At 58.9% G+C, this 49,568-nt stretch carries 53 protein-coding genes and 3 pseudogenes (1 of these 56 only partly in view); 30 read left to right on the top strand and 26 right to left on the bottom strand.

The annotated features are described in order from the left end of the window. The 7 genes and pseudogenes from HNQ83_RS08070 to HNQ83_RS31590 all read left to right on the top strand — a co-directional run. Window positions 1-737 carry the 3' portion of a fatty acid desaturase gene (locus HNQ83_RS08070; RefSeq protein ID WP_175388460.1) on the top strand. It extends 205 nt beyond the left edge of the window, so only the last 737 of its 942 coding nucleotides appear in the window; the start codon falls outside the window, past its left edge; its stop codon occupies window positions 735-737. A gap of 144 nt (window positions 738-881) precedes the next feature. Beyond that, window positions 882-1,673, top strand: a complete 792-nt coding sequence (locus HNQ83_RS08075) for a phosphate/phosphite/phosphonate ABC transporter substrate-binding protein (protein WP_175388461.1) — start codon at window positions 882-884, stop codon at window positions 1,671-1,673. A gap of 236 nt (window positions 1,674-1,909) precedes the next feature. Beyond that, window positions 1,910-2,461 carry a sigma-70 family RNA polymerase sigma factor gene (locus HNQ83_RS08080; protein WP_175388462.1) on the top strand — a complete coding sequence of 184 codons (552 nt, stop codon included), beginning with the start codon at window positions 1,910-1,912 and terminating at the stop codon, window positions 2,459-2,461. After that, the gene (locus HNQ83_RS08085) at window positions 2,458-3,471 is read left to right on the top strand and encodes an ABC transporter substrate-binding protein (RefSeq protein WP_175388463.1); all 1,014 of its coding nucleotides are present in this window, start codon (window positions 2,458-2,460) and stop codon (window positions 3,469-3,471) included. Before HNQ83_RS08080 ends, HNQ83_RS08085 begins: the two co-directional genes overlap by 4 nt. Before the next feature lie 143 nt (window positions 3,472-3,614). Next, complete coding sequence (locus HNQ83_RS08090) at window positions 3,615-4,274, top strand: peptidase inhibitor family I36 protein (RefSeq protein WP_175388464.1); 660 nt, start codon at window positions 3,615-3,617, stop codon at window positions 4,272-4,274. 542 nt (window positions 4,275-4,816) lie between these two features. Beyond that, window positions 4,817-5,482, top strand: a pseudogene (locus tag HNQ83_RS31585) (PAS domain-containing protein); the annotation flags it as partial. Window positions 5,483-5,614: 132 nt separating this feature from the next. Further along, window positions 5,615-6,031 (top strand): annotated as a pseudogene (locus HNQ83_RS31590) (methyl-accepting chemotaxis protein); the annotation flags it as partial. 113 nt (window positions 6,032-6,144) lie between these two features. Here the strand turns inward: HNQ83_RS31590 and HNQ83_RS08100 are convergent. Beyond that, the gene (locus tag HNQ83_RS08100) at window positions 6,145-6,708 is read right to left on the bottom strand and encodes a hypothetical protein (RefSeq protein ID WP_175388466.1); all 564 of its coding nucleotides are present in this window, start codon (window positions 6,706-6,708) and stop codon (window positions 6,145-6,147) included. Between the two features lie 155 nt (window positions 6,709-6,863). Further along, window positions 6,864-7,502, bottom strand: coding sequence for a glutathione S-transferase family protein (locus HNQ83_RS08105; RefSeq protein WP_175388467.1), 639 nt, complete (start codon window positions 7,500-7,502; stop codon window positions 6,864-6,866). Window positions 7,503-7,912: 410 nt separating this feature from the next. On the opposite strand from HNQ83_RS08105, the gene HNQ83_RS08110 reads away from it, so the two are divergent. Continuing rightward, window positions 7,913-8,161, top strand: coding sequence for a DUF6124 family protein (locus HNQ83_RS08110; RefSeq protein ID WP_175388468.1), 249 nt, complete (start codon window positions 7,913-7,915; stop codon window positions 8,159-8,161). Between the two features lie 193 nt (window positions 8,162-8,354). Here the strand turns inward: HNQ83_RS08110 and HNQ83_RS08115 are convergent, their stop codons facing one another. Continuing rightward, complete coding sequence (locus HNQ83_RS08115; protein ID WP_175388469.1) at window positions 8,355-9,386, bottom strand: LacI family DNA-binding transcriptional regulator; 1,032 nt, start codon at window positions 9,384-9,386, stop codon at window positions 8,355-8,357. A gap of 215 nt (window positions 9,387-9,601) precedes the next feature. On the opposite strand from HNQ83_RS08115, the gene HNQ83_RS08120 reads away from it, so the two are divergent. Next, window positions 9,602-10,135, top strand: a complete 534-nt coding sequence (locus HNQ83_RS08120) for a gluconokinase (protein ID WP_175388470.1) — start codon at window positions 9,602-9,604, stop codon at window positions 10,133-10,135. 82 nt (window positions 10,136-10,217) lie between these two features. Next, window positions 10,218-11,570, top strand: coding sequence for a GntP family permease (locus HNQ83_RS08125; protein ID WP_175388471.1), 1,353 nt, complete (start codon window positions 10,218-10,220; stop codon window positions 11,568-11,570). A gap of 185 nt (window positions 11,571-11,755) precedes the next feature. Here the strand turns inward: HNQ83_RS08125 and alaC are convergent, their stop codons facing one another. Beyond that, window positions 11,756-12,967, bottom strand: a complete 1,212-nt coding sequence (alaC, locus tag HNQ83_RS08130) for an alanine transaminase (protein ID WP_175388472.1) — start codon at window positions 12,965-12,967, stop codon at window positions 11,756-11,758. A gap of 139 nt (window positions 12,968-13,106) precedes the next feature. Here alaC and HNQ83_RS08135 point away from each other — a divergent pair, with 139 nt between their 5' ends. The 4 genes from HNQ83_RS08135 (at window position 13,107) to HNQ83_RS08150 (ending at window position 15,493) form a co-directional block, all read left to right on the top strand. Further along, entirely contained in the window at window positions 13,107-13,769 is a 663-nt protein-coding gene (locus HNQ83_RS08135; protein WP_175388473.1) for a LysE family translocator, read from the top strand. A gap of 66 nt (window positions 13,770-13,835) precedes the next feature. Further along, window positions 13,836-14,321, top strand: a complete 486-nt coding sequence (locus tag HNQ83_RS08140; RefSeq protein WP_175388474.1) for a GyrI-like domain-containing protein — start codon at window positions 13,836-13,838, stop codon at window positions 14,319-14,321. A 120-nt stretch (window positions 14,322-14,441) separates the two neighbouring features. Beyond that, on the top strand, window positions 14,442-14,930 hold the full coding sequence (locus tag HNQ83_RS08145; RefSeq protein WP_175388475.1) for a GyrI-like domain-containing protein: 489 nt from the start codon (window positions 14,442-14,444) through the stop codon (window positions 14,928-14,930). A 74-nt stretch (window positions 14,931-15,004) separates the two neighbouring features. Next, the gene (locus HNQ83_RS08150) at window positions 15,005-15,493 is read left to right on the top strand and encodes a GNAT family N-acetyltransferase (protein WP_175388476.1); all 489 of its coding nucleotides are present in this window, start codon (window positions 15,005-15,007) and stop codon (window positions 15,491-15,493) included. A gap of 193 nt (window positions 15,494-15,686) precedes the next feature. Here the strand turns inward: HNQ83_RS08150 and HNQ83_RS08155 are convergent, their stop codons facing one another. Beyond that, the gene (locus HNQ83_RS08155) at window positions 15,687-16,172 is read right to left on the bottom strand and encodes a GNAT family N-acetyltransferase (protein WP_175388477.1); all 486 of its coding nucleotides are present in this window, start codon (window positions 16,170-16,172) and stop codon (window positions 15,687-15,689) included. A gap of 141 nt (window positions 16,173-16,313) precedes the next feature. Between HNQ83_RS08155 and HNQ83_RS08160 the strand changes: the two genes are divergently transcribed. From HNQ83_RS08160 to HNQ83_RS08170, 3 genes are all read left to right on the top strand, one after another. Then, window positions 16,314-16,739: an SgcJ/EcaC family oxidoreductase gene (locus HNQ83_RS08160; RefSeq protein ID WP_175388478.1), complete on the top strand. Its 426-nt coding sequence runs from the start codon at window positions 16,314-16,316 to the stop codon at window positions 16,737-16,739. A gap of 71 nt (window positions 16,740-16,810) precedes the next feature. After that, window positions 16,811-17,155 (top strand): YciI family protein, encoded by a 345-nt coding sequence (locus HNQ83_RS08165; protein ID WP_175388479.1) that lies wholly within the window; start codon window positions 16,811-16,813, stop codon window positions 17,153-17,155. A 1-nt stretch (window position 17,156) separates the two neighbouring features. After that, complete coding sequence (locus tag HNQ83_RS08170; RefSeq protein WP_175388480.1) at window positions 17,157-18,392, top strand: RNA polymerase sigma factor; 1,236 nt, start codon at window positions 17,157-17,159, stop codon at window positions 18,390-18,392. 108 nt (window positions 18,393-18,500) lie between these two features. Here the strand turns inward: HNQ83_RS08170 and HNQ83_RS08175 are convergent, their stop codons facing one another. Further along, the gene (locus HNQ83_RS08175) at window positions 18,501-19,226 is read right to left on the bottom strand and encodes an SDR family NAD(P)-dependent oxidoreductase (RefSeq protein WP_175388481.1); all 726 of its coding nucleotides are present in this window, start codon (window positions 19,224-19,226) and stop codon (window positions 18,501-18,503) included. A gap of 111 nt (window positions 19,227-19,337) precedes the next feature. Here HNQ83_RS08175 and HNQ83_RS08180 point away from each other — a divergent pair. Beyond that, window positions 19,338-20,168 (top strand): annotated as a pseudogene (locus HNQ83_RS08180) (LysR family transcriptional regulator); the annotation flags it as partial. Window positions 20,169-20,292: 124 nt separating this feature from the next. On the opposite strand, the gene HNQ83_RS08185 reads toward HNQ83_RS08180, so the two are convergent. After that, the gene (locus HNQ83_RS08185) at window positions 20,293-21,147 is read right to left on the bottom strand and encodes a LysR family transcriptional regulator (RefSeq protein WP_175388482.1); all 855 of its coding nucleotides are present in this window, start codon (window positions 21,145-21,147) and stop codon (window positions 20,293-20,295) included. A gap of 89 nt (window positions 21,148-21,236) precedes the next feature. Between HNQ83_RS08185 and HNQ83_RS08190 the strand changes: the two genes are divergently transcribed. Beyond that, on the top strand, window positions 21,237-21,674 hold the full coding sequence (locus HNQ83_RS08190) for a multidrug/biocide efflux PACE transporter (RefSeq protein WP_175388483.1): 438 nt from the start codon (window positions 21,237-21,239) through the stop codon (window positions 21,672-21,674). 109 nt (window positions 21,675-21,783) lie between these two features. On the opposite strand, the gene HNQ83_RS08195 is transcribed toward HNQ83_RS08190, so the two are convergent. Further along, entirely contained in the window at window positions 21,784-23,397 is a 1,614-nt protein-coding gene (locus HNQ83_RS08195) for an inorganic phosphate transporter (RefSeq protein ID WP_175388484.1), read from the bottom strand. A 248-nt stretch (window positions 23,398-23,645) separates the two neighbouring features. Then, window positions 23,646-24,668 (bottom strand): transporter, encoded by a 1,023-nt coding sequence (locus HNQ83_RS08200; RefSeq protein ID WP_175388485.1) that lies wholly within the window; start codon window positions 24,666-24,668, stop codon window positions 23,646-23,648. 208 nt (window positions 24,669-24,876) lie between these two features. Between HNQ83_RS08200 and HNQ83_RS08205 the strand changes: the two genes are divergently transcribed. Further along, a complete protein-coding gene (locus tag HNQ83_RS08205) occupies window positions 24,877-25,320 on the top strand; it encodes a hypothetical protein (RefSeq protein WP_175388486.1) in 444 nt (147 codons plus the stop codon). A gap of 71 nt (window positions 25,321-25,391) precedes the next feature. On the opposite strand, the gene HNQ83_RS08210 is transcribed toward HNQ83_RS08205, so the two are convergent. The 3 genes from HNQ83_RS08210 to HNQ83_RS08220 form a co-directional block, all read right to left on the bottom strand. Next, window positions 25,392-25,694: a PepSY domain-containing protein gene (locus HNQ83_RS08210; RefSeq protein ID WP_175388487.1), complete on the bottom strand. Its 303-nt coding sequence runs from the start codon at window positions 25,692-25,694 to the stop codon at window positions 25,392-25,394. Between the two features lie 158 nt (window positions 25,695-25,852). Further along, entirely contained in the window at window positions 25,853-26,164 is a 312-nt protein-coding gene (locus tag HNQ83_RS08215) for a PepSY domain-containing protein (RefSeq protein ID WP_175388488.1), read from the bottom strand. A 192-nt stretch (window positions 26,165-26,356) separates the two neighbouring features. Next, a complete protein-coding gene (locus HNQ83_RS08220; protein ID WP_175388489.1) occupies window positions 26,357-27,493 on the bottom strand; it encodes a glycerophosphodiester phosphodiesterase in 1,137 nt (378 codons plus the stop codon). Window positions 27,494-27,716: 223 nt separating this feature from the next. On the opposite strand from HNQ83_RS08220, the gene HNQ83_RS08225 reads away from it, so the two are divergent. After that, a complete protein-coding gene (locus HNQ83_RS08225) occupies window positions 27,717-28,043 on the top strand; it encodes a DUF2025 family protein (protein WP_175388490.1) in 327 nt (108 codons plus the stop codon). 127 nt (window positions 28,044-28,170) lie between these two features. On the opposite strand, the gene HNQ83_RS08230 is transcribed toward HNQ83_RS08225, so the two are convergent. Together HNQ83_RS08230 and HNQ83_RS08235 are read right to left on the bottom strand one after the other, a co-directional pair. After that, on the bottom strand, window positions 28,171-28,494 hold the full coding sequence (locus HNQ83_RS08230; RefSeq protein ID WP_175388491.1) for an antibiotic biosynthesis monooxygenase: 324 nt from the start codon (window positions 28,492-28,494) through the stop codon (window positions 28,171-28,173). Further along, entirely contained in the window at window positions 28,491-29,198 is a 708-nt protein-coding gene (locus HNQ83_RS08235; protein WP_175388492.1) for a CTP synthase, read from the bottom strand. Before HNQ83_RS08235 ends, HNQ83_RS08230 begins: the two co-directional genes overlap by 4 nt. Before the next feature lie 15 nt (window positions 29,199-29,213). On the opposite strand from HNQ83_RS08235, the gene HNQ83_RS08240 reads away from it, so the two are divergent. Then, the gene (locus HNQ83_RS08240; protein ID WP_175388493.1) at window positions 29,214-30,155 is read left to right on the top strand and encodes a LysR family transcriptional regulator; all 942 of its coding nucleotides are present in this window, start codon (window positions 29,214-29,216) and stop codon (window positions 30,153-30,155) included. Window positions 30,156-30,255: 100 nt separating this feature from the next. Here the strand turns inward: HNQ83_RS08240 and HNQ83_RS08245 are convergent, their stop codons facing one another. After that, window positions 30,256-30,864, bottom strand: coding sequence for a TetR/AcrR family transcriptional regulator (locus HNQ83_RS08245; RefSeq protein ID WP_175388494.1), 609 nt, complete (start codon window positions 30,862-30,864; stop codon window positions 30,256-30,258). Window positions 30,865-31,079: 215 nt separating this feature from the next. On the opposite strand from HNQ83_RS08245, the gene HNQ83_RS08250 reads away from it, so the two are divergent. Both HNQ83_RS08250 and HNQ83_RS08255 read left to right on the top strand, forming a co-directional pair. Then, complete coding sequence (locus tag HNQ83_RS08250; protein WP_175388495.1) at window positions 31,080-32,138, top strand: MBL fold metallo-hydrolase; 1,059 nt, start codon at window positions 31,080-31,082, stop codon at window positions 32,136-32,138. A gap of 131 nt (window positions 32,139-32,269) precedes the next feature. After that, entirely contained in the window at window positions 32,270-33,787 is a 1,518-nt protein-coding gene (locus HNQ83_RS08255) for an amidase family protein (RefSeq protein WP_175388496.1), read from the top strand. Between the two features lie 138 nt (window positions 33,788-33,925). Here the strand turns inward: HNQ83_RS08255 and HNQ83_RS08260 are convergent, their stop codons facing one another. From HNQ83_RS08260 to HNQ83_RS08310, 11 genes are all read right to left on the bottom strand, one after another. Then, window positions 33,926-34,243, bottom strand: coding sequence for a helix-turn-helix transcriptional regulator (locus HNQ83_RS08260; RefSeq protein ID WP_175388497.1), 318 nt, complete (start codon window positions 34,241-34,243; stop codon window positions 33,926-33,928). Between the two features lie 122 nt (window positions 34,244-34,365). Then, a complete protein-coding gene (locus HNQ83_RS08265) occupies window positions 34,366-35,328 on the bottom strand; it encodes a hypothetical protein (protein WP_175388498.1) in 963 nt (320 codons plus the stop codon). Window positions 35,329-35,655: 327 nt separating this feature from the next. Then, window positions 35,656-35,886 carry a hypothetical protein gene (locus HNQ83_RS08270; protein ID WP_175388499.1) on the bottom strand — a complete coding sequence of 77 codons (231 nt, stop codon included), beginning with the start codon at window positions 35,884-35,886 and terminating at the stop codon, window positions 35,656-35,658. A 93-nt stretch (window positions 35,887-35,979) separates the two neighbouring features. Next, on the bottom strand, window positions 35,980-36,234 hold the full coding sequence (locus tag HNQ83_RS08275) for a colicin E3-like toxin immunity protein (protein WP_175388500.1): 255 nt from the start codon (window positions 36,232-36,234) through the stop codon (window positions 35,980-35,982). Between the two features lie 78 nt (window positions 36,235-36,312). Further along, window positions 36,313-36,567 (bottom strand): colicin E3-like toxin immunity protein, encoded by a 255-nt coding sequence (locus tag HNQ83_RS08280; protein ID WP_175388501.1) that lies wholly within the window; start codon window positions 36,565-36,567, stop codon window positions 36,313-36,315. 133 nt (window positions 36,568-36,700) lie between these two features. After that, window positions 36,701-36,931 (bottom strand): hypothetical protein, encoded by a 231-nt coding sequence (locus HNQ83_RS08285; RefSeq protein ID WP_175388502.1) that lies wholly within the window; start codon window positions 36,929-36,931, stop codon window positions 36,701-36,703. Then, window positions 36,928-38,124, bottom strand: a complete 1,197-nt coding sequence (locus HNQ83_RS08290; RefSeq protein ID WP_175388503.1) for a colicin E3/pyocin S6 family cytotoxin — start codon at window positions 38,122-38,124, stop codon at window positions 36,928-36,930. The genes HNQ83_RS08285 and HNQ83_RS08290 overlap by 4 nt, the downstream gene beginning before the upstream one ends. A 237-nt stretch (window positions 38,125-38,361) precedes the next feature. After that, a complete protein-coding gene (locus tag HNQ83_RS08295; protein WP_175388504.1) occupies window positions 38,362-39,075 on the bottom strand; it encodes an HNH endonuclease signature motif containing protein in 714 nt (237 codons plus the stop codon). Window positions 39,076-39,191: 116 nt separating this feature from the next. Continuing rightward, a complete protein-coding gene (locus HNQ83_RS08300; protein ID WP_175388505.1) occupies window positions 39,192-39,725 on the bottom strand; it encodes a Bro-N domain-containing protein in 534 nt (177 codons plus the stop codon). Window positions 39,726-40,087: 362 nt separating this feature from the next. Next, on the bottom strand, window positions 40,088-41,335 hold the full coding sequence (locus HNQ83_RS08305; RefSeq protein WP_175388506.1) for a ribonucleotide-diphosphate reductase subunit beta: 1,248 nt from the start codon (window positions 41,333-41,335) through the stop codon (window positions 40,088-40,090). Window positions 41,336-41,873: 538 nt separating this feature from the next. Further along, the gene (locus tag HNQ83_RS08310) at window positions 41,874-42,137 is read right to left on the bottom strand and encodes a DUF2790 domain-containing protein (protein WP_175388507.1); all 264 of its coding nucleotides are present in this window, start codon (window positions 42,135-42,137) and stop codon (window positions 41,874-41,876) included. Window positions 42,138-42,619: 482 nt separating this feature from the next. On the opposite strand from HNQ83_RS08310, the gene acs reads away from it, so the two are divergent. The 6 genes from acs (at window position 42,620) to HNQ83_RS08340 (ending at window position 49,420) form a co-directional block, all read left to right on the top strand. After that, a complete protein-coding gene (gene acs, locus HNQ83_RS08315) occupies window positions 42,620-44,575 on the top strand; it encodes an acetate--CoA ligase (protein WP_175388508.1) in 1,956 nt (651 codons plus the stop codon). 688 nt (window positions 44,576-45,263) lie between these two features. Next, window positions 45,264-46,037: an ABC transporter substrate-binding protein gene (locus tag HNQ83_RS08320; protein WP_175388509.1), complete on the top strand. Its 774-nt coding sequence runs from the start codon at window positions 45,264-45,266 to the stop codon at window positions 46,035-46,037. Between the two features lie 91 nt (window positions 46,038-46,128). After that, the gene (locus tag HNQ83_RS08325) at window positions 46,129-46,818 is read left to right on the top strand and encodes an ABC transporter permease (protein ID WP_175388510.1); all 690 of its coding nucleotides are present in this window, start codon (window positions 46,129-46,131) and stop codon (window positions 46,816-46,818) included. Beyond that, a complete protein-coding gene (locus HNQ83_RS08330) occupies window positions 46,815-47,513 on the top strand; it encodes an ABC transporter permease (protein WP_175388511.1) in 699 nt (232 codons plus the stop codon). Before HNQ83_RS08325 ends, HNQ83_RS08330 begins: the two co-directional genes overlap by 4 nt. A 1-nt stretch (window position 47,514) precedes the next feature. After that, window positions 47,515-48,627, top strand: a complete 1,113-nt coding sequence (locus HNQ83_RS08335) for a M14 family metallopeptidase (protein ID WP_175388512.1) — start codon at window positions 47,515-47,517, stop codon at window positions 48,625-48,627. Window positions 48,628-48,655: 28 nt separating this feature from the next. Further along, entirely contained in the window at window positions 48,656-49,420 is a 765-nt protein-coding gene (locus tag HNQ83_RS08340) for an ABC transporter ATP-binding protein (RefSeq protein WP_175388513.1), read from the top strand. Window positions 49,421-49,568: the final 148 nt, after the last annotated feature.

The following is a 49,568-nucleotide window of genomic DNA, read 5'->3' on the forward strand; positions in this document are numbered from 1 at the left end:
AGCACGAGCTGCTGCACGGTCATCCGACCCGTTGGCCGGCGCTGAACAAAGTCCTGGGCTACGCACCGTTCGCGGTGTGGTACCCCTACACGCTGTATCGCGACAGTCATTTGCTGCATCACCGCGACGAAGACTTGACCCTCCCCGGTCGCGATCCGGAAAGCCGTTATGTGAGCATCGAGCAATGGCAGGGCAGCTCGCTGTTCGAGCAGGGCCTGCATTGGCTGAATAAAACCGTGCTCGGCCGCTTCGCCCTCGGTGCGCCGCTGGCCTTGCTGGCCTTGGCCCGGGAAGAAATTCAACGACTCAAGCGCGGTGATCGTCAGGCCTGGTGGATGTGGCTCAGCCACGGGGCGCTGACCCTGCTGATGCTGCTGTTCATCGCGCGTTACAGCCTCCTGCCGGTGTGGCATTACCTCTTGCTGATCAGTGTGCCGGCGCTGTCGATTGCGATGATTCGCTCCTACTATGAACATCGCCCACATGGGCTGCCCGAGCAGCGCACCGTGCTCAATGAAGCGGCATGGCCCTGGCGCTGGTTGTTCCTCAACCTCAATCTGCACCTGGTGCACCACGACTTGCCGGGGCTGCCCTGGTACGACTTGCCTCGCGTCTACCGCGCCCGTCGCGAGCAATGGCTGGCGCGCAGCGGCGGGTTTCTGGTGCAGGGTTATGGACAGTTGTGGCGCGAGCATGGGGTGAAGGCGATTGATAGTCCGCGGCATCCGTTTCACTGACTTTTCATGACCGACACCTACCTCCTGTGGGAGCGAGCCTGCTCGCGAAAGCGATTTAACATCCAACAGATAAGTCGACTGATACACCGCTTTCGCGAGCAGGCTCGCTCCCACAGTGGATCTTTGTTCTCCGGGATTTTTTTGATGACTCAACACCTCGCCGAATTACTGATGTACGTCGCCCCCGAACCGATCCGCGAGGCCAACGAACGCTGGCTGGCGCTTATCCTTGAGCGACTGGGGGCCAGGCGTCGAAGCGCCGAAGGCCTGTCTTTGATGGACCTTTGGCTGTCGCCGCACCTGTTGCTGACGCAAACCTGCGGTTATCCGCTGATGACCGCGCTGCGTGGCCAGGTCCGGGTGCTGGGCCGCCCGCGCTATGAAATGCCGGACGCGAGTGGCGGCAACCATTGCAGCCTGCTGCTCGGTCGCGCCGACGATCCACGACCAAGCCTGCCGGACTTTCATGGCAGCCGTGGCGTGATCAACGGCGAAGACTCCAACAGCGGCATGAACCTGCTGCGCCATCGACTGGCGCCGCTGCATCGGGACGGGCAGTTTTTTGCCGGGGTCGGCATCAGCGGCAGCCACCGTGAAAGTTTGCGTTGGTTGCGCGAGGACCGTGCGGATCTGGCGGCGGTTGACAGCGTGACCTACGCCTATCTGGCGCGTTACGCCGCGGAGGAGGTTGCCGGGTTGCGGGTGGTTGCTCGCAGTGCCATCAGCCCGACGTTGCCGTACATCACGGCTTCGAGTGTCAGTGATGAGCAGGCTGAGGAGATTCGACAGGTGATGAACCAGACCTTGGGCGAGTTGCCGGAGGTGGCGCAGGTTCTTGGTTTGCGGGAGGTATTGCCGGCCAGTGAAGGCGATTACCAGGTGATTATTGATTATCAGCAGGAAGCCGAGGCGTTGGGGGTCGGGCGGTTGCGATAAGGTTTGGGGAGGGTGTCGACAGACTCTTTTTCGCGAGCAGGCTCGCTCCCACAGGCTGTCTGCGGACCTGTGGGAGCGAGCCTGCTCGCGAAAGCCATCGGTCAGGCACCTAAGATTTATATTCTTAAAATGAATATAAAAATCACTTTTAAATATTATTAATGAATAAGGCTCCTTGCTAGGATCGCGTCACCGGACGACCGGACATTCAGCGACCCCTAACCCCTGGAGCCTCTATGTCGTCCGGCACCGGCCTTTCCCATCGCAATGACGTGGGCGGATTGTTCCGCGCCCATTACCCCTGGCTGTGCGCAAGATTGCACCAGTACCTGGGGAACGCTTCCAGTGCCGAAGACGTCGCCGCCGAAGCCTTCGTGCAGTTGCTCGAAGCACCCGAGCACCTGTCGATCCGCGAGCCTCGCGCCTGGCTGACCACGATTGCCCGCCGGTTGATTTACCAACTGTGGCGCCGCCGTGACCTGGAGCGCCGGCACCTCGATGAACTGCATCAAGTCGATCCATCCACAACGCCGTCGCCCGAAGAACTGGCGCAACTGAGCCAGGCGCTGCATGGCCTCGACCGCACGCTGGCGCGCCTGCCCGGCAAGGTCCGGGACACCTTTCTGTTGTCGCGGGTCGACGGCCTGACTTACCCGCAAATCGCTGCCGAGCTCGGCATTTCCCAGCGTTCGGTCAGCGCCTACATGATCCGCTCCGAAGCCCTGTGTGCCCGGCACCGCGCCAATCCATTCCTGAAACACCCCCTACAGAACAAGAGGTCCGCATGAGATCGATCAAAACCCTGCTCGGCAGTTCGCTGCTGGCCCTGAGCCTGATGGCCAACCAGGCACCGGCGGCGGAAAAAAACGCCCCCATCCACTTCGGCGACATCACTTGGGAAAGCGGCAGCCTCATCACCGAGATCCTGCGCCTGATCGTCGAGAAAGGTTACGGCTACCCGACGGATACGTTGCCGGGCAGCACCGTCAGCCTCGAAGCGGCGCTGGCCAAGAACGACATTCAGGTGATCGGTGAAGAGTGGGCCGGGCGCAGCCCGGCGTGGGTCAAGGCTGCCGCCGAAGGCAAGGTCTTTGGCCTGGGCGACACGGTCAAAGGCGCCACCGAAGGTTGGTGGGTGCCCGAATACGTGATCAAGGGCGACCCGGAGCGCGGTATCAAGCCGCTGGCGCCGGAGCTGAAATCCGTCGCCGACCTGGCCGAATACAAAGACGTGTTTCGCGATCCCGAAGACCCCAGTCGCGGGCGCTTCCTCAACAGCCCTACCGGCTGGACCTCGGAAATCGTCAACAGCCAGAAACTCAAGGCCTATGACTTGACCGACAGCTTCGTCAACTTCCGTACCGGCTCCGGCGCCGCGCTGGATGCCGAGGTCGCGTCGTCGATCCGTCGCGGCAAACCGGTGCTGTTCTACTACTGGTCGCCGACGCCGCTGCTGGGTCGCTTCAAACTGGTGAAGCTCGACGAACCGCCATTCGACGCCGAAGCCTGGAAAACCCTGGCCGATGCCAACAACCCGAACCCCAAGGGCACCCGTTCGATGCCGGCCAGCCTGGCGATCGGTGTGTCCGCGCCGTTCAAGGCGCAGTACCCGGACCTGGTGGCGTTCTTTGAGAAAGTCGACCTGCCCATCGACCTGCTGAACCAGACCCTGGGCCAAATGAGTGAAAAACGGCAGAAACCCCGCGAAGTGGCCGAAGCATTTTTGCGTGAACAGCCGCAGGTGTGGACGGGCTGGGTGCCGGGGGAGGTGGCGAGTCGCGTCTCGGCGAGTCTTTGAACAGTTTTTTCCCGGGGTGAGGCGCTATAGCACCAGTCGTCGGGTCTGTTATTTCTGACAGTAGACAGGCAATCGCCACAAATCGACTCTGTTCCCTGCCGGCGCTGGATTTATTCAGTGCTTACAGGGAGCGGAGTTTTTTCATGAACACCCAATGGTACGTTGGAGTCACGGCACTGTGTGTCGGCATCGGCGCACTGTTTTTTTCCGCCGGGCATGTCTCGGTCAAGCGCCTCCCCTATACCGCGTTTGAACCCGATATGACGGCTGAGCAAAAAGCCGGGGTGCAGCGGCATATTGACCTGCAGTTGCGTCGCAAATCGGGAGGGCAGCAAGTCAGTTCCACACAAGTGGTGTATGCCGACGATTCGATTGTGCTGACGTTCCCGGTACCCGGTGACGCGGGCCCATCCGACAGCACCTGTGATTACGGTTACTTTTGTGTCTGGGACGGCTTCGATTACACGGGCAGGAAACTGTCGCTGCTCAGCACGCCGGCCAATCGTATCGTCAACCTCTCGGACTTCGGCATGAACGGCCAGGTCTCGTCCTGGCAGCATCACAACAAGATCCACACGGTGAAAGTCTTCGGCGTGGATGGGCCTGGGGCCAAAGGCAACGTGATGATGAGTAATCTCAAGGAAGTGGTATTGGGCAAGGGCTGTTGCCCTTTCAGCATTCCCGATCAGGTCAGCATCACGGGCGCCTGGACTGAAATCTATGCTCAAAGCCGGCTGCTCGAACATAACGATCGAATGGTCAGCATTGCGCTGGGGCCCATGTTTTATTTGTTTGCACAGTAGAAAAAGCCTCACGGCCGGGTGATGTCTGACGACGCTGAACCGATTTTGTCCTCAATAGTGGCCGACTAGTGGCCTTGCGCGCCCCTGACGCCTGTCTATGCTCACTCGTAACTAACTATGTCGGTCGCAATCGGATGTCAGGGATTGAGGCCTCAAGAGTGCGCACGCCAAGGCACCCACGCTGAACAACATGGAGCGATACGGTAAATGGATTTTGCTTATGAGTACGTTAGGGCTTGCCCGGCTCCGGGCGATCAAGAGAAGGATGTCTTGATGAGGACGTCGCAATAGGGACCCTCCGATTCAACATCAACTAATTACCTGACAAGTCCTTCCTTTTGGAGGGGCGCGCGTACCTGTTCCGAGGAACGTAGTGGTGGATGTGAAAGACCCGTTACTTTCATTTATCAAAAGACCGCGCTTGGGGTGATACGACCATGTTCAACCTGCATAACAAGGCTGACCTGCTGGAAATCGAACGCTTCAGTTGTGCGCTGACCGAGGCCAATGCCAAGTTGGCCGCCGTCAGCCGTTCGATGGCAATGATTGAGTTCACCCCGGACGGCATTGTTATCGATGCCAATGAAAATTTTTGCCGCGCCATGGGTTACAGCGCCGAAGAAGTACGCGGCAAGCATCACCGGATATTCTGCGAAGAGGCGTTTTACCGCAGCGAGGCCTACACCAAATTGTGGCGTGATCTGGCGCGGGGCGAGGCGGTCAGCGGCACCTTTTCGCGCTTGAACAAGAGCGGCAGGGAAATCTGGCTCGAAGCCAGCTACATGCCGGTGTACGGCCCGGATCGCCAGGTTCGCAGCGTGATCAAAGTCGCCACGGACATCACCGACAGGGTCAACAAGGAACACGAAAACCAAAGCATGCTCGCGGCGATCGGTCGCTCCATGGCGGTGATCGAGTTCACCCCGGATGGCAAGGTGATCGCGGCCAACGAAAACTTCCTCAAGACCATGCATTATTCGCTCAACGAGGTCATCGGGCAGCACCACAGTCTGTTCTGTCACCGTGCCGAAGCGGAGTCGTCGGCCTACAAGGCGTTCTGGGCGTCACTCAATCGCGGCGAATATCACTCGCACCGTTTCGAACGCAAGGACAAGTATGGTCATACCGTATTCCTCGAAGCGTCCTACAACCCGCTGTTCGACGCCAAGGGGCGGCTGTACAAGGTGGTGAAGTTTGCCAGCGATATCACCCGGCAGATGACCACCCTGCAAACCGCCGCGGAATCGGCCCACAGCACCTCGGTGCAAAACGACGTCTGCGCGCGCAAGGGCTCGGAGGTGGTGCAGCAAACGGTGCAGATCATCCAGGACATTTCCAAGGACTTGAACGAAGCCGCGCTGAGCATCGATGCGGTGAGCAAACAGTCCGACATCATCGGCACCATCGTGCAGACCATCCGCGGCATCGCCGATCAGACCAACCTGCTGGCGCTGAACGCGGCCATCGAAGCGGCCCGCGCCGGGGAGCATGGGCGTGGATTCGCGGTGGTGGCCGATGAAGTGCGCAGCCTCGCCGCACGCACGAGCCAGGCGACGGTGGAGATTGTCGATGTGGTGCGCAAGAACCACGATTTGTCGGTGAGTGCGGTGTCGAGTATGCAATCGAGCCTGAGTCGAACCGGGCTCGGGGTAGAGCTGGCGAACGAGGCGGGGGAGGTGATTCTGGAGATTCAGCAGGGCTCGCGGCATGTGGTGGATGCGATCAGCCAGTTCAACTCGACCTTGCAGTTGAACTGAACGTAGCTCAGAACCTGTGGGAGCGAGCCTGCTCGCGATGGTGGATCAGTCACATTGCTGTCGACTGACACACCATCGCGAGCAAGCTCGCTCCTACAGAGAGGCGCGGATTGTTAAAGGGAGGCGAGGAATTTATCCACCACCTGCGCCTTGTTCTGACCGCCGTCCTTTTGCGCTTTCTCGGCCTCCGCCAACTCTCGCTTGTCTTCCATGCGCTGGGCGATTTCCTCACCGACCTTTTTCTGCTGCTCGGGCGGCATCGCGTCGACTTCTTCCTGGGTCAGCCCCATCTCTTCCAGAATCGCATCGCGCATGCGCTGTTCCGGGGTTTTACTCATGTACTCCTTGAACGCGTCGGCGGCCGATTCACCGCCACCGAGTCGCTTGACGACGTCATCCGGCAGCTTGCCTTCAACCATTTGCAGACCCACGCGGGTTTTGGCGAACGCCTCATCGACGTTGTCGCTGATACGCGTGGTTTCGCTGACCTGTTGCGTAGCCAGTTGAGTGGCGGATTCCTGAACTTGTGTGGTGGCTTGCGTGGTTTGCGCCTGCACATTGTTTTGCAGGGCCTGGGTCATGACGCTCTGCAGGCCGGCGGCGGCTTCGGCGGTCGGATCTTCACCCGGACGTTTGGGGAGCGGTGTAACCAGGTTTAATTTTGCACTGACCAACATGATGAATAGACCTTGTAGGTGATGGCGGTGCAGTGCGCTGAGCAATTACTGTGCCTGCACGATAAATTCTATAAAAATCAGTCGGTTAGTATTTTTGTGGCAAGCGCTGAAGTGAACGGTAGGCAAACGTTTGCCGACGAGCGGCAAAGGCCTGTTCAAGGCAGGCCGTTGCAGCAATGTTTGAGAAAGCCGGGGTGTTGGGCCAGGCGCTTGAAATAATCATCGACGGCCGGGAGGTCGGGTCGCTCCATGGGGGTCATCAGCCAGCGATTGACGGACAGACCGATGACGATATCGGCCAGTGTGAATCGGGTCCCGGCGACATAGGCCTTGGTGCTCGCCAATTGGTGTTCGAGGATGGCCATTTTCTGGTTCCAGCCACGCAGGCCGACTTCCAGGCGATGCGGGTCCTGGAACTCCGGATCCTTGCGCACCAGTGCCATGAACGCATAGACCCATGACGCATTGAGTTCGATGGCCTGCCAATCCATCCATTGTTCCACCCGGGCGCGGGCGGCCGGTTCGGTAGGCAGCAACTCGTTGTAGTGATGATGGTGTTTGCCCGCCAGGTAGCGGCAAATGGTGTTGGACTCCCACAGCGGACCGTTCTCGTCAATGATCACCGGCACCTGCGCGTTGGGATTGAACCTGAGGAATTCCGGGCTGTGGGTCGAGGCAAAGCCGCTGCCCCAATCCTCGCGCTCGAAGGACAGGCCCAGTTCCTCGCAGGTCCACAGGACTTTGCGGACGTTGATCGACGAGGCTTTGCCGAGAATTTTCAGTGCATGGTCCATGTTGCTACTCCGTCAGCGAATCAAGGCGTCGGAAATCATAGTGAGCCTGCCAACGGTCGACTTCAAGTGTGTAGGAAGGGTCTGTAGGCAAGGGGTTTCAGAGGATTTCCGCAGGCAGCGATTTCTTGCAGCCTTGCCTACAACTACGCCAGAATCCGCCGACTTGTGCGTCTGGTGTCCGGATTCTATTGTTCCGTGTCGCTGCAAATTCAGCGATCGGGTTTCGCAGCCCGGGTATCTCTAGACGCATGGCGTCCACCGTTCGTGATCGACTCACGTTATGGCGGCTGTGCGCGGAAGACCTTCGGGTCTACCGGGTTCTAGAGTCCCGGTCTGCGAGCCGCGTACAGCTGCCACCCTCTTCGTATCGCAGCGAATCGTGGCAGCTCCATCACTCTAGGAGCATTGCCATGTTCAAACCCACGCCCAACCCCCCGCGCAATCCCAGTCCCCTGTTCCTGATCGCCCCGGGCATCAATAACGAAACCCTGCTGGCCCATGCCTGCGAATCGCTGGCCTCGGCGAGTGTCATGACCAATGACTTTGCGACGTTTCTGGAAGGCACCCATCGCAACACGGCATTGGCGATTGCACAGATCATCATGCTGGCCGAACTGGCGGTGAATCGGGTGCTGGATAACCTTGATCCGCAGGATTAGCACCGAACCTTGTGGCGAGGGGATGTCTGTGGCGAGGGGATTTATCCCCGTTGGGGCGCGGAGCGGCCCTACACCCTGACACTGTGGTCTATCAGACAGAACGCGTTGCCGGGTTTTAGGGCTGCTGCGCAGCCCAACGGGGATAAATCCCCTCGCCACAGTGAATCTCCCTCCCATAAGAATAAAGTCGTGCTTAGGTACTCTCGCGCACCTTCAACTCAAACCCCATGTCCTGCACCGGTTTGGCCACGGTGTTGCCGGCCATCAGTGTCAGCATCTGCTCCGCCGCGCGGCGGCCGATGGCTTCGCGTGGGGTGCTGATGCTGCTCAGGCGGGGGACCATGTGGGCCGAGGCGGGCAGGTCGTTGAAGCCGAGGATGGCCACCTGCTCGGGGATCTTGATGCCGCAGCGCATGGCTTCGAGCAACGCGCCCTGGGCCAGGTCGTCGTTGCCGAAGAAGATCGCATCGACATCAGGATGATTGGCCATCATCTGCAAAAACAACTCGCCACCCAAACCGACTGAAGAGGGGCGGGGGGTCAGCACTTCCAGTGCCGGGTCGTACAGACTGGCCTTTTGCAGGGCACGGCGGAAACCTTCGCCACGCAGCAATGTGCGCTGATCGAGTTGCGCGCCGATGTAGGCCAGGCGCTTGCGACCACGGGACAGCAAATGCTCGGCAGCCGTTTCGCCAGCAGCCAGCTGCGAAAAGCCGACGCAATTGAGGCCGTCGGCGCTGTCCAGTTCCATCATGTACACGCAGGGAATGTTGCTCGCCTCGATCATGCGTCGCGAGCTTTCCGTGCGGTCGAAACCGGTGAGCAGCAAGCCGCGTGGCTGATAGGCCATGTAGTTGCGCAGCAGGTTTTCTTCTTCGTCGCGGGAATAGTGGAAGTTGCCGATCAGCACTTCGAAGCCTTTGGGGCGCAAAACCTGATGAATGGCTTCCAGGGTGTCGATGAACAACAGGTTGGACAGCGACGGCACCAACACCACCACCGAATGGCTCTGGGCCGAGGCCAGGGCGCGGGCCGCGGAGTTGACCACATAATTGAGTTCCAGCGCCGCGTTCTGCACCTTTTCCACCAGTTCGGTGGCTACGGTGCTGACGCCGCGCAAGGCACGGGACGCTGTGATCGGGCTGACACCGGCCAGGCGCGCGACTTCGTTCAGGGTAGGGCGGCCAGTGGTGCGCGTATTTTTATCGTTCTTGGTTGAGTTCATCGACGGCTTGCCAAACAAAATACAAGGCACTAAGGTAGCGCTGTCTCGATGCAGCTGCAAATGCGTGAGCGGGGGTTCGCCTGATCCTCGCTTTTTGGCGTTGGGAACAAACATGCTGCAACCCACAAAATGACAAGAAAGGCGTCGGCAACTCCTGCTTTTGGTCTAGTGTCATAACTGGCAAAGGTAGCGCTGTCTGCGCGCTGAGGTGTTACATGAATCATCCCATCACCGCCCTGGTCATCATGGGCGTTGCCGGTTGCGGCAAGACGTGCGTCAGCGAGGCCCTGTGCCAGCTCAGCGGCGCCACTGCCATTGAAGGCGACTCTTTCCACCCTGCCGCCAATATCGAAAAGATGAGCGCGGGTATCCCCCTGAACGATGAAGACCGTGCCGGCTGGCTCGACAGCCTGTGCGATGAACTGCGCCGTGTCGATGCCCTGGGCCAGCGCCCGGTGCTGACCTGCTCGGCCCTCAAGCACATTTACCGCGAACGCTTGCGCAGTGCCTTGCCGGGCCTGGGCTTCGTGTTCCTGGAACTGACCCCCGAAGTCGCCGCCGACCGTGTTTCCCATCGGCCGGGCCATTTCATGCCGTCGACGCTGATCGACAGCCAGTTCGCCACCCTCGAATCCCCCGTCGGTGAGCCGCTGACCCTGGCCCTCGATGCCTCGACCCACAGCGTCGATCAGTTGGCGGTGCAAGCCCACCACTGGTGGCTCGAGCACGGCCTGAAACGCGCCGGTTAAATTTTGCTCGAAGAGATAGCGCTGTCCTTATGGCTTTCGAATTACCCGCTTTAATAACAACAACAACCAGGAGACACCCCTAATGTTTGGCATGTCCCACGAGACGTTCCTGCTGCTCGATGCAGTGGTCACGGTGATCGGGCTTATCGTTCTGATCACCAAGTTCAAGTTTCACCCCTTCATTGCCCTGATCATCGCCGCCGCCTTCCTCGGGCTGACTTCCGGCATGCCGATTGGCACCATCATCAAGGCCTTCCAGGACGGCTTCGGTGGCGTGCTCGGTTTCGTCGGGATCATCCTCGCGCTGGGCACCATGCTCGGCAAAATGATGGCCGAGTCGGGCGGGGCGGACCAGATCGCCCAGACCCTGATCCGCGCCTTCGGCAAGGACAAGGTGCAGTGGGCAATGATGTTCGCCGCGTTCCTGGTGGGCATCCCGCTGTTCTTCGAAATCGGTTTCGTGCTGCTGATCCCGCTGGTGTTCATCGTCGCCCGGCGTACCGGCGTGTCGATCATCAAGATCGGTATCCCGCTGCTGGCCGGTCTGTCCGCCGTGCACGGCCTGGTGCCACCGCACCCGGGCCCACTGCTGGCCATCGGCGTGTTCGGTGCCGACATTGGTAAAACCATTCTGTACGGCCTGATCGTGGCGCTGCCAACGGCGATCATTGCCGGTCCGATCTTTGGTACCTTCATCGCCAAGCACATCCCCGGTCACCCGAATCAGGAGCTGGTGGATCAACTGGCGCGTGAGACTGACTCGGCCGATCTGCCAAGCTTCAGCATCACCCTGATCACCGTGCTGTCGCCGGTGTTCCTGATGCTGCTCAAGACCTTTGCCGATGTGGTGCTGCCGGAGGGCAACTTCTTCCGCACCTTCATGGACCTGATCGGTCACCCGATCTCGGCGCTGCTGCTGGCGTTGCTGCTGTCGCTGTACACCTTCGGCTACAAACAGGGCATCGGTTCCAACCAGATGCTCAAATGGCTGGACGCGAGCCTCGCGCCAACCGCCGCGATCATCCTGATCATCGGTGCCGGTGGTGGCTTCAAGCAGATGCTGGTGACCAGCGGCGTGGGTAATGTCATCGGTAACATGGCGGTGGCGGCACAGATCTCGCCCATCCTTCTGGCGTGGCTGGTGGCGGCGGTGATTCGTATCGCTACCGGTTCGGCGACCGTGGCGACCATTACCGGCGCGGGCATCGTGGTGCCAGTTGTCGGGATGATCCCAGGGGTTAACCGCGAGCTGCTGGTGCTGGCCACCGGTGCCGGTTCCTTGATCCTGTCTCACGTTAACGACGCCGGTTTCTGGCTGGTGAAGCAGTACTTCAACATGACCGTGGCGGAGACGTTCAAGACCTGGACGGCGATGGAAACCATCCTGTCGGTGGTGGGGTTGGGCTTTATTCTGTTGTTGTCGTTGTTCGTTTAAGGCATTCGCCAGACACAAAAAAACCGCAGCGATGCGGTTTTTTTGTGGGTGAAGAATCTCAAATCTGAACATTGAACCCTGTGGGAGCGAGCCTGCTCGAGAAAGCGGACTTGCATTCAACCTCTTCATTGAATGTTAAGCCCTCTTCGCGAGCAGGCTCGCTCCCACAGTATTTTGTGCGGGTGTCAGGATTTGCTGGCTACACCATCCGCCCGGAACATCCCGCGAATCCCGCGCACGGCCTGGCGAATCCGGTCCTGGTTTTCGATCAGGGCGAAGCGCACGTGATCGTCGCCGTATTCACCGAAACCCACACCCGGCGAGACGCAGACCTTGGCTTCGGCCAGCAGTTTCTTGGCGAATTCCAGCGATCCCAGGTGGGCATAAGCCTCGGGGATCTTGGCCCAGACGTACATCGACGCCTTTGGATTCTCGACCATCCAGCCCAGTTCATGCAGGCCCTTGACCAGCACGTTGCGCCGCTGCCGGTATTGCTCGGCGATGTCGCGCACGCATTGCTGGTCGCCTTCCAGCGCGGCAATCGCCGCGACCTGCAGCGGGGTGAAGGTACCGTAGTCGTGGTAGCTCTTGATCCGCGCCAAGGCGTTGACCAGTTCCGGGTTGCCGACCATGAAGCCGATGCGCCAGCCCGCCATGTTGTAGCTCTTGGACAGGGTGAAGAACTCCACCGCGATGTCCTTGGCACCCGGCACCTGCATGATCGACGGGGCTTTCCAGCCGTCGTAGACGATGTCGGCGTAGGCCAGGTCATGCACCACCAGCACGTCGTATTGCTTGGCGAGGGCGATGACGCGCTCGAAGAAGTCCAGCTCCACGCACTGGGCGGTGGGGTTGGACGGGAAGCCGAGGATCATCATTTTCGGCTTCGGAATCGAGCCACGAATCGCCCGCTCCAGCTCGGCGAAGAAATCCACGCCGGGCACCAGCGGCACCGACCGCACCTGGGCGCCGGCAATCACGGCACCGTAGATGTGGATCGGGTAGCTCGGGTTGGGCACCAGCACCGTGTCGCCCTGGTCGAGGGTGGCCAGCATCAGGTGCGCCAGGCCTTCCTTGGAACCGATGGTGACAATGGCTTCGCTTTCCGGGTCGATGTCGACCTCGTAGCGTTCCTTGTACCAGTTGGAGATCGCCCGGCGCAGGCGCGGAATGCCCTTGGACGTCGAGTAGCCATGGGTGTCTTCGCGCTGGGCGACGGTCACCAGTTTTTCGACGATGTGCGGCGGGGTGGCGCCGTCGGGGTTGCCCATGCTCAAGTCGATGATGTCTTCGCCACGACGACGGGCGGCCATCTTCAGCTCGGCTGTGATGTTGAAAACGTAAGGGGGGAGTCGATCGATGCGCGCAAAGCGGCGCGGCGAACCTTGTTCGGCCATTGTTGCCTCGGATAACGTAAGCGCCCGGAACCGTCCGAGCGACGCTGGTCACTGCGGTGACCTGTGGCGGAATGTACGGGCAGCTGTGGCAGACTGTCCAGCCTCCATGTAAACAAATTTTTCCGAAGGAAGCGGTTCGATGGAATTTACCAGTGGCTTCTTGCTGAGCCTTTCGCTGTGCCTGGACATAGGCGTGGCCAACATCGCGATGATCACCCTGGCGATGCAACGCGGCTATTTTCAAGGCTTCGCCCTGGGCCTGGGCACCTGTGTCGGCGACCTGATCTACGCCGTGCTGGCACTGGCGGGCATGACCGTTTTGCTGCAATACGAAACCGTGCGCTGGGTGTTGTGGATCGGCGGCTCGGCGCTGCTGGTGTACTTCGCGGCAAAGATGATTTATTCGGCGATCCACCATGAAGCGCTGCTGGCCGAGACCGCTGAAGTGGGCCACAACTCCCATCGCAAGGAGTTCTTTCGCGGGATTTTCCTCGCTATGTCATCGCCCAGCGCGATTCTCTGGTTCGCTGCGGTGGGCGGCACCCTGATTGCCCGTTCCGGCGGCGGAGGCCCCCTCAGTTCCGCCCTGTTTCTCGGTGGTTTTCTCTGCGCCGGGCTGTTGTGGTCTGCGGGCCTGTGCTTCGCCGCGAGCCATGGCGGCAAGTTGCTGGGCGACAAACTGCTGCGCTATTCGTATCTGGCATCGGCGGCGATCTTCTGCTATTTCGCGGTGTACGTGATCCTATCTGGCTATAACGAGTTTTTCGGTGTCGCTGCCATCGAGCAGTTGCATGCCCTGTAACTGGGCGAAACGGGTTTGGCCTCTATACTCCCAGCCGAACCCACTTTTCGCTCCAGGAGTCGAGCCATGGATGAGCAAACACCCGTCGGACTGGCCGAGCCACGCTTCGAACACGGACACTTCCTGCTGATTGCAGGACTTGGCGGACGATTTACCCAGCAAACCACCGCAGGCATTCCTGATCTCTGGGAAAAATTCATACCCCACATCGGCAATATTCCGGGCCAGAAGGGCGAGGTGACCTACGGCATCTGCTGCAATCCGGATGGCAAGGGCGGCTTCGAGTACATCGCCGGTGTCGAGATCGCCAAACTCGACGATCTTCCGGACCAATACCGTTGGATCGAAGTGCAGCCGCAGTATTACGCGGTGTTCGAGCACAAAGGCTCGCTCGATCTATTGCCGCAAACCTTCCAGTATCTTTGGCACACCTGGCTGCCGCAGTCCGGCCATGAGGCGGCGGACGCCCCGGAGTTCGAGCGCTACAGCGAAGACTTCAACCCGAAGCTGAACACCGGCAAGCTGGAAATCTGGTTGCCGATCAAGGCGTGACACCTGCCTCGGGAGACGGATCGCGCGATTCGTCTCCCGATATCGCATCGGGCGCTGTGGAGTCGGGGTTGGCTTCTATACTTACAGCCAAATCCGCTTTCTTGCTCCGGGAGTCAGGCCATGGCTGTGTCACCCTGCGTCTCAACGACAGCCCCACGTTTCGAACGTGGAGAATCCATGCTGATCGCCGGGTTTGGCGGCCGATTTTCCCGACAGGACTACCGCGGTATCTATGATTTCTGGGTGGAATTTTTCGCCCATCTGGACCGTATCCCGGGCACAAAAGGTCAAACGACCTACGGCGTGTGCTGCAATTTCGACGGCAAGGGCGGCTTCGATTACATCGCCGGGATCGAGGTCAGCAGTCGCGACGATTTGCCGGACACCTACCGCTCGATAGAGATTGAGCCTCGGCAGTACGCGGTTTTCGTTCACGACGGATGGCCGGATATCTTGCCGCAGAGCCATCTATACATCCTTGATACCTGGCTGCCGCAGTCCGGCTATAAACGGGTAATGGAAGCCCCGATTTTCGAGCGTTACAGCGAAGATTTCATTCCGAAGGATCACACCGGCAATGTGGAAATCTGGCTGCCGATCACGCAGTGACAGGCATTCGCCGCTCGCTGTCATACGGCCCCTGATTTATGATTCCGGGCCTTCCCATCTGATTGCGACCTGCCATGAACACCGTCATCCGCCACGTCACGCCCGCCGACCTGGACCGCTGCTACGCCATCGAAACCCTTGCCTACGAAGGTGACGAAGCCGCGACCCGAGAGAAAATCGCCACCCGCATCGCCACCTGGCCCGAGGGTTTCATCGTCGCCGAGGTGGAGGGCGTGGTCGCCGGTTTCATCAATTCCGGCGCGGCGTTCCAGGTGGAAATGTCGGACGAGGCATTCAAGGAACTGATCGGCCACGACCCGGCCGGGCCGCACGTGGTGATCATGTCGGTGGTGGTGCATCCGGATTATCAGGGCCAGGGTTTGGCGAAGCGCCTGATGGGCGAATTCATCGAGCACATGCGCGCACTGAACAAGGCCAGCATCCACCTGATGTGCAAGGAACGGCATATTCCGTTTTACGCCGGTTTTGGCTTTGCCTACATCAAACCGTCGGCGTCGGACCATGGCGGGATGGCGTGGCATGAGATGGTGCTCAATCTCTAATCTCGGCACGGACTTCTTGTGGGAGCGAGCCTTTGTGGCGAGGGGATTTATCCCCGTTCGGCTGCGAAGCAGTCGTAAAACCGGTGTATGCGTTCAATCTGACATACCACGACTACAGAGTTTGGGGCCGCTACGCGACCCAGCGGGGATAAATCCCCTCGCCACAAAGGCTCGCTCCCACAGAGAGGCTGCTTCAGAACATCAATCCCATCCGCCGCTCATACCCGATCCGCCCCCTGTACGCCTCGCCACTGTCAACAAACCCGTATTTGACATACAAGGCAATCGCCGACTCATTGTCCGCATCCACCGACAATTCCAGCCCCCTGATTTCCGGCCACGCCTGGCGCGCTACGCTGGGCAACGCTTGCAGGCAGGCCTTGCCATAGCCTTTGCCTTGAGAACGCTGGTCGACCTGAAGCGCATGCAGCGTGGCGCTGTGCTCGTCAGCCCAGGCGGGCAAGACGGGCGGGCGCTTGAGCAGCAGGAAGGCGACCGGAATGTCCTCGGCCAGCAGGGCAAAGCCTTTGACGCCGGGGCAGGGCCTGGACAGCAAGGTGTGCAATGCACCGTGGATGTCCCCGGAGAACTTGATTTGATCGGGGTGAACTTCAATGGCCTCGACCTGCTGGCGCTGCAGCGCGTTCAGGCTTTCGTAAGGCACGAGTCGGGCTGTCACTGGAGTGTCCTTTTTCCGACAAAAATGAGTCTCGAATTCTAGCGAGTCTGGCCGTTTGGATTATTTTTATTTCGTCTGTCGATTTCCCGGATCGCCGGACGACTAGGGGTGTCTTCACAATAAAAACCACGGAGAACCACCATGTACGCTACCCATGAAATCCAGACCCTGATCGACACCTATCGCCAGGCGGTCATCGCCAAGGATGTCGATAAAATCATGGCTCTGTATGCCGACGACATCGTTTCCTACGACGCGGTCAAGGCCCTGCAATTTCGCGGCAAGGCCGCTTACCGCACGCATTGGCAGGAATGCATGGAAATGTGCCAGGGCCCGCACACGTTCGACTTCGACCATATGAACATCGTGGTGGACGAGCACGTCGCCTTCGCCCACTGGCTGGCCCATTGCGGCGGCACCAATGAAAAGGGTGAAACCCAGGCCTGCTGGATGCGTGTGACGGCCTGCTATCGCCGCCAGGATGGGCAATGGCGCATTGTCCATGAACACTGGTCGGCGCCGTTCGACATGATGAGCGGCACCACGCTGTTCAATCTGGAGCCCTGAACGGTTTGTCGGGAGGCCGTACCCGAACGCCAATCTGCAGCCATAGTTGATCGTTCAATCAGGAGAGCGCCATGAAGTATTTATGTCTGGTCTACAGCGATGAGCGCCTGTTGCATTCGCTGCCGGAGAGCCCCGAGGACGCGGAGTGCATGGCGTACGCCGAGTCGATCCAGGGCAGCGGGCGGATGGTCGCGGCCGAGGCCCTGGAGTCGGTGCAGACCGCCACGACCGTGCGCATGCGCAACGGCAAACTGTCGATTACCGATGGGCCGTTTGCCGAAACCAAGGAGCAGTTGGCGGGCTTCTACCTGATCGATGCCAGGGACCTCAATGAAGCGATTCAGGTCGCTGGCGACATCCCGGCGGCGCGGGTTGGCTGTGTCGAAGTGCGGCCTGTTCGCCAGTTGAATATTTGAGATGCCGGGTCTTTCGGTCAAGGCGCGGGTCGAGCAGGTTTATCGCCAGGAGTCGCGGCGCATCCTGGCGACACTGATCCGCCTGCTCGGCGATTTCGACCTCGCCGAAGAGGCCTTGCACGAGGCGTTTTTCGTCGCGGTCGAGCGCTGGCAGGCGGATGGCGTTCCGGAGAACCCGCGCACCTGGCTGGTCTCGACGGGGCGTTTCAAGGCCATCGATGTGCTGCGCAGGCGTGCCCGGTTCGCCGCTTCACGCCCGTTGCTGATCGCGCAACTGGAGGCGCTGGAGCAGGCCGACTGGAGTGACGAAGACGTGGAAGACGATCGCCTGCGACTGATCTTCACCTGTTGTCACCCGGCGCTGGCGGCGGACGCCCAGGTGCCGTTGACCCTGCGGGAAGTCTGCGACCTGACCACTGAAGAAATCGCCCGGGCCTTTCTCTCGGCACCGGCCACCATCGCCCAGCGCATCGTGCGGGCCAAGGCGAAAATCCGCGACGCGAAAATCCCTTATCAAGTGCCGTCCCTGGCGGAATTGCCCGAACGTCTGGACAGCGTGCTGCGGGTGATTTACCTGGTGTTCAACGAAGGCTATTCGGCGTCCATCGGCGCGCAAGTGACCCGCGAGGACCTGACCCGCGAAGCGATTCGCCTCGGCCGGTTGTTGATGGAGTTGCTGCCGGAACCGGAAGTCATGGGGCTGCTGGCTCTGATGCTGTTGCATGAGTCGCGACGGCTGGCCAGAACCTCCTCCGACGGTGAATTGATCTTGCTCGATGAGCAGGACCGGACCCTGTGGGACCGCGAGATGATCGCCGAAGGGTGTGCGCTGGTGGAGCGGGCGCTGGGCACTCGTCGTTTCGGTCCGTATGGCCTGCAAGCGGCAATTGCCGCGGTGCATGCCGAAGCGCCATCGGTGGAAGAAACCGATTGGGTTCAGATCGTCGGGCTGTATGACGTGCTGCTGCGAGCGGTGCCGTCACCGGTGATCGAGTTGAACCGGGCGGCGGCGCTGTCCAGGCGCGATGGTCCGTTGGCCGGATTGAGGCTGGTCGAGGCGATTCTGGATCGCGGTGATCTGGCGGATTACCACCTGGCGCATTCGGCGCGGGCGGAGTTTTGCCGGCAGTTGGGATGGGTGGAGCAGGCGCGGGAGGCGTATGAGCGAGCGCTTGAGTTGACCCGGCAAGAGCCGGAGCGGCGGTTTATCGAGGCTCGGCTCAAGGCGTTGGAGTGAGGTGATCTGAAGGGCCTCTTCGCGAGCAGGCTCGCTCCCACAGATTTAGCGCTTACCCTGTGGGAGCGAGCCTGCTCGCGAAAGGTCCGAAGGACCTGCTTTTATTGATCAGGCCTGCTGTCGCGTCGCCGCCATCACAATCTCGCGAATGCACACATTCTGCGGCTGCTGATAAGCAAACGCGATCGCCGAAGCCACATCCTCGGCACTCAACACCGTGCCGCCCATGTCCTGTTTCCAGGCCTGATAACCGGTCTTGATCGCTTCATCGGTGGTATGGCTCAACAGCTCGGTTTCCACCGCACCCGGGGCGATGGTGATCACCCGCACGTTGTGTTGCGACAACTCTTCGCGCAGGTTTTCCGACAGGCCATGCACGGCGAATTTGGTGCCGACATAGGCCACGTGATTCGGGAAGGTCTTGCGCCCGGCCACCGAGCTGACATTGATGATCGTGCCGTGCTGGCGCTCGACCATGCCGGCCACCACCGCATGCACGCCGTTGAGCAAGCCCTTCACATTCACATCGAGCATCTGGTCCCACTGTGCCGGGTCCTGTTTGCTCATTTCGCCCAGCAGCATCACCCCGGCGTTGTTGATCAAGGCATCGGCCGGGCCGAATTGTGCTTCGGCCTCGGCAACGGCGGCGAGCAGGGCGGCACGGTCGGTGATGTCGACACGACGGCTGAGGCTGTTGGGCAGCGCCAAGGCTTCCAGGCGTTCGATGCGCCGGGCCAGCAGTAACAAAGGGTGACCGGCGGCGTTCAACAAACGGGCGGCCGCTTCGCCAATGCCCGAACTGGCCCCGGTAATGATGATCAATGGCTTGCTCACGGCACGACTCCTGAAATCAGAAAAACAAATGGCTGAATGTGGATCGCAGTATATTTAGCGCTTTCATGCCTGAAAAATGCCTTATTCCTCTGCCTGTCATCGGAACTGCCTATGGATGTTCGCCACCTCAAAGCCTTTCTCGCCGTGTTCGAGGAACGCAATATCACCCTCGCGGCCCAGCGGTTGTTCATCAGTCAGCCCACCTTGTCGGTGACCATCAAACAACTCGAAGAAGAACTGGGGGCGACATTGTTTGTGCGCCAGCCCCGTGGCGTCGATGTCAGTGATGAGGCGCGGGTGCTGTATCCCCAGGCACTGCGCATGGTGGCGGATGCCCAAGCCTTGAGCCGGCTGTTCCGCGGCCAGGAGAACCGTACGCCGCTGACGCTGGGCATCGAAGGCGATATCGCCGACAGCCACATCGAAGCGTTCGTGCGCATGGCCCGGCAGGCGTTGCCCAATTTGCTGCTGACGCTGGAGGAAGGTTGCTGTGGCGACGGGCGTCTGGCGGTGGAAGAGATGTGCTGCGAGGACGAATTGTTCCTGCCGCTGTGGGAGGAGTCCTACGTGATGGCGCTGCCCATCGACCATCCGATGGCTAACAGCGAAAGCGGACAACCCTGGACGCCAATCAGTGACTGGATCACCTGTCCGCAGCATCCCTCGCACCAGCGGTTGATGGCGCTGTACGGGCGTTCGCCGGGCGCGGTGGCCGGGCATGCCGGTTCGTTGAAACAAGCGCTGCACATGGTCGCCGCCGGGGTGGGTGTGGCGATGTTGCCGCAGTCACTGGTGACTGGACACGAGCGCGTGACGACCCGCGCCATGCACCTGCCGACACCGACGCGGCGGGTAGGCTTGTGCTATGCCGCGCAGGCACTGGAACTGCCGGCGTTGCGCGGGTTGCATGAGTATTTCCAGATGAATCGACCGATGCGGGTTGGGGGGGGGTTGATCAGGTTTGGGGCAGGAGGTGTCTGTTCTGACCTCTTCGCGAGCAGGCTCGCTCCCACAGGTTTAGCGCGAACCCCTGTGGGAGCGAGCCTGCTCGCGAATGGCCGCGCCGCTATTCCAACATCTTGCCCAACAACCAGCTCCCAGCCGGCCCCGGCGGATTCAGCCGCGACCACAGTGCATCCACATACACGGTCTTCGGCCAGCCCCGCACTTGCAGTTCCTGCAGCGATCCCGGGCCAAATCGCTCCACCAGCCAGCGCGGCAACGGCGCCCAGCCGAATCCGCCCTGGGCCATCTCCAGCAGCATCAAATAACTCGGCGCCGACCAGACGCGACCCTTCGCCCGGCTTTCATAGGGATTGACGATGGTCGCCAGACGCAGCTCGCGGTGTTGTTGCAGCACGTCCTGATCAATGTGTTTCAGTGTGGCCAGGGGATGCCTGGGCGAAACGAACAGGGCGATTTCCGTGCGTTCGTCCACCGTTGAATTGACCAGGTCCGGCGGGTAACTGTCCTGCATTTCGGCGAAGGCCACCTGTGCCCGGCCACTTTGCACCAGCGCCACCAGGTCGTCGCATTCGGCGATCAGGCATTCGAGTTCCAGGTCCGGATAGCGTTGCTCGAAGGCACTGAGTGACGCCTCGAAGCGGTCGGACTGGTAGGTATCGGACAATGCCACGGTCAACTTCGCCTCAACCCCCTGGGACAGTTGACTGGCGGTCATTTCCAGGCGACTGGTGGCGGCCAGGATGTCTTCGGCGCGTTGCAACATCACGTGCCCGGCCGGGGTGAGGGTAGGTTTGCGGCTGCTGCGGTCAAACAGTTCCAGATTCAGATCGATTTCCAGGCTGGCCACCGCCGCGCTGATGGTCGATTGGCTGCGACCCAACTTACGCGCCGCGGCGGAAAACGAACCTTGAGTGGCCGCTTGAACAAACGCCTGCAACACTTCCTGGGACGCCATGAACTATCGCCTTGATCGATGGTTATTGGTTATGAAGTATCGGTGTGATGTTGGACCATGGCAACCATCGCTATTTGAGGAGGTGGGTCATGAACATCAACAAATCCATCACGGAACGTATTTTCCAGGCTGTCGGTTTCGAACTGCTGGCCATCCTGATCTGTACCCCGTTATTGGCCTGGATCATGGATAAACCCATGGTCGACATGGGCGTCGTGACGATCGCCATGGCAGCGCTGGCGCTGGCGTGGAACGTGATTTTCAACGGGTACTTCGACCGTGTTCTCAAGCGCTTTGCCCTTGCGCACAACGCCTGGACGCGGGTGGTGCATGCGCTGCTGTTTGAAGGGGGGCTGGTTGCCCTGGGCGTGCCGCTGATTGCCTGGTGGCTGAACATCAGCCTGTGGCAGGCGTTCCTGCTGGATATCGGCGTGCTGCTGTTTTTCCTGCCGTATACCTATGTTTACCACTGGGTGTATGACGTGGTGCGCGAGCGAGTGGTAATGCGTGAGCACAGCAACGCATAACCTGTGGGAGCGAGCCTGCTCGCGAAAGCGGCCTGTCAGGCAACATTGATATCGACTGACACGACGCCTTCGCGAGCAGGCTCGCTCCCACGGTTGTTTTGCGGTGTCCTTAGAAAATCTGGGTAAACAACCAATACAAACTGCCCGACAACAAAATCGCCGCCGGCAACGTCAGGACCCACGCCATCAGCAGATTGCGGATGGTCTTCATCTGCAAGCCGCCGCCGTTGGCGACCATGGTCCCGGCCACGCCTGACGACAGCACATGGGTGGTCGATACCGGCAAGCCGAACATATCGGCAGCACCGATGGTCAGCATGGCCACGGTTTCCGCCGAGGCGCCCTGGGCGTAGGTCAGGTGGGTCTTGCCGATCTTTTCACCCACCGTCACCACGATGCGCTTCCAGCCGACCATGGTGCCCAATCCCAGGGCGATGGCCACGGCGATCTTCACCCATAGCGGAATGAAACGCGTGGCGTTGTCGATCTGTTGCTTGAACAATTGCAGCTTGCCGGTGGTGTCGGCGTCGAAGTTGCCGACCTTGTTCTTGTCCATCAGGCGGATGGTTTCGCTGGTCAGGTACATGTCGTTACGCACGTTGCCCATGGCCTCGGCCGGGACTTTCGACAAGGAGCCGTAACCTTTCACTTCGTTGCCGATGTTGCCCGCCAGCGCGGCCAGCGCGGGGATCAGTTGCGGCGTGACTTCCTTGCTGCGCACGTAATCGGACAGGATCGGTCGCGGGTCGGCTGGGGCCGGCAGCGGCGCATTCTTCACCAGGGCCTGCTGGGTGACTTCCGCCACGGCCGCGAACTGCAGGGCCTGATCCGCCGGCATGGTACGGTTCAGGGCGTAAGCCATCGGCAGGGTGCCGACCAGAATCAACATGATCAGGCCCATGCCTTTCTGCCCGTCATTGGAGCCGTGGGCGAAGGACACGCCGGTGCAGGTCAGGATCAACATGCCGCGAATCCACCACGGCGGCGGGCTGTTGCCTTTCGGCGCCTTGTACAGCGCACGGTTCTTGACGAACGCGCGCAAGGCCAGCAACAACAACGCGGCGCAGCCGAAGCCCACCAGTGGCGAGAGCAGCAGTGCGTAGCCGACCTTGGTTGCCTGCGCCCAGTCCACGCCACTGGTGCCGTCACGCCCGTGCATCAGCGCGTTGGCCACACCGACGCCGATGATCGAGCCGATCAGCGTGTGGGAGGAAGACGCCGGCAAGCCCAGCCACCAGGTGCCGAGGTTCCACAGGATCGCGGCGATCAAAAGGGCGAAGATCATCGCGAAACCGGCGGAAGACCCCACCTGCAGAATCAGCTCCACCGGCAGCAGCGCGATGATGCCGAACGCCACCGCACCGCTGGACAGCAGCACGCCGAGGAAATTGAAGAAACCCGACCAGACCACGGCAAAGTGCGGTGGCAGCGAGTGGGTGTAAATCACCGTGGCCACGGCATTGGCGGTGTCGTGGAAGCCGTTTACGAACTCGAAGCCCAGGGCAATCAGCAATGCCACGCCCAACAACAGAAACGGCGTCCAGGTGGTCACCACGGTGCCGAGTCCGTTTATGTCGCGCATCAGGCTGTAGGCAGTGAACAGCAATCCCATGGCCAGCACTGCGAAAAACACTACGAAGGTGAACAGGCCGGGTTTTTTATCCAGCTGCGGTTGACCACTGCTGACGGGCGTCTGGGCAGCGGAGAAGGAAGGCGTAGCCATGCCGGACATTCCTGAGGAGGGACGGAGTGTTCGTCATGATCGGCGCTAAATATTACACAAAGGCTGCGCTAGATCAGGGTTTGGGCGTTTGGTGGATCCGTTGATCCGAATCCATTACTACCTGTCGGCGCCAAATCTGAGACCTGTGGGAGCGAGCCTGCTCGCGAAGGCGGTATTACATTCAGTATCTGTGCGTCTGACACGCCGCCATCGCGAGCAGGCTCGCTCCCACAGGATTTCAAGCGCGCTCAATAATCCCGCCGCTTGCGAAACGCCCACCGCCCGGCAATCACGGTAAAGGTCGCGACCAGTGCCACCAGGATCCAGAACCCTTCCGGATCCTGTGAAAGCGGCACCCCACCCACATTCATCCCGAAAAAACCGGCAATGATGTTGATCGGCAACGCCAGCACCGTGACCACGGTCAGGGTGAACAGCGTGCGGTTGCTCTGTTCGTTGAGGTTGGCGGCGATTTCTTCCTGCAACAGCTTGATGCGTTCACCGAGGGCCGTCAGGTCGTTGATGATCAGCGCAAATTCCTCGGTGGATTTGCGCAGTTCCTTGACGTCTTCCTTTTGCAGCCAGGGCGGCGGGCGATTGAGCAGTCGCAGCAGCGACCCCGGTTCCAGCGCCAACAGACGTTGCAGGCGCACCAGCACCCTGCGATTGGCGCCCAGTTCGGCGCGGTTGGTCGACAATCGCTGCGACAGCAACTCGTCTTCGACCTGATCCACGCTCAGGCTGGTCTTGCGCACGATCTGGGTCAGCACTTCGCCCTGATCGCGCAGCAGGTGGACCAGCAATTCCAGCGGCGAACGAAAACGCTCGCCGGCCTTCACCGACGAGCGCAATTTGTCCACCGAGTGCAACGGCTGCAGGCGCGCACTGATGATCAGCCGGCTGCGCACACAGACCCACAGCGTCGAGACATCCGACGAGACCATGCTGCTGAGGTTGAACACCACATCGTTGACCACCGCCAGCAATGCCGAGTCGACATGCTCGATACGCGTTGAGCGTGAGCCTTCATGCAGGGCTTCGAAAAACTCGTCGGGGAGTTCCAGATGACGTTTCATCCAGCGTTCGCACGCGGCATGGGCGAGGTTCAGGTGTAGCCACAGGAATTCGTCGCTGTCCTGGGGTTGTTGCAGGCACTGCAAGGCCCTGGCCGAGTCGATCTCGCGCCCGCGTTCACCGGGGCGAAAACTGAATCCGTACAGCAAGCCGAACAGGTCCGGATCGCGATGGCTTTGATCGATGCTGTGGTTCATGAGGACTCGCAAGGGAGATGCCTGTCGCGGGTTTTACAGGTTCAGGTGAGCCGCATCATCGCAACGCCGTTTGACGGTTTTGTGACGATTGCGTGGCGAGCAGCCGCTTTGTATCGGTATTGAGACCGAGTCGGTACACAGTCGATCTCAAGTGCGGCCATGGCGTGTCGATGATCGGGTAAACCTGAACCCACATTGGATGAACACCATGGTCAGCATCACCAACATTTCGATTCCGCAAACCTTGTCCACTGCTTCGACGACCGCCAGCACGGTCGCCAGCGGCGCCACTGAAGACACCACGGCGGCGTCTGCCACGACAGCAACAACCGACAGCGCCAAGGTGCCTGTCGGCGGCGCTGCGGCATCGGGGGACAGCAGTTCCAGCAGCAGCGAAGAATCCGATGCAGTGAAAGAGCTGCGCAAGCAGATCGCGGAACTGCAAAAGCAGTTGCAGGAACAGCAGCAGCAACTGCAAGCGGCCCAGGCCAAGCGGGAAGACGATGCGGCCAAGGCCAGCGCCGTGGCGGCTGCCCAATCGCAGATCGCGTCGACTTCCGCGTCGTTGCAGAGCGCGGCAGCGGCGTTGTTGCAGGCGCTGACGGACACCTCTTCCAGCACCTCGGGGGCGCTGGTCAGCACCACCGCCTGATCAATCGTCCAGACGCAAAAAAGCCGCACGATCATCAGACCGTGCGGCTTTGCGCGGAGCGTCGGTTTGCCTTACTTGTTGTTCAGAACCTCGCCGGTAGCAGCCAGTATGTCCACATCCCACTTCACGTTATTTGGGTCGCGCCCTTCGACTTCGTAGATGTAACCCTTGAAGCGATGTTCCAGTTGGGTTTCGGTAATCGTCGAACCCGGGTGCAGCTTCAGGGCGATCTGGGTCAGCTCTTCCAGTGGCTTGACCTTGCCTTCCTTGATCAGCTGAGGAATCTGGTGCAGCAGGACATCATCTTCTTTCGCCTGGACCAAAGCGGCAGGGATCAGGGTGACAGCGGCGATCAGGGCAAACACGGTTTTCATGGGGTTCTTTCCTTGGAAGAGTGAATTTGAAATCAAGTTAATTGCGGTAACTTAATCCACCCTTAAATGCCCTTTAACCGAATCAAAGATTTACAAACCTTCGGGCGCAAAAAAAGCCGCGCGATCCGGAAATCGCGCGGCTTTTTTGGACCTGTGTATCAGTCGTCTATTTTGTTTTTCAGCACTTCGCCGGTGGCGGCATTCAGCTCCACTTCCCACTTAACGTTTTTGGCGTCACGCAGATCGACTTCGTACTCGTAGAAGCTATTGGAGTGGTGATTGTCCAGGTCGCTGTCCTTGATGGTGGCGCCGGGGTGCAGCTTCAACACGATCTGATTGAGTTCTTCCAGCGGCTTGATCTTGCCGTCCTTGACCAGTTGCGGGATCTGGTCGACCGGTACATCGGCCTGGGCCAAACCGGCGGTGAGTGTCAGGGTGGCAGCGGCGAACAGGGCAGTCAGGGTTTTCATGAGCATCTTTCCTTAGCTGTTTAAGTGAGGCTGAGCTGTTTAAGTGGGACCAGATTAATTGTGGCAACTTAATTCAGCCTTAAATTCCCTTAACCCGCGCCGACGTCTTCGCGAGCAGGCTCGCTCCCACAGGTTTACGCCAATATCTGTGGGAGCGAGCCTGCTCGCGAATGCAGACACCTCGGTCCCGGATCAATACCCGTTATTCTTCAACACCAGATCAACACTCGCCGCCGGCCGCTTATAGAATTTCAACAACTCACTGGCACGATTGGTAAAGATCCCATCCACCCCGGCCGCCATGACCTTCTGGAAATCCACCGCTTCGTCGATGGTGTAGACATGCACCAGCAGCCCCTGATCGTGGGTGTACTGGTTCATCCACGGTTGCACCAGATCCGCGTAACTCTGATCGCCACCCAAGGTCAACGCGGCGGACGGGCCAGTGCCGATCGCACCCTGGGTCTTGGCGTAGTCGACCCAGCGCTGGAATTCGGCTTTGTCCTTCGGTTGCTGTTTGGCGTAGTAAGCGGCCTTGTCCTTCTCGCCGGACTGGGCAAACGTCACCTTCGATTCAGGCTCGATATTGCCTTCGCCGACCCACAACAACAGGATTTTCGGCACCTGCGGCATTTCCTTTTGCAGCAGTTCGAGACTGCTCTTCTCGAAGGTTTGCAGGATCACCTTGCCTTTGCCCTGGCCGACCGCCAGCTCGCTTTTCGCCAGTTTCGAACCGGCCGGGCTCAGCCAGCCACGGTCCTGGAGTTTCGCCTTCAGGTCATGCTCGATGCCGGGAAATTGCTTCGGCTCCTTGGTCTCGATGTACAGGCCTGGCTTGTGCAGCGGATTGCTTTGGGCAATGTCGATGATTTCATCGAGGGTCAGGATTTTCAGACCCGGGTAGGAAGGACGCGCGCGATCCGGGTAAGCCGTGTTGAACCAGCTACCGGCATCCAGGGTTTTCAGTTCGGCCATGGTGAAGGCGTTGGCCGGGCTGTCCTTGCGCTCGGGGAACTTGATCGCAACGTCGGTGGTGCGTTGCAAGTTGTTGTCGTGCAGGGCGAACAGCACGCCATCCTTGCTGCGTTGCAGGTCGAGTTCCAGGTAATCGGCACCGAGGTCGCGGGCCAGCTTGTACGCGGCGGCGGTGGACTCCGGTGCATCGAACGACGCGCCACGGTGGGCGATCACGGCCGGGTGCGGGATACCCAAACGGGTCGCCAGCGCGGTGGGGCTGGGCTCGCTGGCGGCTTGGGCCTGAGCCGGAACTTGAACGACGCCGAGCAGCAGGCTCAGCATCAGGGCGCGTTGGGTGAAGGTGGCTGGCATGGTCGAGATCCTTTCGCGAGGGTTTTCAAAGACGTCCCTTTTAACAACTGAGCGTTGCCGACGCTATCGCGAGACCGACATAAGCGTGTTTAAAGCTGATGTTCGTCAGCGTTTTTGTGGGCCTGTTTGCAGTACGCTTGGCCCCGGCAATTTCCCCGGCAGAGGGAAAAGCCAATCGCAGGCCCTGCGTGTAAACCAACAATCACTGCTTGTGAGGTTTACCATGCGCATCACTTCCCAGCTCATTTGCCAGGCGGCCGACCAACTCAAAGGCTTCGTCGGCCTTAATCGCAAGACCGGCCACTACATCGTGCGCTTCAGCGAAGACTCCTTCGGCATGGACGTGGCGGACGACGGCATCATTCCCACCAGCGAATTCGTCTGGGCTGCCGGGCCCGAGCAAACCATGACCCTCAAGCGCGAGTTGATCCAGTTGCTGTTGGATCAGAACATCGATGACAGGATCAACATCACCGAGCCATTGCGGGTGTACATGAACAGGCGGGATGTGCCGGAGATTGCGGCGGTGCGGAGTTTGGTGCGGGGCTGAGATTTTGCGGTGATTCGGCTGGCCTCTTCGCGAGCAGGCTCGCTCCCACAGGTTGAATCCGGTCGGGCACAAATGCTGTGAACGACACAGATCCACTGTGGGAGCGAGCCTGCTCGCGAAAGCGGTCTTACAGTTTGAACCCATAATCGCGCTCAACCCGACACACCCGCGTATGGCACTGCGCATACCAGGTCGACCGCCCGCGCTCCCGGATCGCGCTGTGCTCGGGATGATGTTTCCACGCCAGAATCGCCGCTTCACTGGCCCAGTACGACACGGTAATACCCAGCCCATCCTCGCCCCGCGCCGACTCCGCGCCGAGGAACCCCGGTTGTTCTCGCGCCATCTCCACCATGCGCGCAGCGGCCTCGGCATACCCCAGGTCACCCTCCGTGCGCAGCGAGGTGAAGATCACCGCGTAATACGGTGCGGGTGGCGTATTGGCGATCATGGTCGCTGCTCCGCGCAGGCTTCTACCAGTGCCCGCACCAATGGCGGCAGCGTACCCTTGAGCGCAGCGCGTTCCGGTTGGAACAGCGTGGCCACGAAGAAGGGATGCCCCCTGAGTTCCAGTGCGCGCAAGCCTTGCGCCGCATCGTGGCCCACACCCTGAAGGTCGTGTTGGAGCAAGTCCTGTTCGAACTGTGGATTCACACCAAAGCGGCAGCGATAGCCTTCACGAATCTCGGACGTTTCATACGCCTTGGCGATCAACGAACCTGCCCGCAACCGAATGCTGTCGACCACCTCAACCAGTGAGCACGTCAGAGGCGTGAGCAATGCGCGATCAGCATCGGGCGATGTCTCGCCATGCTCGGCATCCGACCAGCCGAGTGCGTTGCGCGCATATTCCAGCACCGCGTGTTGAAAACCGCCGCAGGTGCCGAGGAAAGGTCGCTGGTGTTCGCGGGCAAAGCGAATCGCCCGTAACGCGCCGTCCGGGCTGCGATAAGGGCTGGCGGGCACACACCAGAAGCCGTCGAATTCATCGAGGGACGCGCCGGCGTCGATGCTTTCGGTGCCGAGCCAATGCCCTTGCACGCTCAGAACGCTGTGATCGGCGGCCAAACCGAGGGCCAGGGGGATGGCTTGATGGGCGGTGACTTGCGGGTCGTAGTCGCCGATCAGAGCGATGCGGATGACGGGGTTTTCCATGGAGCACCTCAGCGCTTGTTGATTCCTGGCGCCCACTATAGATTGGCGTTCACGCACTCAATATTGGCGTTTTACCAAGTGATCAATGCGCCGACGCACTATCGACTGGACTACCCGGACCTGGCCCTGATTCTCGCGCTGGTGCGCGGCGGCTCGTTGGCCCGGGCCTCACAGCTGATGCAGGTAGACGTCTCGACGGTGTTTCGGGCCGTGCGGCGACTCGAAGCCGCGCTGGGCCAGCAATTGTTCGAAAAAAGCCGCGCCGGCTACCTGCCCACCACCTTGGCACAGTCGCTCGCCAAGCAGGCGGAGCAAGCCGAACAAGCCCTGGAAGCGGCGCGCATCGGCGTGGAGCAGGGCGGTGAAGTCATCAGCGGCACGGTGCGTCTGACCTGCACGGATTCAGTCCTGCAAGGTTTGCTGTTGCCGGCGCTGGCGCACTTCATGCCGAACTATCCGGCGCTGACCCTCGAACTCAGCACCTCCAACGACTTTGCCAATCTAAGCCGCCGCGATGCCGATATCGCCCTGCGCCTGACCCGCACGCCACCGGAACATCTGGTGGGGCGACGTTTGGCGGACGTTGCCTACCGGGTGTGTGCCAGTGCGAGTTACCTGCAATCGGCCGGCACCGACGATCCGGCAGCATTGACCTGGATCGCTCCGGATGACTTCCTGCCCGATCACCCGACGGTGGCCTGGCGCCGCCAAGCGTTACCGGGCGTGATGCCGGGTTATCGCTGCAACAGTATGCTGTCGGTCACCGAACTGGTACGAGCGGGGTTGGGCGTGGCAGCGTTGCCGGACTTTTTGATTGGTGAGGGATTGCAAACGCTGGGCGAGCCGTTGCACGGCTACGACACGGCGTTGTGGCTACTGACGCGCCCGGATTGCCGTGCCTTGCGCTCGGTGGTGACCTTGTTTGACGAGTTGGGGCGGGCGCTGAAATGGGCGTGAGGTGGCTCGGGCTTCCGCCCGATTTTTCATTCTGAAACACATTGCCGCGATGGGGTTGGAGCGATCGAGCGTTCGACCTCGCCACCCATCGTGTCATTTCTTACAGCTGATAATTAGCCAGAAACATATCCAGCGCCGACTCCACCACCGTGCTTTGCATCTCGGTCGAGAGTCTTGGCTGGCCCATGGAAATCTGCGGCCAGAACGCGAAGGATTTGAGCAGGCCCTGCACCTGTTGCGCAGCAAAGTCGGGGGCGACTGCTTTCAATCGGCCATCGGCCTGTGCTGCACGAATCCACACCGTCAGGTTTTCTTCACGCTCACCCATTCGGGTCACCATGCTCTGGGCCCGCTCGGGAGAATGGATGGCCGCGGCAATGGCCACACGTGCCAGATCGAGAAGATTGTCATCGCTCAGCATTTGCAACTTCGCGGTCAGCAATTGGCGCAATTGATCGCGCAAGGGCAGCTCGCGGCAGTAGGACGTTTCCTGCTCCGCCGTCACCCTGATCCATAATTGATTGAGGATCTCCGCAAACAACTCTTCCTTGCTGGGAAAGTGGTTGTACACCGTGCGCTTCGACACGCCAGCAGTGGCGGCAATCTTGTCCATGCTGGTGATCTCGAAACCGTTGGCACGGAATTCGGCAATCGCCGCCTGAATGATGGCTTCGCGTTTTCGGTCGGTCAGGCGCTGTGGAGCTGTCATAAATACGCTTCGGCAGGAAGGGGTAAGAAATTACACTCGGTAGTTTACTTGCGATCGGCTTTGATGCAACCTTGAAACTACACTGTGCAGTGTAATGTTTTGTTAATCCTGCACGGTGATAACTAGAGTTTCGGCTGATGCGTGCGTGCCTTGGCCATTTATCGTCCCAAAGCGGAAAATCGTGATACGCGCGGTTTTTCTGGAGTCATTCAGTCATGGCCAACTCAACTTCCCCGGCGGATATCGCTGTCACACCTGAGGCTTCTCGTCAGGCAGAAGGGCAATACCGCAACCATGCACCGTTCAAGCGCGAGGGCTTTCGCAAGACCCTGCGCATCCTGTGGAACGTGATCTTCAACAAACCGCGCGACACCCGTCCCAGCGCACCGGTCCCGGTACAGCCTCTGACGCGAGCGGCACTGATGGCCGCACCGAACCACAGCGTCTATCGCCTCGGCCATTCCACGGTATTGCTCAAGCTGCGGGACAAGTTCTACATCACCGACCCGGTCTTCGCTGAACGCGCCTCACCCGTGCAATGGGCCGGGCCCAAGCGCTTTCACCAGCCGCCCATCAGCCTGGAGCAATTGCCGCCGATCGAAGCGGTGATCCTGTCCCACGATCACTACGACCACCTGGATCATCAGGCCGTGTTGAAACTGGCTGACAAGACCCGCTATTTCCTGACGCCGCTGGGCGTGGGCGACACCCTGATCAAGTGGGGCATCGACGCCAGCAAGGTCCGGCAACTGGACTGGTGGGAAGGCACCGAGGTCGAAGGCCTGCGCTTTATCGCCACGCCATCGCAACACTTTTCCGGGCGCGGCCTGTTCGACGGTAACAGCACCCTCTGGGCCTCGTGGGTGATGATCGACGGCGACACGCGGATCTTCTTCAGTGGTGACAGTGGCTACTTCGACGGCTTCAAACGCATCGGCGAGCAGTACGGTCCGTTCGACCTGACCCTGATGGAAACCGGCGCCTACAACGTCGAATGGCCGCACGTGCACATGCAACCGGAACAAACCCTGCAAGCCCACCTCGACCTCAAGGGGCGCTGGCTGTTACCGATCCACAACGGTACTTTCGATTTGTCGATGCACGCCTGGTACGAACCCTTCGACCGCATCCTGGCATTGGCTTGGGAGCGTAGCGTGACGATTACCACGCCGCAGATGGGCGAGGCCTTCAACCTGAAGCATCCGCAGCGGGGTGAGGCCTGGTGGTTAACGGTCGAGCAGCCGGTGTATGAGGATCAACAAAGCCTCGGGTGAAGCGACTACGAACAGGGACGAACATTCTTACGAAAGGCTGTGAGCGGTGATGACGGATAATTTCGGCCGCTTCTGTAGGCTGAAATACCGGGTGAAATGCATCACCCGCAATCAGTCATAAGGATGTTTACATGGACGTAAGGTTAAGCGGCTGCATGATGCGGTTGGCTGGGGTCGCCCTGTTCTCGATGGCGATAAGCGGATTCTGTGCACAGGCCGCCGCGCCCGAAACCCGGCTGGAGTACATGAGTATCGACGAGATCAACCAGAGGATGGACAGCGGTCAGCTGAGTTCCGTAGCGCTGGTTCGACACTTGTTGGCGCGGATCGAAAGGCTGGACAAAAACGGGCCGGCAATCAACGCCATCATCGAGCTCAATCCCGAGGCCTTGGCGATTGCCGAGGCAATGGATCGGGAACGAAAGGGCGGCTACACCCGAGGCCCGCTGCATGGCATCCCGGTGTTGCTGAAGGACAATATCGACACCTCCGATCAAATGCAGACCAGCGCCGGCTCACTAGCCATGGTCGGACAACCCGCCGCGCAGGATGCCTTTATCGTGCAACGCCTCAGGGCGGCCGGGGCGGTGATTCTCGGAAAAACCAATCTCAGTGAATGGGCTAATTTTCGTGATCCTGCCATTTCCAGCGGCTGGAGCGGGCGCGGCGGCCAAACCAAAAATCCGCACCTATTAAGTGGCGATCCCTGCGGTTCCAGTTCAGGTTCCGCCGCCGCCGTCGCGGCAGGTTTTGCGCCCCTGACCGTCGGCACGGAAACGTCTGGATCGATCAGTTGCCCGGCATCCATGAATGGTGTGGTGGGCATCAAGCCCACCGTGGGTCTGCTAAGTGGAAGTGGCATTATTCCGGTGACTCACAAACTGGACACGCCCGGGCCGATGGCACGCACGGTTCGCGACGCTGCACTCCTGTTGAATGCGATGGTGGGCAACGATGTCGCTGATCCGATCCAAAAGCCGCATAACCTGGAAGCGGTGGACTTCACCGCCTTGTTACGTCCAAACACTCTGATTGGACGACGAATCGGCTACCCCGCCAAATTTGATCGTGATGCTTTGGCGCTGCAGGTTGACCCGCATTTTTCCAGAGCGTTGGAGCTCATGCAGGCAGCAGGCGCAACGTTGATCCCCGTGGAACTGATCGACCCGCTTTCGGAGCAGGTTGAGGAAGCATTGCAAATGGGGATCAAGCGAGACTTGCCTCGTTACCTGGCGACTCGAACCGGAGTTCCTGCCGCGACACTGGACGATCTGCTGCTGTTCAATGCCGCCAGCGCTGAAGGTCATAACCAGGACACCTTGATTGCTGCCAGCAAAGTTGTCTTCGACGAGCAAACCTACAATCAGCTCTGGCAGAACATCCAAGGTGAAAACGCCGCCGCCATCGATCAATTGCTGGCAACCCATCAACTGGATGCCCTCGTATCAGACGTCGAATCACCTGCCATGAATGTCGTACCGCTGGCGGGGTATCCCGGCGTCATGGTGCCTTCCGGAATAGACGATGAAGGCGCGCCTACGTCGGTCTACTTCTTCGGACCTCGCTGGAGCGATGCCCGGTTACTGGCGTTGGCGTATGGGTATGAACAGATCTCTCATGGGTGGCGTGCGCCGGCGTTCAAACCGTAGAGATCGCACTGTAGGAGCGAGCTTGCTCGCGATGCACTCAAGGGCGCCGCGTTTTACCAGGTAATACGCGACATTGTTCAAGACCATCGCGAGCAAGCTCGCTCCTACAATTGATTCCTCGTCAATCAACGCATCAACTCACTCAACCATCGCAAAATCCGCCCGCCCCACCGGATTCGGCGTCGACCCTTTCACATTCATCCCACGCCCCGGCGCAAACCCCGGGAAGAACACCAGCCCCTCCGACTCAAACCGATATGCCAACGCCAACCGCGTGACATCCAGCACCTCACGCTTGGCCTCGAAACGCTGGATGGCCTCCACCGAAACCCCGGCTTCCTCGGACAATTCCTCCACACTCCAACCCAGCATCGCTCTGGCCTGGGCGCAGTGGGCCGGGGTGAATTGGAAAAGGGCGATACGCTCCAGGGTGATTTTCATCGCTTGAGAGGCCATGGTGTTCTCCGGGCTCGAGAGTGTTGATCAAAATATACTGTGTTTTTGTACAGTTGTTTTGAGCGCGGATCAAATTGATTTTTCGATTTTCTCTATCCCGTGCCATCCGGCCAGACGGACGGTTACTTGCCTTCCAACCCCGGCGCCTCCCGCACAATCAGGTGATCCAGATTCTCAATGTCGGCACTGAACACCCCGAACGTCTGCTCGGGGTTTTTCTTACTTGGTACCTGCTTCAACACCGGTGTCACCCCATAAAAGAAGCAATACAACTCACGCCCACTGTCGATGGCATGCTTGATCTCTTCCAGGAACGCCTTGCGCTTGCGGTAGGTGTCGATCAGCTTCTTGCTCAGGTAAACATTGACCGAATACGGCTTCTTCTCGAACCAGACCTTCTTCTCGAAGTCGATGCGAAAGCTCTGGGTGTAGTCCTTGATCTCCTTGATCCTGCCCCAGTAAATCAGCCCCTTGTTGTCCTGCAGATACTCGATCTTCTTGAAAAACGCGCCGTAGGTTGCGGTGTGCTCGCCGATCTTCAGCGGCATGCGCTTGAGCAGCTCCTTGTCGCCGAAATTCGAGACAAAACACTCGACGGGGTGGGCGAAGACATGGGTCTTGTCCGGCGCCGAATCCTGGGCTGAAGGCTCGACGTTACTGTCCGCCGAAGACGTAACCGCCTCATCCCTCGCAACGTCCGCCACCCCCGCCGGGCTGTGCGGCTTGCGCACATACTGACGCCGGGTCAGCAACAATTCCGACGGGAAATGCTCCTCACGGCTGTCATCCGCTTCGGCCTCCACCCCCGGCGCCGGCGTCTTCAGGCTCACATAAGGACAACCCTCGACATGCCGCGTAGTCGGCAGGTTCTTGAAATGCGGCGTACGCACGTAGTTCACATTCTTGGCGTTGAACGTGCCCAACCCATTCGCGGCTTCGAACGCTAAACGGCAGACATCGTTGGGGCACTGGAAATGCTCCTGGGCGGAATCGAATGCCATGGTTTCGTCGAAATTGAGATCGCGCACGTCATAGATCGACAGCTTGGCGTCGAGGCTGAGGCAGTAGGCGAGGTCGAATTTCATGGGGGCTCGAGTCCGTGAGAGGGAAGGGTATTAATAGCGGGAGGCGGGGCAGGTTGCACTCACTGTTTTCAACACCCCACAAAATCAACGACAACCTACCGAAACCGTGGAAGCGAGCCCGTTCGCGAATGCCAAAACCACCACCGCATCAAGCTAACCACCCACCTGTGGCGAGGGGATTCATCCCCGTTGGATCACGCGGTGCATCAGGCAGACCACGTTGCCTGGATTGGCGACTGTTGCGCAGCCGAACGGGACGGTGCGGCGTTCCGACAAGCACCCTCGCCACAGGTTTTTTACTTGAACAGCGAGTTCGTGCGGCCGCATTCAAGCGTTGCAGCTAAGTTGAAATAAGTATGCTGGGTCATAAATCTTTTTCCCCAACAGGTTTTCCAGAGCTCCAAGCTGCTCGTTCGTGAGGTTGTATCCTTCCCAGCCTTGTTGTTCAGCGGTCCATCCCATGATCCGTTTTACTTCCTGATCCTTTCCAGCCGGGAGCTCTTCTTCGAATGCAAGGAGCTCGTTATCTCTGTAAAAGGCTTCGATGACATAAATCATGGTTCCATGACATCACTGATGAATTTGAGGGCATTCTCTGAGGCAATTGCAGTGGGATGGCCAATCGGGTAAGGGGCCCATAAACATCCTGATTTACCACTTGTCACGATAGATGAATGCCACCTGATAGTCATAGGAGGACAAGTGAATGATATGGAGGAAATGGGGTTGAAGCGTACTGACCCAATGGAGGGCAACGTCAAAACCACCGTTGTTTATATTGTCTTCGATACGCATGCCAAGTGCCTCAATCACAGAGCCGTCATCACCCAAATCTTGCGACAACTCCTCTCCTTCGCCCAATTCGGTTTCCTTGTCGTACCATTCAAGTCTAATTTTCAGTCCCATGGACCCATCCCTTTTCAAACTACTAATCGTCTGTATTCAGGATTAGGGGAAAGCCCAGTAAGAGAAAAATAACTGTTTTCACCAAGTATTCCTGTATCGAAAAGATACCTGGTAGTCGAATTTATTTGGCTCAATTTTGTGATCAAACAAGGGTTGAATTTTTGGTATCCAGTCATTTTTTACATCGTACCCACCGTCATAAATCTCAAGCTCTTCCATGAGCCCCAAAGCATCAATGATCGAGCCGTCGTCACCAAGATCGGCCGAGTATTCTTTTCCCTCTAATGCTTCGGTTTTTTTGTCATACCAATTCAATCGGACTTTCAATCCCATAGCATCCTCACAAACACTCTTTAATACTACGTTTCTTATTTGGCGGGTTGATTTGCTCGCCTATAGCGCTTTCGCTCAGGTTTTCCTCCGTTCTCTCACTAGGGTTGCAGGCCCAACCTTTACATCAATCCAGCTATTCGAGACACACCAATTGAACTATGTTCGCCACGTCGTTCAGCTCTCTGTTGGTCCACCTTTCGAGCGTTTTCACTTGTTCCGGGGTCAGATCGTAGCCATCGAATTCATCCTCGGGATGCTGCCAGTTCATTAACGCTTTTAATTCTTCTCTACGATCACCGGAAATCTCTACGCTGAAGATCAACTCCTCGGTCTCTCTTTCGAAAACCTCTATTACGTATCTCATTTTTCTACTCTCCTTGTCGGGTCGGCGGGCTTCGTTTGCTCCCCCGTTTTCGGGTCGTATTCTCCAAGATGCTTCCCTTGTTTGGTATACAGCTCAACCTTGCCATGTTGTGAGTCCCATTCATAAATTCTTCCTGCGGAGTCCTTCCACCGTCTGCGTTTTTTACCACCTCCACGTACTGAGGTTTTCAATGGTGCGGGTCTTATATCTGGGAATGCCGGAAGTGTTGTTGGAGCTGGGTAGTACTTCAAGTCACCTGGAACGCTCAAAACAATGTAAACCGGCCTAACCCCCGACCCCACCGGAAACACCAGAATGAAATCCTTGTACTCAGGCGGGTAGATCGGATTCACGATGATGTCTGCAGCGTGTTTGTTCGGCGGAAAAACCCAGATGTGTGGCGCCTGTGGCGCAGCTTCCAGCTTGGGAATGCCGAGGATGTCGGAGCCGTCGACGGCCGGTGTCCAGATCAGTTCGATGCCATCGCCAAGATCGGCAACATATTGGCTGCCGCGGTTCGCGATCTGCACAACATCGACCATCTCCCACTCGGGGTTCTTGCCGGTGTAGAAGGCGTAGCCCTTAAGGCTGCCATCGGCTTGTTGTTCGACATGCAGGCGCATGCGGGAGCGAGCCTGTGTGAGGGCGCGCAGTTGCTCTTCGGTGTAGAGAGCACTGTCGCCCAGGCTGGATGTCCAGAACACGGCGACCAAGCCGGCCAATACCGCTGTTGTCACAGCACCAAGAGCAGCGGCGACGCCTATGGTCGGGGCGACGAGGGCTGGAGCGCGAAGTGCAAGTTGGCCAACACCCAGCGCAACGGTGGAACCGCTGATCGTCTGCAGATTCAGCAGCCCTTCATCGTCGACCTCGCGAGCGCCGAGCCAGGCGATGTCTCCGTAGTCGTTGAGGCTGTCGGTGGGCACCATCCCCGAGGGATTGGAGTAGTTGATGATCGCGTCCGGCAGCTTGCAGGATTTGGCGAAGACGCAACCGCGAGGCGTGATGTTTTGTTTTTCTTCGACAACGTTACGACTGCGCATGAATGCTTCCTGCCTGGCGAGCATGGCGTCGTATTTGGCTTGCATGGCGTCGAACACGGCCATTTCATCGGCCGTCATGTAGCGGTAGTGGGTGTGATGGCCATCACCGGATGGCGGGGTTTGAATCAGGGGGGGCTTGTTGCGAGCCACTGACTGTCCTTGTGTGTTCGTCCATCGGCAGCCCCGAATCAGGGGCTGCGCGACGTTAACGAGCGGGACAGTTTGTGGCTGTAGGATGGGTCTTTATTGACCGTAGGGGGTGTCTCGAATGTTTGGGGTGGCAGGGCAGAGCTTTTGCGACGCTCTGCTTTCCAGATTGTGCGAATTTACGACTGCTGCGCTTCCGAACGGAGCAAGCCCCCTCGCCACACAGTTCGAGTCATCTAGTCACTCGGGAATTAACCGTCCGATCTTCTTATAAAGAGAATCAGTGAACGCCTCACTGTCATTCGAATGATGGCAACGACGATGGCAGTTTGGGCACAGCGCTACGGCATTGGTAACTTGATCCGAGCCTTTTTCGGCGAGCGGCTTAACGTGGTGGACTTCCAGATAAGGCAAATCAAGCTTTTGAAACGGAGCAGGCTCATCGCAGCCTTCACACCGTCCTTCAGCTTCATTTCGAACCCAGGCTCTAACTTCGGGATCACGCACATAAACCGTACGGGAGCTTGCCGCTCGCTTCGGTTTCTTAATGCCTTTGGGCGGTTCCTTTATCTTTTGCTTTTGAAGCGCAGCAGCGCGACGTTCTAGGGTTTCTTCGTCGGCTGTTGGAGCTTTGGGGTCACCAGGCTGAACGCCTCTTTCAGTGAGCACTGCTCGAATGGATTGCTCAACATTGGAACCAACATTCTTGGCAGGTTTATAGCCCTTGATGAATTCCCTATCCATCTTCATCAGGACAGTAGAGATATTCTGCATCCGGAATTCGACAGAGCCTTTAGTGCGGGTTGGCAAGGCTGTTTCTCGCAGAGCAAGATTCTCTTCAGTCTTAACGAATTTTTGGCCGCTTTGCTCTAGCGCGAGCATCTTCAAATAGGCGTCTACTGCGGCCTTAATTTCCGAAATGCTCCAGTCGCTGTCTTTTTTCGTTGCGCTCATAGAATCGCCGAGGGTTGAAAATCCTCGGACGATACTGAGTGGCCATCACGGCTGTCTACGAAAATTCTTACAGAAAAGAGCGACAAATCTCGCAAGCGATCCTACGGACGCATCACCTAACCCATCGAATGCTTTGAGGACTGAAACGCCTGCACGACTCTGCGCCACCAGGGTTTGGTCAGCGTTGTCTGTTGCTGCGTCTGATCGTGCAACCAGTACGGCATGTCCCGCAGCCGAATCCACCCTTCATCCTGCCAATGCAGCAAGCTCAACGACATCTCCGGCCAGTCCAACAAACTCAACATCGGTCGATCCGAGTTGTTTGACACCTTCGCATCACGCAAGACTGGCACTACCTGATGAGTCAACCACTCACGCAACAAGCGATTCCCAGGAACGTAGTGATACACCAACAGTGCATACACACCTGATTCGCTGAGCATTAGCTGTTTTTCTGGTTGCCGGAAATACTCAATCCACAAAATACGGCGCTGATCTTTATCCAACTTGCTGACCCTACGATCACTCAGGTGGACACCCATCAGGCGGCCGATATCGCGGGCGCAGAACCATGGTTGGTTATCTAGCAGGAGGGCATGGAGTGGGAGGTGGTGACGGGTGAAGAGTGTCGGGGTGAAAAAATCAGGCATATCCATTACCTCTACGGTTGAAGGTGGAGAAGGCCGGAGCCCGACGTAGAGGGTCTAAGAAATCCCAACAAGCCGATTCACTCGCACACAAATCGCGCATTCATGGTTAATACCAGTATGCGTTCCCGTGTGAGGAGTTTAGCTTTCTACGTTGGGCGTTTCTTAGGCACCTGCATTTGAGCTTAGAGATGCTCTGAGGCCTCATCAATGCGGACGGCGCTGGAAATGCTGTAGGAGGTTTACCGGGTAGGTTGAGATGAGTAGGCGTTTTCTTACCGAACAAAAAAGCCCCGATCAGATCGGGGCTTTTTTTACAGTTCGGTTTGTCGATTTACATCGTCAAATCACGGCAAGCTCAGGAATCAATCCCAGCTCAGCGCACCACCGGTTTGGTATTCAATTACGCGAGTCTCAAAGAAGTTCTTCTCTTTCTTCAAGTCCATGATCTCGCTCATCCATGGGAACGGGTTAGTCGTCCCTGGGTACTCTTCCTTCAGACCGATCTGCGACAGGCGACGGTTAGCGATGAACTTGAGGTAGTCCTCCATCATCGCCGCGTTCATGCCCAGTACGCCGCGAGGCATGGTGTCGCGGGCGTATTCGATTTCCAGCTGGGTGCCTTGCAGGATCATCTGCGAAGCTTCTTCCTTCATTTCAGCATCCCACAGGTGTGGGTTTTCGATTTTGATCTGGTTGATCACGTCGATGCCGAAGTTCAGGTGCATGGATTCGTCGCGCAGGATATATTGGAACTGCTCGGCGACGCCGGTCATTTTGTTGCGGCGGCCCATGGAGAGGATTTGGGTGAAGCCGCAGTAGAAGAAGATGCCTTCCAGAACGCAGTAGTAGGCGATCAGGTTGCGTAGCAGTTCCTTGTCGGTTTCGACGGTGCCGGTTTCGAACTTCGGATCGGAGATCGAGCGGGTGTATTTCAGGCCCCAGGTGGCTTTTTTCGCGACCGATGGGATCTCGTGGTACATGTTGAAGATCTCGCCTTCATCCATGGCCAACGATTCGATGCAGTACTGGTAGGCGTGGGTGTGGATCGCCTCTTCGAACGCCTGGCGCAGGATGTACTGGCGGCATTCCGGGTTGGTGATCAGGCGGTACACGGCCAGGACCAGGTTGTTGGCAACCAGGGAGTCGGCGGTGGAGAAGAAGCCGAGGTTGCGCATCACGATGCGGCGCTCGTCGTCGGTCAGGCCTTCCGGGTTTTTCCAGAGGGCGATGTCGGCGGTCATGTTGACTTCTTGCGGCATCCAGTGGTTTGCGCAGCCGTCCAGGTATTTCTGCCAGGCCCAGTCGTACTTGAAGGGCACGAGTTGGTTGAGGTCGGCGCGGCAGTTGATCATGCGCTTTTCGTCAACGGCGACACGGGCGGAGGCGCCTTCGAGTTCGGCGAGGCCTTCGGCGACGTCGAGGGAATCCAGGGCGGCTTTGGCGCGGGCAACGGCGGCGGAGTCAGCGGCGGTCACGGCGCGGGCTTCCAGGGCGGCGGCACCGCCGGCGCTGTCGAGACGGTCCATATTGGCTTCAGCGGCGTGGCCGGCGTTGGCGCTCTTGGCCACTACTTCCGTGTCTTCTTTATCGAATTCGTCCCAGCTCAGCATGACGTGTCGTCTCCTGCGTGAGGGCCAGATTGCCCGTGTGAAATGGATGGTCTGTTTTTCACACGGCCGTACTGGCCGCGTTGGATAGCGTTTTTTGCAGCGGTACACGCAGGCAAATAAACATAATTTTGTACGGGGTCCGAGAGCCTCTGACGGGCGCGGAAATCGGTGAGGACTTCAGCGTGGGCTTCAGACTGGCTGTCATCCCTGTAAGGGAATATTGCAGGCCCGTTTAAGGCGGCATTATAGGGAAATTTTTGCGGCCGTGGTGGGGCGAATCCGCGCATGGAGCGGCCGAGAGGGCAGGTTTTTCGGTCAGAGCGAGGGTTTATGGGGCTTTGACGGGAGAAGATTTTTTTTCGTAAAAATCGCTTGAGTTTTGTTTTGATCAAGAAATGATCAAAAAAGGCCATTTTTCACTACATCTTGTGTTTCAAAACGCTTTTGGACGACTCCAGACACAACTGAGCCCGACCGAAGCCGGGCTGAAATCGACCTTCAGCTAGACGCTGAAACGGCTCGATTCGGTGCAGTCTGATCAGCCGCCGGAGCAGCCATTACCCATGACGCTGTAACGCAGAATATGACGCTGACCTTTGGAGTCGTCGTATACCATTTTGGCCGGGACTACTTCGCAAACATTCGGCACTTCGCTCATGGAGATCACTTTGGCGATGTCCAGATTCATTGAGTAAGTGTATTCCTCGATGGCGGGTTGTTGCTGTGCGACATCAGTCTGAATCTCGTCTGCCATGGCGGTTGCGCACAGGCTGCCGAGGGCCAGAACCAATAAAGCTTTCATTTAATGTTTACCTTTTTGAGGGCGAAAGGGGTCACGCAACCTTTTTGGGGTTGCGTGTGGAACTGCACTGCTTTGATTTGGGTTAACTGCCTTCGTGGGGGCTGTAACTTGGTTAACTCAGGTTGCCGGGTTGGCGAGGCGAATTTTAGGCGTGGGGGATACGTTCATATAGACGTGGTTCTGATAAACACTTTTGACAGATCCTGTAACAATCCCTGAATAACCTCTACTTCTGCAGGAGCGAGCCCTGCTCGCGATGAACCTGAGGGCTGCGCGTGATGTCAGGTTGGGCGCGTTATCGTTGACGAACATCGCGAGCAGGGCTCGCTCCTACAGGATTACGGGGCGTTTAGCAGAGCGGCGCAGGGCTAATCAGGACAGTTTGTATGGGCTTGTTACTACCATCGTCGAATGGTTCTATAGCGTCGGCCCGGCTAAAACGGAGGCCATACAAAAACAACTATTCCACCGAGGTAAGAAAGATGAGTGCGGCTTCCCTGTATCCCGTTCGTCCCGAGGTTCTGGCCAATACGCTGACTGACGAGGCGACCTACAAGGCCATGTACCAGCAGTCGGTCGTCAACCCGGACGGTTTCTGGCGCGAGCAAGCCAAGCGCCTCGACTGGATCAAGCCTTTCACCACGGTGAAGCAGACGTCCTTCGACGATCACCATGTCGACATCAAGTGGTTCGCCGATGGCACCCTGAACGTTTCCTACAACTGCCTCGACCGTCATCTGGCCGAGCGCGGCGATCAAGTCGCAATCATTTGGGAAGGGGACGACCCTTCCGAAAGCCGCAACATCACCTACCGCGAACTGCATGAACAAGTCTGCAAGTTCGCCAACGCCCTGCGTGGCCAGGACGTGCACCGCGGCGACGTGGTGACTATCTATATGCCGATGATTCCCGAAGCCGTGGTCGCCATGCTGGCCTGTACCCGGATCGGCGCGATTCACTCGGTGGTGTTCGGCGGTTTCTCGCCGGAAGCCCTGGCTGGCCGCATCATCGACTGCCGCTCGAAAGTGGTGATCACCGCCGACGAAGGTATTCGTGCCGGCAAGAAGATCCCACTCAAGGCCAACGTCGACGACGCGCTGACCAACCCGGAAACCAGCAGCATTCAGAAAGTCATCGTATGCAAGCGCACCGGTGGCGACATCAAGTGGAACCAGCATCGCGACATCTGGTTCGAAGACCTGATGAAAGTGGCGGGCACCGTTTGCGCGCCGAAAGAGATGGGCGCCGAAGAAGCGCTGTTCATCCTTTATACCTCCGGCTCCACCGGCAAGCCGAAGGGCGTGCAGCACACCACGGGCGGCTATCTGTTGTACGCGGCCATGACTCATGAGCGCGTGTTCGACTACCGTCCGGGCGAAATCTACTGGTGCACCGCCGACGTCGGCTGGGTCACCGGCCACAGTTACATCGTCTACGGCCCGCTGGCCAATGGCGCGACCACACTGCTGTTCGAAGGCGTGCCGAACTATCCGGACATCACCCGGGTGGCGAAGATCGTCGACAAGCACAAGGTCAACATCCTCTACACCGCGCCGACCGCGATCCGCGCGATGATGGCGTCGGGCACTGCCGCCGTAGAAGGCGCCGATGGCAGCAGCCTGCGCCTGCTCGGTTCGGTGGGAGAGCCGATCAACCCGGAAGCCTGGGATTGGTACTACAAGAATGTCGGCAAGTCCCGTTGCCCGATCGTCGATACCTGGTGGCAGACCGAAACCGGCGGCAACATGATGAGTCCTCTGCCGGGCGCCCACGGCCTCAAGCCGGGTTCCGCGGCACGTCCGTTCTTCGGCGTGGTGCCGGCCTTGGTGGACAACCTGGGCAACATCATCGAAGGCGAGGCCGAGGGCAACCTGGTGATTCTCGATTCGTGGCCAGGCCAGGCGCGTACGCTGTACGGCGACCATGACCGCTTTGTCGATACCTACTTCAAGACCTTCCGTGGCATGTACTTCACTGGTGATGGCGCCCGTCGCGATGCCGATGGCTACTACTGGATCACCGGTCGGGTGGACGACGTGCTTAACGTTTCCGGCCACCGCATGGGTACCGCTGAGATTGAAAGCGCGATGGTCGCTCACCCGAAAGTCGCCGAAGCGGCGGTGGTCGGGGTGCCGCACGACATCAAGGGGCAGGGCATTTATGTCTACGTCACCTTGAACGCCGGTGAAGAAACCAGCGAGCAATTGCGCCTGGAGCTGAAGAACTGGGTGCGCAAAGAGATTGGCCCGATTGCTTCGCCGGATGTCATTCAGTGGGCGCCGGGGCTGCCGAAAACGCGTTCGGGCAAGATCATGCGCCGGATCCTGCGCAAGATTGCGACGGCGGAATACGAAGGGCTGGGGGATATTTCCACCCTGGCGGATCCGGGTGTGGTGCAGCATTTGATTGATACACACAAGACGATGAATGTTGCTTAAGTAGCGTTTGAAGTCATCGAAGCCCTGCCAGGTGTGAGTCTGGTGGGGCTTTTTGTTGCCTGGGGGTTTTGTGTTGTCTGGTCGGGCCTCTTCGCGAGCAGGCTCGCTCCCACAGTTAACCGAGGTGCCTCGTCGGGCGCGGTCCAATGTGGGAGCGAGCCTGCTCGCGAAGGCGATCTATCAGGCACCCAATAAACAACAGCCAATAATTATCGGCTTACCCTGTAGGGGCTTTCCCACTGTTACCTGTCAGTTTTCAAGTAACTGAATGTGTAACCGCTCGCCGCCGATACGGGGCATTGGGAAACGCAAAATGCCAGCAAGGGTGCATTTGCGGTGCTCAAAAAAATAACACCCCACGCCAAGCTTGCCGGATTAGAAGGGTTTGCCAATAATAGGCCCACAATTTGCAACATGTATCGGTTCACTGTCTTTTGCCTTCGCATGATTTTGCAAGGCTGTCAACGTGCTCAAACGGCTTTCTCGGTGCTTCTGTAACTAGTTGTCGCATTGAAGAAATATCGGTCTCGGGCCTGTCGTTAGAATGCCGATCATTCGCTCGTCGTTGTCCGTGTTGAAAATTCGCACGCGCAATGTAGGACGCAGCAACGCTTTCCGGTTCCACTCATTCGCATATTGGGCTGTCGCTCACTCTGCCGTTTTAGCCCTTTTCCGATGGAGTCCCAAGATGAAGAAACTCGTGCTGCTTGGCGCCCTGGCACTGTCCGTGCTGTCCCTGCCAACCTTCGCCGATGAAAAACCTCTGAAAATCGGTATCGAAGCGGCTTACCCTCCGTTCGCGTCCAAGGCACCGGACGGCAGCATCGTGGGTTTCGACTACGACATCGGCAACGCTCTGTGCGAAGAGATGAAGGTCAAGTGCGTTTGGGTCGAGCAAGAGTTCGACGGTCTGATCCCGGCACTCAAAGTGCGCAAGATCGACGCGATCCTGTCGTCCATGTCGATCACTGAAGACCGCAAGAAGTCCGTGGACTTCACCAACAAGTACTACAACACCCCGGCGCGCCTGGTCATGAAGGCCGGCACTCAGGTCAGCGACAACCTGACCGAGCTCAAAGGCAAGAACATTGGCGTGCAGCGCGGTTCGATCCACGAGCGTTTCGCCCGTGAAGTCCTGGCTCCGCTGGGTGCCGAGATCAAACCATACGGTTCGCAGAACGAAATTTATCTGGATGTGGCTGCCGGTCGTCTCGACGGCACCGTGGCAGACGCTACGCTTCTGGATGACGGTTTCCTGAAAACCGACGCTGGCAAGGGTTTCGCGTTCGTGGGGCCTGCTTTCACCGACGTCAAATACTTCGGTGACGGCGTAGGTATCGCGGTTCGCAAGGGCGACGCGCTGAAAGACAAGATCAACACCGCGATTGCCGCCATCCGCGAGAACGGCAAATACAAGCAAATCCAGGACAAGTACTTCGCCTTCGATATCTACGGCAAGTAACACGTCCGGGCAACAAGTCAGAAATGGCGCAAGCAACAGGATCTCTGAGGTTTGCGCCATTTTTTCATCCCAACTTTCGAGGACCTGAATCATGTTGAAAGGCTACGGGGCTGTCATCCTCGATGGCGTTTGGCTGACGCTTCAGCTCGCCTTGTCGTCCATGGCCCTGGCCATTGTTCTGGGCCTGATCGGCGTCGCGCTGCGTCTGTCGCCGGTGCGCTGGCTGGCCTGGCTGGGCGATCTGTATGCCACGGTGATCCGCGGGATTCCCGATCTGGTGTTGATCCTGCTGATCTTCTACGGCGGCCAGGACATGCTCAACCGCGTCGCGCCGATGCTGGGCTATGACGAGTACATCGACCTGAACCCACTGGTAGCCGGTATCGGCACACTGGGTTTCATCTTCGGGGCCTACCTGTCGGAAACCTTTCGCGGCGCGTTCATGGCAATCCCCAAGGGGCAGGCTGAAGCCGGCATGGCTTACGGCATGAGCGGTTTCCAGGTGTTCTTCCGGGTGTTGGTGCCGCAGATGATTCGCCTGGCGATTCCGGGCTTTACCAACAACTGGCTGGTACTGACCAAGGCCACTGCGCTGATTTCGGTGGTGGGTCTGCAAGACATGATGTTCAAGGCCAAGCAGGCGGCCGATGCCACCCGTGAGCCTTTCACCTTCTTCCTCGCAGTGGCGGCGTTGTACCTGGTGATTACCAGCGTCTCGTTGCTGGCACTGCGTCACCTCGAGAAGCGCTACTCGGTAGGCGTAAGGGCGGCTGAGCTATGATCTTCGACTACAACGTCATTTGGGAGGCTTTGCCGCTGTACCTGGGCGGCCTGGTGACTACCCTCAAATTGCTCGCGCTGTCGCTGTTCTTCGGCCTGTTGTGTGCGTTGCCGCTGGGCTTGATGCGCGTCTCGAAAAACGCCGTGGTCAACATGACCGCATGGCTCTACACCTATGTGATTCGCGGCACGCCGATGCTGGTGCAGCTGTTCCTGATCTACTACGGTCTGGCGCAATTCCAAGCGGTGCGAGAGAGCTTCCTGTGGCCATGGCTGTCCAGCGCCACCTTCTGTGCGTGCCTGGCGTTCGCCATCAACACCAGCGCCTACACCGCTGAAATCATCGCCGGCAGCCTGCGGGCCACGCCGAACGGCGAGATCGAAGCGGCCAAGGCCATGGGCATGTCGCGGGTCAAGATGTACAAGCGCATCCTGCTGCCGTCGGCCCTGCGCCGGGCGCTGCCGCAGTACAGCAACGAAGTGATCATGATGCTGCAGACCACCAGTCTGGCGTCCATCGTGACCCTGATCGACATCACCGGTGCCGCGCGCACGGTCAACGCGCAGTTCTACCTGCCGTTCGAGGCCTACATCACCGCCGGCGTGTTCTACCTGTGCCTGACCTTCATTCTGGTGAAGCTGTTCAAGCTGGCCGAGCGCCGCTGGCTGGGCTACCTGGCTCCGCGGAAGCACTGATATGGAACGCATTGACCATGCATTGCCGTGGAGCCACCTCGGTAGCGAGCGCCATGTTTCGGTGTTCCGCTTCGGCAGTGGCGAGCGCAAGGCCTACATCCAGGCCAGCCTCCACGCCGATGAACTGCCGGGCATGCGCACGGCCTGGGCGCTGAAGAAGCGCCTGGCCGTACTCGAAGCCCTGGGCCTGCTCAATGGTGTGATCGAACTGGTGCCGGTGGCCAACCCGCTGGGTCTCGGTCAACTGCTGCAGGGCAATCATCAAGGGCGCTTCGAGGCGGGCAGCGGCAAGAACTTCAACCGGGATTTCGTCGAGCTCAGCGCACCTGTGGCCGCGCAACTCGATGGCCATCTGGGCGATGATCCCCACGCCAATATCCGTTTGATCCGCCAGGCCATGAGCGATCATCTGGCAGCATTGCCGCCGGCCAGCAGCCAATTGCAGGGCATGCAGCGCGTCTTGCTCAGCCATGCCTGCACCGCCGATGTTGTATTGGATTTGCACTGCGACGCCGAAGCGGCGCTGCACATGTATGCCTTGCCGCAGCACTGGCCGCAGTGGCGTTCGCTGGCGGCGCACCTGAACGTGAAGGTCGGCCTGCTGGCGGAAGACTCTGGCGGCAGCTCCTTCGACGAAGCCTGTTCGCTGCCGTGGTTGCGCCTGTCGCGCCTGTTCCCCGACGCGCAGATTCCGCTGGCGTGCCTGGCGACTACCATTGAATTGGGTGGTCAGGCCGACACTGGCCGCGCTGAATCCGAAGCGCACGCCGAAGGCATTCTGGCGTTCCTCGCCGAGCAAGGCCTGATCAGCGGTGAGTGGCCGAACGCGGCGCACGAACCTTGCGAAGGCCTGCCGTTCGAAGGCACCGAATTGCTGTTCGCGCCACACCCTGGCGTGGTGAGTTTCCTGCGTAAACCCGGCGAGTGGATTGAAGCCGGTGATGAGCTTTTCGAAGTGATCGATCCGCTGGCGGATCGGGTCAGCACGGTGTGTGCTGGTACGTCCGGGGTGCTGTTTGCCATTGAACGGCTGCGTTACGCCCAACCCGGTTTCTGGCTGGCCAAGGTGGCGGGGCGCGAAGCGCTGCGTCACGGGCGCTTGCTCAACGACTGACTGACTGCTTTTTGTGAGAACCGACCGCATGTACAAACTTGAAGTCCAAGACCTGCATAAACGCTATGGCAGTCACGAAGTGCTCAAGGGCGTGTCCCTGAAAGCGGCGGCTGGCGATGTGATCAGCATCATCGGCTCCAGTGGCTCCGGCAAAAGTACCTTCCTGCGCTGCATCAACCTGCTGGAGCAGCCGCACGCGGGCAAGATCCTGCTCAACAATGAAGAGCTGAAACTGGTGGCGAACAAGGACGGCGCGCTGAAGGCTGCCGACCCGAAACAGCTGCAACGCATGCGTTCGCGCCTGTCGATGGTGTTCCAGCATTTCAACCTGTGGTCGCACATGACCGCGCTGGAAAACATCATGGAAGCGCCGGTCCACGTGCTGGGTGTGTCCAAGGCCGAAGCCCGTGAAAAGGCCGAGCACTACCTGAACAAGGTCGGCGTGGCGCATCGCAAGGATGCTTACCCGGGCCACATGTCCGGCGGTGAACAACAGCGCGTGGCGATTGCCCGGGCGCTGGCGATGGAACCTGAGGTGATGCTTTTCGACGAACCGACTTCGGCACTGGACCCGGAGCTGGTCGGCGACGTATTGAAGGTGATGCAAGCCCTGGCCCAGGAAGGCCGGACCATGGTGGTGGTGACCCACGAAATGGGCTTCGCCCGTGAAGTGTCGAACCAGCTGGTGTTCCTGCATAAAGGTGTCGTCGAAGAAAGCGGTAACCCGCGTGAAGTGCTGGTGAACCCGAAATCCGAACGCTTGCAGCAATTCCTCTCGGGCAGCCTCAAGTAATCAAGACTGCCGTTGTGCACCGGGATAGTGCATGCTTCGCAGTCTAAAGGCTGGCCCTGATCCCCGGTGGGAGAGTCTGGTCCTGCCCTGTGGGAGCGAGCCTGCTCGCGAATGCGGTGTGACATCCAACGCAGATGTCGACTGATCC

The sequence above is a fragment of the Pseudomonas sp. C2B4 genome (assembly GCF_013359695.1).
GTDB lineage: Bacteria > Pseudomonadota > Gammaproteobacteria > Pseudomonadales > Pseudomonadaceae > Aquipseudomonas.

Bases quoted from the DNA above. Each gene is read 5' to 3' on its own strand.
- HNQ83_RS08075 (WP_175388461.1), top strand. From the start codon at position 882: ATGACTCAACACCTCGCCGAATTACTGATGTACGTCGCCCCCGAACCG.
- HNQ83_RS08080 (WP_175388462.1), top strand. From the start codon at position 1,910: ATGTCGTCCGGCACCGGCCTTTCCCATCGCAATGACGTGGGCGGATTG.
- HNQ83_RS08085 (WP_175388463.1), top strand. From the start codon at position 2,458: ATGAGATCGATCAAAACCCTGCTCGGCAGTTCGCTGCTGGCCCTGAGC.
- HNQ83_RS08090 (WP_175388464.1), top strand. From the start codon at position 3,615: ATGAACACCCAATGGTACGTTGGAGTCACGGCACTGTGTGTCGGCATC.
- HNQ83_RS08100 (WP_175388466.1), bottom strand. From the start codon at position 6,708: ATGTTGGTCAGTGCAAAATTAAACCTGGTTACACCGCTCCCCAAACGT.
- HNQ83_RS08105 (WP_175388467.1), bottom strand. From the start codon at position 7,502: ATGGACCATGCACTGAAAATTCTCGGCAAAGCCTCGTCGATCAACGTC.
- HNQ83_RS08110 (WP_175388468.1), top strand. From the start codon at position 7,913: ATGTTCAAACCCACGCCCAACCCCCCGCGCAATCCCAGTCCCCTGTTC.
- HNQ83_RS08115 (WP_175388469.1), bottom strand. From the start codon at position 9,386: ATGAACTCAACCAAGAACGATAAAAATACGCGCACCACTGGCCGCCCT.
- HNQ83_RS08120 (WP_175388470.1), top strand. From the start codon at position 9,602: ATGAATCATCCCATCACCGCCCTGGTCATCATGGGCGTTGCCGGTTGC.
- HNQ83_RS08125 (WP_175388471.1), top strand. From the start codon at position 10,218: ATGTTTGGCATGTCCCACGAGACGTTCCTGCTGCTCGATGCAGTGGTC.
- alaC (WP_175388472.1), bottom strand. From the start codon at position 12,967: ATGGCCGAACAAGGTTCGCCGCGCCGCTTTGCGCGCATCGATCGACTC.
- HNQ83_RS08135 (WP_175388473.1), top strand. From the start codon at position 13,107: ATGGAATTTACCAGTGGCTTCTTGCTGAGCCTTTCGCTGTGCCTGGAC.
- HNQ83_RS08140 (WP_175388474.1), top strand. From the start codon at position 13,836: ATGGATGAGCAAACACCCGTCGGACTGGCCGAGCCACGCTTCGAACAC.
- HNQ83_RS08145 (WP_175388475.1), top strand. From the start codon at position 14,442: ATGGCTGTGTCACCCTGCGTCTCAACGACAGCCCCACGTTTCGAACGT.
- HNQ83_RS08150 (WP_175388476.1), top strand. From the start codon at position 15,005: ATGAACACCGTCATCCGCCACGTCACGCCCGCCGACCTGGACCGCTGC.
- HNQ83_RS08160 (WP_175388478.1), top strand. From the start codon at position 16,314: ATGTACGCTACCCATGAAATCCAGACCCTGATCGACACCTATCGCCAG.
- HNQ83_RS08165 (WP_175388479.1), top strand. From the start codon at position 16,811: ATGAAGTATTTATGTCTGGTCTACAGCGATGAGCGCCTGTTGCATTCG.
- HNQ83_RS08170 (WP_175388480.1), top strand. From the start codon at position 17,157: ATGCCGGGTCTTTCGGTCAAGGCGCGGGTCGAGCAGGTTTATCGCCAG.
- HNQ83_RS08185 (WP_175388482.1), bottom strand. From the start codon at position 21,147: ATGGCGTCCCAGGAAGTGTTGCAGGCGTTTGTTCAAGCGGCCACTCAA.
- HNQ83_RS08190 (WP_175388483.1), top strand. From the start codon at position 21,237: ATGAACATCAACAAATCCATCACGGAACGTATTTTCCAGGCTGTCGGT.
- HNQ83_RS08195 (WP_175388484.1), bottom strand. From the start codon at position 23,397: ATGGCTACGCCTTCCTTCTCCGCTGCCCAGACGCCCGTCAGCAGTGGT.
- HNQ83_RS08200 (WP_175388485.1), bottom strand. From the start codon at position 24,668: ATGAACCACAGCATCGATCAAAGCCATCGCGATCCGGACCTGTTCGGC.
- HNQ83_RS08205 (WP_175388486.1), top strand. From the start codon at position 24,877: ATGGTCAGCATCACCAACATTTCGATTCCGCAAACCTTGTCCACTGCT.
- HNQ83_RS08210 (WP_175388487.1), bottom strand. From the start codon at position 25,694: ATGAAAACCGTGTTTGCCCTGATCGCCGCTGTCACCCTGATCCCTGCC.
- HNQ83_RS08215 (WP_175388488.1), bottom strand. From the start codon at position 26,164: ATGAAAACCCTGACTGCCCTGTTCGCCGCTGCCACCCTGACACTCACC.
- HNQ83_RS08220 (WP_175388489.1), bottom strand. From the start codon at position 27,493: ATGCCAGCCACCTTCACCCAACGCGCCCTGATGCTGAGCCTGCTGCTC.
- HNQ83_RS08225 (WP_175388490.1), top strand. From the start codon at position 27,717: ATGCGCATCACTTCCCAGCTCATTTGCCAGGCGGCCGACCAACTCAAA.
- HNQ83_RS08230 (WP_175388491.1), bottom strand. From the start codon at position 28,494: ATGATCGCCAATACGCCACCCGCACCGTATTACGCGGTGATCTTCACC.
- HNQ83_RS08235 (WP_175388492.1), bottom strand. From the start codon at position 29,198: ATGGAAAACCCCGTCATCCGCATCGCTCTGATCGGCGACTACGACCCG.
- HNQ83_RS08245 (WP_175388494.1), bottom strand. From the start codon at position 30,864: ATGACAGCTCCACAGCGCCTGACCGACCGAAAACGCGAAGCCATCATT.
- HNQ83_RS08250 (WP_175388495.1), top strand. From the start codon at position 31,080: ATGGCCAACTCAACTTCCCCGGCGGATATCGCTGTCACACCTGAGGCT.
- HNQ83_RS08255 (WP_175388496.1), top strand. From the start codon at position 32,270: ATGGACGTAAGGTTAAGCGGCTGCATGATGCGGTTGGCTGGGGTCGCC.
- HNQ83_RS08260 (WP_175388497.1), bottom strand. From the start codon at position 34,243: ATGGCCTCTCAAGCGATGAAAATCACCCTGGAGCGTATCGCCCTTTTC.
- HNQ83_RS08265 (WP_175388498.1), bottom strand. From the start codon at position 35,328: ATGAAATTCGACCTCGCCTACTGCCTCAGCCTCGACGCCAAGCTGTCG.
- HNQ83_RS08270 (WP_175388499.1), bottom strand. From the start codon at position 35,886: ATGATTTATGTCATCGAAGCCTTTTACAGAGATAACGAGCTCCTTGCA.
- HNQ83_RS08275 (WP_175388500.1), bottom strand. From the start codon at position 36,234: ATGGGACTGAAAATTAGACTTGAATGGTACGACAAGGAAACCGAATTG.
- HNQ83_RS08280 (WP_175388501.1), bottom strand. From the start codon at position 36,567: ATGGGATTGAAAGTCCGATTGAATTGGTATGACAAAAAAACCGAAGCA.
- HNQ83_RS08285 (WP_175388502.1), bottom strand. From the start codon at position 36,931: ATGAGATACGTAATAGAGGTTTTCGAAAGAGAGACCGAGGAGTTGATC.
- HNQ83_RS08295 (WP_175388504.1), bottom strand. From the start codon at position 39,075: ATGAGCGCAACGAAAAAAGACAGCGACTGGAGCATTTCGGAAATTAAG.
- HNQ83_RS08300 (WP_175388505.1), bottom strand. From the start codon at position 39,725: ATGCCTGATTTTTTCACCCCGACACTCTTCACCCGTCACCACCTCCCA.
- HNQ83_RS08305 (WP_175388506.1), bottom strand. From the start codon at position 41,335: ATGCTGAGCTGGGACGAATTCGATAAAGAAGACACGGAAGTAGTGGCC.
- HNQ83_RS08310 (WP_175388507.1), bottom strand. From the start codon at position 42,137: ATGAAAGCTTTATTGGTTCTGGCCCTCGGCAGCCTGTGCGCAACCGCC.
- acs (WP_175388508.1), top strand. From the start codon at position 42,620: ATGAGTGCGGCTTCCCTGTATCCCGTTCGTCCCGAGGTTCTGGCCAAT.
- HNQ83_RS08320 (WP_175388509.1), top strand. From the start codon at position 45,264: ATGAAGAAACTCGTGCTGCTTGGCGCCCTGGCACTGTCCGTGCTGTCC.
- HNQ83_RS08325 (WP_175388510.1), top strand. From the start codon at position 46,129: ATGTTGAAAGGCTACGGGGCTGTCATCCTCGATGGCGTTTGGCTGACG.
- HNQ83_RS08330 (WP_175388511.1), top strand. From the start codon at position 46,815: ATGATCTTCGACTACAACGTCATTTGGGAGGCTTTGCCGCTGTACCTG.
- HNQ83_RS08335 (WP_175388512.1), top strand. From the start codon at position 47,515: ATGGAACGCATTGACCATGCATTGCCGTGGAGCCACCTCGGTAGCGAG.
- HNQ83_RS08340 (WP_175388513.1), top strand. From the start codon at position 48,656: ATGTACAAACTTGAAGTCCAAGACCTGCATAAACGCTATGGCAGTCAC.